This window comes from Paenibacillus puerhi, assembly GCF_009846885.1.
Classification (GTDB): Bacteria; Bacillota; Bacilli; order Paenibacillales; family NBRC-103111; genus Paenibacillus_G; species Paenibacillus_G puerhi.
Map to the genome: position 1 here is coordinate 1 of NZ_WUWM01000032.1, position 57,671 is coordinate 57,671.

The 57,671-nt window shown below is 46.1% G+C and carries 59 protein-coding genes and 2 pseudogenes (1 of these 61 running past the window's edge); 40 read left to right on the top strand and 21 right to left on the bottom strand.

The annotated features are described in order from the left end of the window. Positions 1 to 266: 266 nt before the first annotated feature. Positions 267 to 1,232 carry a helix-turn-helix transcriptional regulator gene (locus GSF01_RS23460; protein WP_159887711.1) on the bottom strand — a complete coding sequence of 322 codons (966 nt, stop codon included), beginning with the start codon at positions 1,230 to 1,232 and terminating at the stop codon, positions 267 to 269. A gap of 105 nt (positions 1,233 to 1,337) precedes the next feature. Here GSF01_RS23460 and GSF01_RS23465 point away from each other — a divergent pair, with 105 nt between their 5' ends. The 3 genes from GSF01_RS23465 (at position 1,338) to GSF01_RS23475 (ending at position 2,675) form a co-directional block, all read left to right on the top strand. Continuing rightward, positions 1,338 to 1,652 (top strand): effector binding domain-containing protein, encoded by a 315-nt coding sequence (locus tag GSF01_RS23465; RefSeq protein ID WP_159887712.1) that lies wholly within the window; start codon positions 1,338 to 1,340, stop codon positions 1,650 to 1,652. Positions 1,653 to 1,675: 23 nt separating this feature from the next. After that, positions 1,676 to 2,098 carry a DoxX family protein gene (locus tag GSF01_RS23470; RefSeq protein WP_159887713.1) on the top strand — a complete coding sequence of 141 codons (423 nt, stop codon included), beginning with the start codon at positions 1,676 to 1,678 and terminating at the stop codon, positions 2,096 to 2,098. A 97-nt stretch (positions 2,099 to 2,195) separates the two neighbouring features. Next, entirely contained in the window at positions 2,196 to 2,675 is a 480-nt protein-coding gene (locus GSF01_RS23475) for a GyrI-like domain-containing protein (RefSeq protein WP_159887714.1), read from the top strand. A gap of 228 nt (positions 2,676 to 2,903) precedes the next feature. Here GSF01_RS23475 and GSF01_RS23480 read toward each other — a convergent pair whose 3' ends face one another. Continuing rightward, the gene (locus tag GSF01_RS23480) at positions 2,904 to 3,329 is read right to left on the bottom strand and encodes an exosporium protein C (RefSeq protein ID WP_159887715.1); all 426 of its coding nucleotides are present in this window, start codon (positions 3,327 to 3,329) and stop codon (positions 2,904 to 2,906) included. A 451-nt stretch (positions 3,330 to 3,780) separates the two neighbouring features. Here GSF01_RS23480 and GSF01_RS23485 point away from each other — a divergent pair, with 451 nt between their 5' ends. Continuing rightward, positions 3,781 to 4,881 (top strand): DUF3626 domain-containing protein, encoded by a 1,101-nt coding sequence (locus GSF01_RS23485; protein ID WP_159887716.1) that lies wholly within the window; start codon positions 3,781 to 3,783, stop codon positions 4,879 to 4,881. A 93-nt stretch (positions 4,882 to 4,974) separates the two neighbouring features. Here the strand turns inward: GSF01_RS23485 and GSF01_RS23495 are convergent, their stop codons facing one another. The 4 genes from GSF01_RS23495 to GSF01_RS23510 all read right to left on the bottom strand — a co-directional run bounded on the left by GSF01_RS23495 (position 4,975) and on the right by GSF01_RS23510 (position 9,376). Further along, entirely contained in the window at positions 4,975 to 5,571 is a 597-nt protein-coding gene (locus GSF01_RS23495; RefSeq protein ID WP_159887718.1) for a helix-turn-helix domain-containing protein, read from the bottom strand. A 36-nt stretch (positions 5,572 to 5,607) separates the two neighbouring features. Next, a complete protein-coding gene (locus GSF01_RS23500; RefSeq protein WP_159887719.1) occupies positions 5,608 to 7,644 on the bottom strand; it encodes an AAA family ATPase in 2,037 nt (678 codons plus the stop codon). A gap of 6 nt (positions 7,645 to 7,650) precedes the next feature. After that, the gene (locus tag GSF01_RS23505; protein ID WP_159887720.1) at positions 7,651 to 8,109 is read right to left on the bottom strand and encodes a DUF6530 family protein; all 459 of its coding nucleotides are present in this window, start codon (positions 8,107 to 8,109) and stop codon (positions 7,651 to 7,653) included. A gap of 247 nt (positions 8,110 to 8,356) precedes the next feature. After that, on the bottom strand, positions 8,357 to 9,376 hold the full coding sequence (locus GSF01_RS23510; RefSeq protein ID WP_328803705.1) for a phosphotransferase enzyme family protein: 1,020 nt from the start codon (positions 9,374 to 9,376) through the stop codon (positions 8,357 to 8,359). 276 nt (positions 9,377 to 9,652) lie between these two features. Between GSF01_RS23510 and GSF01_RS23515 the strand changes: the two genes are divergently transcribed. The 13 genes and pseudogenes from GSF01_RS23515 to GSF01_RS23570 form a co-directional block, all read left to right on the top strand. After that, entirely contained in the window at positions 9,653 to 10,828 is a 1,176-nt protein-coding gene (locus GSF01_RS23515) for an FAD-dependent oxidoreductase (protein ID WP_159887722.1), read from the top strand. Positions 10,829 to 10,881: 53 nt separating this feature from the next. Then, positions 10,882 to 11,574 (top strand): TetR/AcrR family transcriptional regulator, encoded by a 693-nt coding sequence (locus GSF01_RS23520; protein WP_159887723.1) that lies wholly within the window; start codon positions 10,882 to 10,884, stop codon positions 11,572 to 11,574. A 39-nt stretch (positions 11,575 to 11,613) separates the two neighbouring features. Continuing rightward, positions 11,614 to 12,660, top strand: a complete 1,047-nt coding sequence (locus GSF01_RS23525) for an alpha/beta fold hydrolase (protein WP_159887724.1) — start codon at positions 11,614 to 11,616, stop codon at positions 12,658 to 12,660. A gap of 354 nt (positions 12,661 to 13,014) precedes the next feature. After that, positions 13,015 to 13,971 (top strand): quinone oxidoreductase family protein, encoded by a 957-nt coding sequence (locus tag GSF01_RS23530; RefSeq protein WP_159887725.1) that lies wholly within the window; start codon positions 13,015 to 13,017, stop codon positions 13,969 to 13,971. A 6-nt stretch (positions 13,972 to 13,977) separates the two neighbouring features. Further along, positions 13,978 to 14,412: a MarR family winged helix-turn-helix transcriptional regulator gene (locus GSF01_RS23535; protein ID WP_159887726.1), complete on the top strand. Its 435-nt coding sequence runs from the start codon at positions 13,978 to 13,980 to the stop codon at positions 14,410 to 14,412. A 184-nt stretch (positions 14,413 to 14,596) separates the two neighbouring features. Beyond that, positions 14,597 to 15,151, top strand: coding sequence for an ATP-binding cassette domain-containing protein (locus tag GSF01_RS29875; protein ID WP_235941700.1), 555 nt, complete (start codon positions 14,597 to 14,599; stop codon positions 15,149 to 15,151). Between the two features lie 7 nt (positions 15,152 to 15,158). Then, complete coding sequence (locus tag GSF01_RS29880) at positions 15,159 to 15,521, top strand: LytTR family DNA-binding domain-containing protein (protein WP_235941701.1); 363 nt, start codon at positions 15,159 to 15,161, stop codon at positions 15,519 to 15,521. A gap of 137 nt (positions 15,522 to 15,658) precedes the next feature. Then, on the top strand, positions 15,659 to 16,504 hold the full coding sequence (locus tag GSF01_RS23545) for an ABC transporter ATP-binding protein (protein ID WP_159887727.1): 846 nt from the start codon (positions 15,659 to 15,661) through the stop codon (positions 16,502 to 16,504). 201 nt (positions 16,505 to 16,705) lie between these two features. Next, complete coding sequence (locus GSF01_RS23550; RefSeq protein WP_159887728.1) at positions 16,706 to 17,212, top strand: ABC transporter permease; 507 nt, start codon at positions 16,706 to 16,708, stop codon at positions 17,210 to 17,212. 43 nt (positions 17,213 to 17,255) lie between these two features. After that, positions 17,256 to 19,550, top strand: a complete 2,295-nt coding sequence (locus tag GSF01_RS23555; protein WP_159887729.1) for a preprotein translocase subunit SecA — start codon at positions 17,256 to 17,258, stop codon at positions 19,548 to 19,550. Positions 19,551 to 19,616: 66 nt separating this feature from the next. Continuing rightward, on the top strand, positions 19,617 to 20,564 hold the full coding sequence (locus GSF01_RS23560) for a helix-turn-helix transcriptional regulator (RefSeq protein ID WP_159887730.1): 948 nt from the start codon (positions 19,617 to 19,619) through the stop codon (positions 20,562 to 20,564). A gap of 73 nt (positions 20,565 to 20,637) precedes the next feature. After that, positions 20,638 to 21,165 (top strand): DinB family protein, encoded by a 528-nt coding sequence (locus GSF01_RS23565; protein WP_159887731.1) that lies wholly within the window; start codon positions 20,638 to 20,640, stop codon positions 21,163 to 21,165. Between the two features lie 96 nt (positions 21,166 to 21,261). Continuing rightward, positions 21,262 to 21,711: pseudogene (locus GSF01_RS23570) on the top strand (DNA-3-methyladenine glycosylase); the annotation flags it as partial. A 15-nt stretch (positions 21,712 to 21,726) separates the two neighbouring features. Here GSF01_RS23570 and GSF01_RS23575 read toward each other — a convergent pair. Continuing rightward, positions 21,727 to 22,635: a helix-turn-helix transcriptional regulator gene (locus tag GSF01_RS23575; protein ID WP_159887733.1), complete on the bottom strand. Its 909-nt coding sequence runs from the start codon at positions 22,633 to 22,635 to the stop codon at positions 21,727 to 21,729. Positions 22,636 to 22,736: 101 nt separating this feature from the next. On the opposite strand from GSF01_RS23575, the gene GSF01_RS23580 reads away from it, so the two are divergent. After that, entirely contained in the window at positions 22,737 to 23,198 is a 462-nt protein-coding gene (locus tag GSF01_RS23580; protein WP_159887734.1) for a VOC family protein, read from the top strand. 184 nt (positions 23,199 to 23,382) lie between these two features. Beyond that, the gene (locus GSF01_RS23585; protein WP_159887777.1) at positions 23,383 to 24,807 is read left to right on the top strand and encodes a PQQ-dependent sugar dehydrogenase; all 1,425 of its coding nucleotides are present in this window, start codon (positions 23,383 to 23,385) and stop codon (positions 24,805 to 24,807) included. Between the two features lie 99 nt (positions 24,808 to 24,906). Here GSF01_RS23585 and GSF01_RS23590 read toward each other — a convergent pair whose 3' ends face one another. Beyond that, positions 24,907 to 25,797 carry a LysR family transcriptional regulator gene (locus GSF01_RS23590; protein ID WP_159887735.1) on the bottom strand — a complete coding sequence of 297 codons (891 nt, stop codon included), beginning with the start codon at positions 25,795 to 25,797 and terminating at the stop codon, positions 24,907 to 24,909. Between the two features lie 152 nt (positions 25,798 to 25,949). Here GSF01_RS23590 and GSF01_RS23595 point away from each other — a divergent pair, with 152 nt between their 5' ends. The 7 genes from GSF01_RS23595 (at position 25,950) to GSF01_RS23625 (ending at position 34,068) form a co-directional block, all read left to right on the top strand. Further along, a complete protein-coding gene (locus GSF01_RS23595; RefSeq protein ID WP_159887736.1) occupies positions 25,950 to 27,374 on the top strand; it encodes a sulfatase family protein in 1,425 nt (474 codons plus the stop codon). 16 nt (positions 27,375 to 27,390) lie between these two features. Further along, positions 27,391 to 28,740: an ABC transporter substrate-binding protein gene (locus tag GSF01_RS23600; RefSeq protein ID WP_159887737.1), complete on the top strand. Its 1,350-nt coding sequence runs from the start codon at positions 27,391 to 27,393 to the stop codon at positions 28,738 to 28,740. Positions 28,741 to 28,816: 76 nt separating this feature from the next. Continuing rightward, positions 28,817 to 29,725 (top strand): carbohydrate ABC transporter permease, encoded by a 909-nt coding sequence (locus GSF01_RS23605; RefSeq protein WP_201305474.1) that lies wholly within the window; start codon positions 28,817 to 28,819, stop codon positions 29,723 to 29,725. A gap of 3 nt (positions 29,726 to 29,728) precedes the next feature. Continuing rightward, on the top strand, positions 29,729 to 30,565 hold the full coding sequence (locus tag GSF01_RS23610) for a carbohydrate ABC transporter permease (protein ID WP_201305475.1): 837 nt from the start codon (positions 29,729 to 29,731) through the stop codon (positions 30,563 to 30,565). Between the two features lie 29 nt (positions 30,566 to 30,594). Further along, positions 30,595 to 31,662, top strand: coding sequence for an NAD(P)-dependent alcohol dehydrogenase (locus GSF01_RS23615; protein WP_159887738.1), 1,068 nt, complete (start codon positions 30,595 to 30,597; stop codon positions 31,660 to 31,662). Between the two features lie 39 nt (positions 31,663 to 31,701). Then, entirely contained in the window at positions 31,702 to 33,174 is a 1,473-nt protein-coding gene (locus GSF01_RS23620; RefSeq protein ID WP_159887739.1) for an FGGY-family carbohydrate kinase, read from the top strand. A 21-nt stretch (positions 33,175 to 33,195) separates the two neighbouring features. After that, a complete protein-coding gene (locus tag GSF01_RS23625) occupies positions 33,196 to 34,068 on the top strand; it encodes an ROK family protein (protein ID WP_159887740.1) in 873 nt (290 codons plus the stop codon). A gap of 97 nt (positions 34,069 to 34,165) precedes the next feature. Here GSF01_RS23625 and GSF01_RS23630 read toward each other — a convergent pair whose 3' ends face one another. The 4 genes from GSF01_RS23630 to GSF01_RS23645 all read right to left on the bottom strand — a co-directional run bounded on the left by GSF01_RS23630 (position 34,166) and on the right by GSF01_RS23645 (position 37,678). Next, on the bottom strand, positions 34,166 to 34,810 hold the full coding sequence (locus GSF01_RS23630; protein WP_159887741.1) for a ThuA domain-containing protein: 645 nt from the start codon (positions 34,808 to 34,810) through the stop codon (positions 34,166 to 34,168). 72 nt (positions 34,811 to 34,882) lie between these two features. Continuing rightward, entirely contained in the window at positions 34,883 to 35,611 is a 729-nt protein-coding gene (locus GSF01_RS23635) for an SDR family oxidoreductase (RefSeq protein ID WP_159887742.1), read from the bottom strand. A 50-nt stretch (positions 35,612 to 35,661) separates the two neighbouring features. Next, complete coding sequence (locus GSF01_RS23640; protein WP_159887743.1) at positions 35,662 to 36,642, bottom strand: aldo/keto reductase; 981 nt, start codon at positions 36,640 to 36,642, stop codon at positions 35,662 to 35,664. 136 nt (positions 36,643 to 36,778) lie between these two features. Continuing rightward, positions 36,779 to 37,678 carry a hypothetical protein gene (locus tag GSF01_RS23645; protein ID WP_159887744.1) on the bottom strand — a complete coding sequence of 300 codons (900 nt, stop codon included), beginning with the start codon at positions 37,676 to 37,678 and terminating at the stop codon, positions 36,779 to 36,781. A gap of 244 nt (positions 37,679 to 37,922) precedes the next feature. Between GSF01_RS23645 and GSF01_RS23650 the strand changes: the two genes are divergently transcribed. From GSF01_RS23650 to GSF01_RS23660, 3 genes are all read left to right on the top strand, one after another. Beyond that, complete coding sequence (locus GSF01_RS23650) at positions 37,923 to 38,765, top strand: AraC family transcriptional regulator (protein ID WP_159887745.1); 843 nt, start codon at positions 37,923 to 37,925, stop codon at positions 38,763 to 38,765. 109 nt (positions 38,766 to 38,874) lie between these two features. Beyond that, positions 38,875 to 39,078, top strand: coding sequence for a zinc ribbon domain-containing protein (locus GSF01_RS23655; protein ID WP_159887746.1), 204 nt, complete (start codon positions 38,875 to 38,877; stop codon positions 39,076 to 39,078). 80 nt (positions 39,079 to 39,158) lie between these two features. Beyond that, a complete protein-coding gene (locus GSF01_RS23660; protein WP_159887747.1) occupies positions 39,159 to 39,866 on the top strand; it encodes a DNA alkylation repair protein in 708 nt (235 codons plus the stop codon). A gap of 479 nt (positions 39,867 to 40,345) precedes the next feature. Here GSF01_RS23660 and GSF01_RS23665 read toward each other — a convergent pair whose 3' ends face one another. From GSF01_RS23665 to GSF01_RS23675, 3 genes are all read right to left on the bottom strand, one after another. Then, positions 40,346 to 40,918, bottom strand: a complete 573-nt coding sequence (locus GSF01_RS23665; RefSeq protein ID WP_159887748.1) for a hypothetical protein — start codon at positions 40,916 to 40,918, stop codon at positions 40,346 to 40,348. After that, complete coding sequence (locus GSF01_RS23670) at positions 40,915 to 41,931, bottom strand: alpha/beta fold hydrolase (RefSeq protein ID WP_159887749.1); 1,017 nt, start codon at positions 41,929 to 41,931, stop codon at positions 40,915 to 40,917. The genes GSF01_RS23665 and GSF01_RS23670 overlap by 4 nt, the downstream gene beginning before the upstream one ends. A 153-nt stretch (positions 41,932 to 42,084) precedes the next feature. Beyond that, entirely contained in the window at positions 42,085 to 42,588 is a 504-nt protein-coding gene (locus GSF01_RS23675; RefSeq protein WP_159887750.1) for a DinB family protein, read from the bottom strand. Positions 42,589 to 42,788: 200 nt separating this feature from the next. On the opposite strand from GSF01_RS23675, the gene GSF01_RS23680 reads away from it, so the two are divergent. Beyond that, entirely contained in the window at positions 42,789 to 43,976 is a 1,188-nt protein-coding gene (locus GSF01_RS23680; RefSeq protein ID WP_159887751.1) for an amidohydrolase, read from the top strand. Between the two features lie 24 nt (positions 43,977 to 44,000). Here GSF01_RS23680 and GSF01_RS23685 read toward each other — a convergent pair whose 3' ends face one another. After that, positions 44,001 to 44,987 carry a DMT family transporter gene (locus GSF01_RS23685; RefSeq protein ID WP_159887752.1) on the bottom strand — a complete coding sequence of 329 codons (987 nt, stop codon included), beginning with the start codon at positions 44,985 to 44,987 and terminating at the stop codon, positions 44,001 to 44,003. A gap of 161 nt (positions 44,988 to 45,148) precedes the next feature. On the opposite strand from GSF01_RS23685, the gene GSF01_RS23690 reads away from it, so the two are divergent. Continuing rightward, on the top strand, positions 45,149 to 46,006 hold the full coding sequence (locus tag GSF01_RS23690) for a LysR family transcriptional regulator (RefSeq protein WP_159887753.1): 858 nt from the start codon (positions 45,149 to 45,151) through the stop codon (positions 46,004 to 46,006). A 48-nt stretch (positions 46,007 to 46,054) separates the two neighbouring features. Here the strand turns inward: GSF01_RS23690 and GSF01_RS23695 are convergent, their stop codons facing one another. Genes GSF01_RS23695 through GSF01_RS23705 form a run of 3 tightly spaced genes read right to left on the bottom strand, consistent with a single transcriptional unit; the run spans position 46,055 to position 49,721 of the window. Further along, positions 46,055 to 47,161: a Ger(x)C family spore germination protein gene (locus tag GSF01_RS23695; RefSeq protein ID WP_159887754.1), complete on the bottom strand. Its 1,107-nt coding sequence runs from the start codon at positions 47,159 to 47,161 to the stop codon at positions 46,055 to 46,057. Continuing rightward, positions 47,158 to 48,237 carry a hypothetical protein gene (locus GSF01_RS23700; RefSeq protein ID WP_159887755.1) on the bottom strand — a complete coding sequence of 360 codons (1,080 nt, stop codon included), beginning with the start codon at positions 48,235 to 48,237 and terminating at the stop codon, positions 47,158 to 47,160. Before GSF01_RS23700 ends, GSF01_RS23695 begins: the two co-directional genes overlap by 4 nt. Then, positions 48,234 to 49,721, bottom strand: coding sequence for a spore germination protein (locus GSF01_RS23705; protein WP_159887756.1), 1,488 nt, complete (start codon positions 49,719 to 49,721; stop codon positions 48,234 to 48,236). Before GSF01_RS23705 ends, GSF01_RS23700 begins: the two co-directional genes overlap by 4 nt. A gap of 202 nt (positions 49,722 to 49,923) precedes the next feature. On the opposite strand from GSF01_RS23705, the gene GSF01_RS23710 reads away from it, so the two are divergent. The 6 genes and pseudogenes from GSF01_RS23710 to GSF01_RS23730 all read left to right on the top strand — a co-directional run bounded on the left by GSF01_RS23710 (position 49,924) and on the right by GSF01_RS23730 (position 53,305). Continuing rightward, on the top strand, positions 49,924 to 50,877 hold the full coding sequence (locus GSF01_RS23710) for a PH domain-containing protein (RefSeq protein ID WP_159887757.1): 954 nt from the start codon (positions 49,924 to 49,926) through the stop codon (positions 50,875 to 50,877). A gap of 141 nt (positions 50,878 to 51,018) precedes the next feature. After that, entirely contained in the window at positions 51,019 to 51,312 is a 294-nt protein-coding gene (locus tag GSF01_RS23715) for a hypothetical protein (protein WP_235941703.1), read from the top strand. Then, positions 51,291 to 51,413, top strand: a pseudogene (locus GSF01_RS29885) (multicopper oxidase domain-containing protein); the annotation flags it as partial. The gene GSF01_RS23715 and the pseudogene GSF01_RS29885, both read left to right, overlap by 22 nt. Positions 51,414 to 51,579: 166 nt before the next feature. Next, the gene (locus GSF01_RS23720; RefSeq protein ID WP_159887758.1) at positions 51,580 to 51,918 is read left to right on the top strand and encodes a TM2 domain-containing protein; all 339 of its coding nucleotides are present in this window, start codon (positions 51,580 to 51,582) and stop codon (positions 51,916 to 51,918) included. A gap of 84 nt (positions 51,919 to 52,002) precedes the next feature. Further along, positions 52,003 to 52,323: an NINE protein gene (locus tag GSF01_RS23725; protein WP_159887759.1), complete on the top strand. Its 321-nt coding sequence runs from the start codon at positions 52,003 to 52,005 to the stop codon at positions 52,321 to 52,323. Positions 52,324 to 52,531: 208 nt separating this feature from the next. Further along, positions 52,532 to 53,305: a TerC family protein gene (locus tag GSF01_RS23730; protein ID WP_159887760.1), complete on the top strand. Its 774-nt coding sequence runs from the start codon at positions 52,532 to 52,534 to the stop codon at positions 53,303 to 53,305. Positions 53,306 to 53,381: 76 nt separating this feature from the next. On the opposite strand, the gene GSF01_RS23735 is transcribed toward GSF01_RS23730, so the two are convergent. Together GSF01_RS23735 and GSF01_RS23740 are read right to left on the bottom strand one after the other, a co-directional pair. Then, positions 53,382 to 53,687 (bottom strand): hypothetical protein, encoded by a 306-nt coding sequence (locus tag GSF01_RS23735; RefSeq protein WP_159887761.1) that lies wholly within the window; start codon positions 53,685 to 53,687, stop codon positions 53,382 to 53,384. A gap of 97 nt (positions 53,688 to 53,784) precedes the next feature. Continuing rightward, positions 53,785 to 54,975: a coenzyme F420-0:L-glutamate ligase gene (locus GSF01_RS23740; RefSeq protein WP_159887762.1), complete on the bottom strand. Its 1,191-nt coding sequence runs from the start codon at positions 54,973 to 54,975 to the stop codon at positions 53,785 to 53,787. Between the two features lie 134 nt (positions 54,976 to 55,109). Here GSF01_RS23740 and GSF01_RS23745 point away from each other — a divergent pair, with 134 nt between their 5' ends. The 3 genes from GSF01_RS23745 to GSF01_RS23755 all read left to right on the top strand — a co-directional run. Further along, positions 55,110 to 55,994 (top strand): LysR family transcriptional regulator, encoded by an 885-nt coding sequence (locus GSF01_RS23745; protein WP_159887763.1) that lies wholly within the window; start codon positions 55,110 to 55,112, stop codon positions 55,992 to 55,994. A 236-nt stretch (positions 55,995 to 56,230) separates the two neighbouring features. Then, positions 56,231 to 57,406, top strand: a complete 1,176-nt coding sequence (locus tag GSF01_RS23750; protein ID WP_159887764.1) for an SEC-C domain-containing protein — start codon at positions 56,231 to 56,233, stop codon at positions 57,404 to 57,406. A gap of 85 nt (positions 57,407 to 57,491) precedes the next feature. Next, positions 57,492 to 57,671, top strand: the 5' portion of a protein-coding gene (locus tag GSF01_RS23755; RefSeq protein WP_235941707.1) for a GNAT family N-acetyltransferase. The gene runs 21 nt beyond the window's last position; 180 of the gene's 201 nt are visible here — the first part of the coding sequence; it begins with the start codon at positions 57,492 to 57,494; its stop codon lies off the right edge, out of view.

Below are 57,671 nucleotides of genomic sequence, written 5' to 3' on the forward strand. Positions count from 1 at the left end.
TCTCCTTCGTCAGTTCTCGCAAACCTTACGATAGGAGTTTAATAGGATGCTGGCAAGTGTCTCTTTTGCATTTAACTTAGCATTTTTACGCTGCAATATTCGGCACTTTTATTATGCAATAAACACCATGTCCTCTCTGATTATATGGCTTGCCGCATTATCGCTCATAAATATAGCGAATTTGGTAGGCCGGTTCAGATTGTATTACCACTTGAAGAAAAAGAAGCATCTTGTAGACGAAGGCTGATCGGCCATGCTGGGGGCAATTACTTGTTTCCCAATACATCCACTCTGTCCTGCAATTCTTCTACAACCTCCTTCGGTATTTCCCTGACCTGTATATCTGCACCCAAGAAAAGCAGCCAATTTGTTATCTCGGTCAATTCATCCGGATGATGAACATTGAGGAACGTCTTTAAGATCGCCGTAGTTTGATAAGGATTCGTATATGAAATCGTCATGTTTAGAGGATGATACTTTTTGAATTGGGCAATCGCCTTGGGACCAAGTTCGACGACTAGGTTAATGGCTTCTTCCTGTTTGCCTAGTTGTTCGGCAATCTTCTTCTTGCTCATTCTTTTTTTCTCGGGGTATGGTTTGACATCGGTGAGATTGTCGACGGGAATAATCCGCCTCTTCTCCTCCACAAGGTCGAAGCCTTCAATTTGCCAAGCGCTTTTTTCGCGATACAGGCGCATGAGATAGATGGGATAAGACTTGATTTCCCTTGCTTCTTCGACGGAAACCGCTAAGTAGCGATCTTCAAGAAGGATCTGGATGAGTTGTTCTAACATCGGATGGGGCAGGTCTGATAGATCAAGCAGGTCAGGATTGTGGGGGTTGGTACCTTCGAAGAGCAAAATCTGATTTAACAGAACAAGATCATCTTGCTGATTTTGAGAGATGAGGCCGAGCAATTTTTCCGCCAAAGAGTGGCGGCTCTTGAGATAAGGGAGCTGCAGATTGCGCGTGGCCATGAAGGCGATAAAAAGTGCCTTAATCTCATTATCGGTAAAGCGGACTGTGGGCAGGACGGAATTATTCATCACAAAGTAGCCCCCATCCCTCCCGACTTCGGCGACTAGCGGCATTCCCATCGCTTCAATCTCCCTGATGTCTCGAATCGCCGTCGAACGGGAGATGTTGAACTCCTGCATGATTTCCGAGATGGTAAAATGGGCGCGGTTGTTTATGTACCGCATGATGATGTTAATCCGCTCAACTTTTTTCATAGGGCCCTCTAAACAGTATCATATTTTGACATGATTTATCGTTATTATAAACCTATCAAGCGGAAAAACAAATGACTTGGTCAAATCGAAAAAGGAGCTGGGATGATGGCAACGTATACCCTAAAGGAAAAAGGCGGCTTTAACGTTGTAGGGATCGGAACGGAACTGAAGAGCGAGTACACAAAGGTACCGGAAGAACACAGCATGATCCATTTCCCTAAAGGACAATACCTCGTCATTCAAGGCGAAGGGAAGACGGCTGATGAGCTCAGCAGCTCGCTTACCGGCATTGCCTTTGGTCAAGTGCTTCCGGCAGCCGATAAGTTCGCCTATGTCGGCGGCCCCAATGCAACGGTCGAGATGGGGCGGCGAGACGGCCTCGTATATGGGGAAATGTGGATTCCGGTTGTGCCGAAGTAAACGAGATCAAAGGAGGAATTGGAATGAGCACGATTACCGGTAATGAGAAGATCGCAAAGGTTGAATCTCGTCCTATCGGAAGGACAGCCGCTTATTGGATCGTCACCATCATTCTCGCATTCTCTATGGCATTAAGCGGGATCGGGCAATTGATGCGATATGGCGGCAATGTCGATTTGGTCACCGATATTGGTTTCCCGTTATATATCACGAACATTCTCGGGACTTGGAAATTGCTTGGAGTCATTGCGATCCTAATCCCAGGCTTCCCCCGGCTTAAGGAATGGGCTTACAGCGGTATCTTCTTTCTAATGACGGGCGCGTCCTTATCTCATGCGTTCGCACATGATTACGGCGATGGCGGATTCCATGTGATTCTTCCGCTTTTCTATGCCGCGCTTGGCATCGCCTCTTGGGCGCTGCGTCCGAAAAGCCGCAAACTTTAATAGTCGTGACGCCAAACAGTAGCAGATTTTGACACGATTTATGGTTATGATAGACCTATAAAGCGAATAAATTCATTCAAAAAAAGGAGCTGGAATCATGGCAACGTATACCTTTGAGGAAAAAGACAGCTTTATCGTGCTTGGTATCGGAACGGAGCTGAAGAGCGATTACAGGGACTTTGCCGGCATGAACAAGGAGAAGGAGAACTTTTGGCGGGCCGTGGAGCAGGATGGAAGGCTCGACATGTTAAAGGCGATCGCTGCGAACGACTACATCTTTGCCGTAAACGAAGCGGTCAATCAGAAGATGATGTATTACGCTGGCGTCATGACGGATTCGTCGGTACCGGAAGAGCACAGAGTGATCCAATTCCCTAAGGGACAATACCTCGTCGTTAAAGGCGAAGGGAAGTCGGCCAATGAGCTCAGCAGCATGCTTACCGGCATTGCCTTTGGTCAAGCCTTGCCGGCAGCCGATCATTACGCCTATGTCGGCGGGCCCAATGCAACGGTTGAGATGGGGCAGCGGGACGGCCTCGTTTATGGGGAAATGTGGATTCCGGTTGTAGAGAAGTAAACGAGATCAGCAGGAGGAATGAGGATGTCCACTATCGTTGATTTTAAAAACTTGTTTCGAAGATTGTCAAAATAGAGATGGGCAAGTTACCACGTGAAATCAGAGCATCCCCTATTGAGGTGCTCTGATTTTTGTCTTTCCTGCCTGAACCGCTTTTAGCCAGCAGACGGATATTCAGAGTAGGACGAGGCCTATCCATTTGCGCGTGACGTCGATGATAAGAGGCTGTTAGTTTCTGGTTTTAACAGCTAGCCCACTAAACGATATGGGTCCTACTACATCTACTCTTGTATTCGCAGTACGGTTTTCTGCTGTGACTGTGTAAGCATGAGTACCCGCTTTTACATTTCTATCTTCAGCCTGGAAGGTAACTATATAATTTTGCTCTGAACCCGTAGATTCGATACCTTGCAGTGTGTTGAAAATTTCTTTATTACCGCGGAAGACTCTAAAGAGAATTTGACCAATGCCTTTGATACCTCTGACACCAACGGATGCTACCAAATCTACCCGATTCGGTTGAGAATTCACTGGAATCCGTATTGGGATCGTTGCAATGCCAGATTTTTGTGGGGAACGTCGAATAGTAAACGATTTGGCCCGGTTGAAGCGACTAAGCGGCTGGACAGCCGCTTTATCAAGGATACGTACCACAATATCAACTCCTCTTTTTGTATGCTCCAATTTATGTGAGAGCGAGAGAGAATGATTGGGCACATCTAAGATAATTCATAGTCCATGTCCTTGACGTAGAACGGGATGGGTAGCTGTTATGTTAACCCGTCCCGTTTTAATTTAGCCGTTATAGCGTATATGCTGAACCGTATCATAAAATAAGGGCAAGTTTTTTAGCGGAGTTCCTTGCGGGGCATGAATTTGTATATATGTGTGTAGGTTCAGGGGTCATTGGAACCTTATATCCAGGATTTATCTGGTCCTGACACGAACTATCGGAATTGTAAATAGAAGCAGTCCGCGACCTACCCACCTGAAAAGAAAATGATCCCTCGAAAAGGGGCTTGGCTCTAGGTCACGAATATGATATATGTACCAAAACTGCTTGAGCTAGACGGACTGAAGTATTGTATTTTGGCAGGTGATATGGATGTCAAACAAGTGTCAGCTTACAAGATCACAGAACATGGCAATTCAGCATATTAGACAGTATGCTGCTTCGAGAAGGGTAGCTGCGCAGGCATCGATCCGAGAAATTCTCCAGTTGTCGAATATCCCATTGAGTAGTTATGAGGAGGCTGTCTTGAAACTCCGATCGCATGCCAGAGTAGCGTTGCATTTCCATCCTGACCGTCCGCTTGCTGGCAAGAAAAGCGTGGCACAAGCACTTCTCGAACAAGGGGCATATAAGAGTCAGTTTGAGACGCAGATTTCTAATGGCAGCGTGTCTGCATACCCGGGCGGTGCTCGGGACCTTTGGGAGTTGAAGCTATTTGGAGGCGCCTATCAGTTGGAGGGCACCACCAACAGGGAAAGGCCCAAATACGGGGCGTTGGATGTCATGTTGCATTCGGATGGTCCGTCTCCGAGGTTTGGATCGTGCTATTTCCTTCTTGTTCCACAAGCATCCTATCGTTGCACATATACTTACGGTGGTTCCCAGGATGATCCCCCAGAAAAAGGTACCTATGAAGAAGTCGATGACATCTTAGCTGCTGTTCTTAAAGATGCATTCTTCCGAGAATATGCCCTTGGAGAAAAAGAACTATCGCCCCGAAAAATGGTCGATCGACTATTGTTCAGCTTAGCCCTACCTATCACTGAACGGGTAAAACAGATGCCTAGTCGAAATCTTAATCACTTTATTGAGACCCAAGTCCACGGTGATATTACTCTGCAAGATGACGTGGAAATATTGGTGGCTGACCCTTCGTTTCAAGGAACAGACACAGGGAGAACTTTAGAGCGGCTATGCTCAAAATATTCAATAGAACTTCATTGGCATAAGGGATTTGCTATCCAGGCCGATGAAGTACCACCAGATTTTAGGGGGGCAACCATGCCCTCACTTGCCAAACGGATAGCCATCGACAATCTTGTTGACGCTAGAGCGGTCGGAGCTGCGGTCAATGATTTGAAACGCAATCCGGAACTTTGGAGCGATAGAGGAAGTTATGAAGAGGTGCTCCAGGAATTAAAATACATGTGGCACGTGCTGGTGAGGTTCGGAGAACCGGTTCCCAAACCTTAGCCAAGGCAGCCATTACCACTTGCACCATGCGCTTCAATACCCTCAAAGGAATCGAAACAACTGAACGAGAAGATCTTGGTGAAGCGACTGATACTAGTTAAAAAGATCCGTATATTTTTGCAAACCGTGCTTTGTACAATACACATATAAGTCACCGTCGGTTTTCATCATGGGAATACGGACTTCTGCACTTTGTTCCGGATATAAACGGGTGAGAAGTACTCTGTCGGAAAGCACATACGCCACAAATGCGATATAGTGGGCTTTCGTCATATCATGTTGGATGGAAATATAGTAGTCCATGTCCATTTCTTCCACTGTAATTTCATGTTCTGTTGGGTAAGGTACTGGCTTTAACGGCTGCAGCTTTCGTCCGCAGCAGGAAATGGAGGCATTCCCTGTACTCGTCAGAATGTTTCCACAGGCAGGGCATACATAGAATTGGGTTTTATCAATCTTCCCCACATCAGGCAGATTTGGATCAAGCTTTCCTTCCAGCATTTTTTGAATGTCTGCACCCAGCACTGCCGAAAGCTCAGACCAAAGGGTAACATCGGGGCAACCCAAACCGCACTCCCATTTGGATATAGTTTTGTTGCTGATATTTAGCAAATCCGCAACCTGTTGTTGGGTCAGCCCCTTTTCTTTTCGTAGTTGATAAATGAAACGCCCAACCTTGGCGCAATCCACCGTAATCACCTCCAGGATGTCAAGAGCTTATCATTGCTATAGGTAATTAGCAATGACTTGAACCAGCCGTGCCGGAAGCTGCCGTAAATCGGTGATGTCCAAAAAGCGTCCCTGCCCGTAAATATCACAAAGGGTCTCCTTATCTTGCCCAATAGCAGCAGCAAGAAATAAAACGCCTTTGCGGCTAAATTCCTGGATCACGCCTTTCATATCAGCTATGGCAGCCTCGCCAGTATAGTCCGGCATAGCTTTTGGCTGACCGTCGCTGATGCTGATGAGCAGTTTCGTCTTTTGCGGCGCTTTCATCAGCTTTTCCGCCAGGATGCGCAGCGCCATGCCATCCCGGTTGTTGCTATGTCCCTGAATCGCCATGAGGCCATATTTATCGTTCAGTGACGGGTTCTCGTAGTCAATATAAGAATAAAGGGACATCCGTTCCAAAGATGAGCGGTCTGCCGTATCCCCGTAAATCAGCAGTGGTATTTTGCAGCTTTCACAAAATTCATAAACGGCGACAGCCGCCTGCTTGGCTGCATCCAACCGCCCAAAGGCACTCATGGAGGCTGATTCGTCAATTCTAAGTGCCACCGCAAGAGAGGGTTCTTCATCCGGCGGGTATTTGCGAGAATAGTAGCGAAAATCAGGAGTAGCCAGCTTCTCAGCATGGAATTTGGTCCCATAAACACGGGATTTTGCGAACTCTGTGGATACTTCGTGCTCCAACAGCGGAACGGTTTTTCGCACCAGCTCCCGAATTACTGGCATCAACGCCGACGCAATCTGATGATATTCACGCTGATGGGCAAGCGTTGCCTCGGGTCTGTGAACAATCAGATTTACTTTCTCATGGGAAGAGCCCTTTACCATTTCCCGTGCTTGTTGGTTCAGACGCTTCCGAAAATCTCGTCTTTGCTGCTCCAATTCCGCAGGGGTTGTTTGTTTCAACTCGTGATAGATGGGGTTTCCGTCCTCGCCATGATCCGAGCTTTCCGTGTCGGCGGCGCTTTCTGCATTATGATTTGAATGGCCTTCGCTGCCCGTTGACTTCCGCAGGGCAACCGCCGGAATGTCACCCGGCACAGGGCTAGAGAGCTCGGTTTCCATAGTTCCTTCTGTGTGGATTTCCATTACCTCGCCGTTGGTTTTCGCTCGCCGTTCCGAGATCTCTTCCAGCTCTGACAGCATCCCCTGCTTGGATAAGGCTTGTTCCAGAATAACGATCTCATCGGGATCGGTGGTGATTTTATAAATGACCTTGTGGTACAGCGCGTCCACCGTCTTGGAACCCTGAAGGACAGCGTCCACCCAGAAAAAATAGGAGCGCATACCTGCTACACCCTTTATGGCGTTTGCCTTAGCGGTTTGATCCAGCAAAACGATGACCCGGGCAAAAGTCAGCAGCAAATCGTCATCCGTACAGCCGGTTTTAGCCGCTGCCCGTTCCATCATAACTTCAATAGCGGGCAAGTCCATCTTCTCACTGTGCTGAACCCGGTCACGCAAAGCCTCGTTGAGCGGGCGGCAGCCGTTGTAGCCACGGTTTGTGGTAATTACCGCGATAAAATCGGGATGACGATGGACAATCCGGGTGGGTAGATTGATGCTGCCGTCCGGTTCTAACGCCGAGTTAAGTGACATGAGCACCGCTGCATCACGAATTACGGTAGGCTCCTGAATTTCCAGCAACCAGCCGTTTTCATAAGCTCGTACAATTTCTGACGGATAATATTTGTAGGTTACGGCTTCCGTATTGTTTTCATCCTCTGGCAGTACCGGCAGGATGGAACCTAATACGTCGGATTTGTCCATATCCGCAAAACAGGTCACCTTAGTATAGGGCAATCCAAAGTCAGCGGAGAGAGCTTTTGCAAGCTGTGTTTTGCCGGAACCAGCATCTCCCTCTAGAAGAATATTTGTAATTTTCATTTCGCCGCGTGTCCAGTTCCGATAAACCTCTGCACAAATGCGGCGCTCAGCATCGCTCTCGATGTGGGTGACGGGCTTGTGCCAGACAAGGGATTTTTCTTCTTCCGTCAACTGTCTGGCAGGCGACAGAAGCCATTGATTGTTCATTTTAACCTACTCCATTTCTTCAAATATTCGGGACAGCACACGCAGCCGTTCCCCGGTCAGTTCGCCCAACTCATTTAAAGCCTGGGAAAACTTCTGAATGTCTTCGTTAATATTCGGATTTTCGGTACAGACAACGACCGGCAGAACACCGCCCTGAACTCCAATCCGCTCTACGGTCGGTTTCTCGGGATCGTATAACAGCGGCAGCCGATAGGCTTCACGAAAATACAGCAGGGTGCGGCTCAGAAAAATCATCAGATCAAGCACTTGATGAAGGGGCAGTTCAGTGCTGACTTCTAATTCGCCGTTCGCTGTTTCTTTCCAGATTTGCGCTGCAATTTTCAAATTCTTGTTGATTTCCAAAGTCGGTGTGCCCAGCGTCAACCTTTTGATGTCAGACGCGTAGGCGTTTTTTCCATCTATACGGTCATACTGATCGGCAATCATGACGATATCCTTGTTCATCTCCAAATCCTCCTTGTTTGTTTATCCTGCGCCAGGTGCTGCTGTTTGTTTCTTTTCATCTCTATATTGTTCACCTCGGTTTTATTGTATAGGCTGACATAATGAATACAATCCACGCTCCGTAGAGTCTACGGGTGCTCGCGACGCGAATGGGAAAATGCTATAGGCACGGAAAGCAAGGGCACTCTCAAGCAGTGCCCTTTTGTTTTCAAACCTTGCAGCCGTATCCTAAATGAATATACGAGCATCATTCCTCTCCCTGCTGATTCTCCCACTCCTGTAATAAATCCATTGCCTTTAATCGGGGAAGCCATGTTTGCCTCATAATGTCTAACATCTTACGGCTTCTTACGCTTTGCGGGAACTGGGCGGCGAACCAAGCTTCTCGGGGCAATCGATACAAGCAAGAAATCAGTTTACGTTCGGTCCGGTCTAAAGGACGGATTTCTTCGTACCCCTTTAACAAGGCGTGTATGAAAACGGGATTAAATTGAGTCGTGTTCATGAGGGCGGTTGCTAAGTCAACATAGATCGACCCTAATTTAATGCGATCCCAATCGATAATGAAGAGCTGTCCGTCATCGGCAATAATAACATTCGGGGTAGTAATATCGCTGTGTATGAATGCGGGGCGTATCCTTTCCTGCTCCATAAGGTTTACTATCTCCGGGCTCTTGATTTCGGTCCAGACCCGATCCGAAATCTGGTTACAGGATTCCCCGAACTTTTGATACCATCTGCGGGTCCATCTGTTCGTGCGGTTTGCTTTTGCCATCCGTCTGCGAAAGAGACGGTCTTTGTATTGCCATAGCCGGATATGATCAAAAAAGGGGCCACGAATAGGAGCAGAAAGGTTGGATGTGGTATGCAAGGAGGCAAGAACTCGTCCGAGCTTTTCAAAATCCTCTTGATTTTCCATACTTCTTCCATGGATCCATGGGGTTACGTAGAAGGGCCTTCCTTGGTTTAAAGTCCATAACCTTCCGGAATCGCTCGCGAGCCATTTAGGCATGGAATTGAAGCCATTATTCATCAGGAAATGTACATAGGTTGCCGTTGTTTTTATTTGATCAATTGTACCTGTGCGAAGTAAATGACTTCGGAAAAAGGGCTTCATCGCATAGGTTCCTCTTTTCGTCCGTACTCGGACAACGGCGTTCCTGCGATAAAGAGACGCGATCGAGTCTGAACGTGACGGATTGAGGCCGAAACGGCGGACAATTTTGCGTATTCGGCTTTTGGAATAGGCAGTTGCCATGGGCAGCATCGCTTCTTTCAAGAAAAAATAGGGAGCATACACCTATGCTAAGTTATTCATGAAGAGGAGAGCGTGTATGGCCTAGAGCCTAAGAACCATTTAAAGACTTGCTCGGCTTGTTCGAGCTGATGGGGAACTTCTGGACGGCCTCTCACAATTCTAGGATTATGATTCGGTTCATCCAAGAACAACTAACCATAACGAACATCATTCTTTACGAACGGTGTTCGTTATGGTATAAATGAGATATGCTTATTACGACAAATATGCTGAGGAGATGCTTACATGACAACAACAAGTACGAAAGATCAAAGGCGCATCGCTATTATCGGAGGCGGCCCCGCTGGACTTACGCTTGCGCTCATTCTTCAGCGGCACGGCATTCCATCGGTTATTTATGAGCGGGAGCTGGAAGACAAGAGCCATGAACGTGGAGGTTCTTTGGACATTCATGAGGAATCCGGCCAACAGGCGCTGAAGGAAGCCGGACTTTATGGGGATTTCCGAAAAATAGCACGATATGAAGGGGAGGACTTTCGGTTATTCGATAAGACTGGAAAATGCTTCATGGATGAAGTAGCCGATGAGGATGCTCCAGGAGGGCGGCCAGAGATCGACCGTGGCGTACTTTGCGATTTACTCTTAAGTAAGTTGTCCCCGGCGATCATCCGTTATGGGTATAAGCTAGACAAGGCCATCTCACTAGCCAATGGCATGACAGAGCTTCATTTCGAGAATGGGTTCGTGGATACCGCGCATCTTGTAGTTGGAGCTGACGGTGCCTTCTCCCGGGTTCGTCCGCTGCTTTCGGATACGGATGTCCGTTATTCGGGACTAACCATGGTAGAGCTTAATGTTGTGGACGCTGCTGAACGCTATCCTGACTTGGCTGCATTCAACCGCCGTGGCAAAGTGTTTGCATTGGGCGATCACCAAGGCATTTTGGGCCAGTTGAACGGCGACGGGTCCATTAAGGTCTATGCGAGCCTGTGGGTCGATCGGGAGTGGCTCGAAACAAGCGGTATTAGGTCTGAAAGTCCGCAGGAAGCGAAAGCAAAACTGCTGGAGCTCTTCCAAGATTGGGATGAGTCGCTCAAAAATTATATACGCTATGCGGCTGATGCTGTCCTTCCAAGGCGAATCTACATGTTACCGGTCGGGTTCAAGTGGAAGAGAAATTCCGGCGTTACGCTGATCGGTGACGCGGCCCACGTTATGTCTCCGTTCGCTGGCGAAGGCGTCAATATGGCGATGCAGGACGCGATGGAGCTTGCGCTTGCGATCGTACGAAATGATGATCAAGCAAAGGCGATCGAGGAGTATGAGGAGAAGATGTACGCGTATTCGTCGGAGATGGCCCGAGAGTCAAACGATAATCTCGTCCTTTGCTTCTCGGATGAGGCAGCGCGGAAGCTTACCGAGCTTATGAATTCGTATCATGAGCAGCTTAACGAAGTGTAACAGTGCCTGGAGGGCGGATTTACTATTTGCTATGGGTATGATATAAGAAAAGTATGATGAATCCTAGCCGAGTTATTGTCAGCCGACGGGCACGTCCGGCCAAAGAACCGCTCAGTCATGAGCTGATCGTGAAGACGGCCTACGAACTGCTGAAAGAAGAAGGCATCTCCGGTATGAGCATGAGGAAGGTAGCCAAAGCGTTGGATACCGGACCTTCCTCGCTCTATGTATACGTGAAAAATCTTCAGGAGCTAAGCTCCTATGTCCTGGATCATGGACTTGGCGAGCTCGACCTGCCAGAGCTTACAGATGGCAATTGGAAGGAGCAGCTGTCCCGAGCACTCGATGCGTACGTGACGCTGCTGATCGAGCAGCCCGGTCTTGCCGAGCTGTCGCTTCAGGTGATTCCGATCGGGACCCATGCATTCCGGTTAAATGAATACTTGCTTGCGGTCCTGCACAAGGGCGGGATCACGTCCACCTCGGCAGCATGGGGGATGGATCTGCTGTTGCTGTATGTTTCCTCGATCGCTTTCGAACGAGCGGCTAGGTCCAAGAACGAAGACGAACAGGTGGCAGCCATCAAGCACTTCTACCAGGCTTCTGACCCGGTTCGCTTCCCGCTCATTCACAGTCTGAAGGAGGAATTGTTCTCCGGGGATACCATCCGGAAGGAACGGTTTTATTGGGGAATCGAAGTGATCGTGAACGGTATTTTGCAGGCTAACGATTTGCAGCGTAGCTAGATCGGTTGTTGGGCGGTATTTGCCTGTCGGGGTGATGAGATGCGAAGAACTAGATTTAAAATAGTTAAGCGTGGATTAATAGTCGTTGTTTTAATCGTTTTATTAGCATTGTTTTTCCCTACATGGACGCCTCCTATTAAAGGGGAGAACAGTATCAGCTTTTTAGGACAAGTCGAAATAAACGGTACGGAACATGAGATGATGATTCGGGGAGTCGATCTGAATAATCCGATTATCCTTTTTGTACATGGGGGCCCGGGATGCTCTGAGATTCCATACGTGAGAAAATATCAGAAAGAACTTGAACGGAACTTTACAATCGTGCATTATGATCAGCGCGGGAGCGGGAAATCCTATCATTTTTTCGAAGACTATTCGAACCTGACAACCGATTTGCTGGTGGATGATTTGTTGACATTGACAGATTATATTGTGAAGAGATTTGGACAAGAAAAGGTTCTGTTGGCCGGACATTCGTTCGGTACATATATTGGGATGAAGGCCGCAGCTAAAGCACCTGAAAAATTTTTTGCTTATATTGGAATTGGACAAGTGGGCAATACGATTCAGAGTGAAAGGGATAGTTTGGAATATACGATTGAGCAGGCCAAACAAGCTGGTAATGAGGACGACTTAGAAACATTAGCGCGTCTTCGAAGCTCCATTGAACAGGGAGTGGGATATACGCCTAGAAGCCTGATACGTAAATATGGAGGCGCTTCAAGACTCATTAACGATAACAGAGATTATGTATTGGGGTTTCTCTTTCATTCTGAATATAACGGACTGGATGTAATTCGTTACCTAAGAGGAATTTCCGTTACACAAGAAACCTTGTTAAACGAAAAAGCTAAACGGAATCTTCCTAATATGGTAGACCATGTGGAGCTTCCTGTTTACTTTGTGATGGGGAAATTCGATTATATGACTTCTCTTAATGCGGCAAAAGATTATTATGAGGATTTAACGGCACCTATTAAAGATTTCGTTCTGTTTGAGAATTCGGCTCATTACCCGCAGTTTGAGGAAAAAGAACGGTTTAATGCATGGCTAAATCAAACTTTTAGTTCGATGAAGGGTACTTGATTCAAGCAGGTTGACGATAGGTTACCATGGCCACGTGTAGATATCCCCTCCGTTGTTAAGCTAAAATGAAAATAAAATAAGACAGTGCGCCGCGGCAACCGACAATCGATCGGCTGCCGTTGTTCGTTGAAATGGAGGATAGTCGGAACAGTCATTCAGCATCGACTGGGTTAGAGCTATGCGGAAGAGTATGGATGGGTTTGCCTCCGCAGCATCTCAAGGCATTAGAGGCCGCACAAGATAATGGTTCGGAGGTGAGTTTGAAATAAAGTGTGCATTTTGCACACATTCTATGTTATACTTAGTTATGTGCAATATGCACGTAATATCGGGTTGAAGAAGGGTGGAATACCAGTGAAGGCAGCGATCGTGAAAGAGAAGGGGACAAATCCCGTCCTGGGTCAATTTGATTCTCCCGTTGCGACGGACGGACTGGTTGTAGTTAACGTTTCGGTGGCGGCCTTGAGCCGGGTTAGCAAGTTTCGTTCAATGGGTCTGCACTACTCATCGGATGTTTATTTTCCGGTTGTAGCTGGTATGGACGGTGTTGGAGCTTTAGAAGACGGGTCACGTGTTTACTTTGCGATGTCCGCTGCGCCCTATGGCAGTTTGGCTGAGCAAACCATGGTCAACGAGAAGCTGACGGTCCGTTTGCCGGATGGGATTGATGACGTCACGGCTGCCGCTATCGCCAACCCGGCTATGTCGTCATGGGCTGCCTTGGTATTTCGAGCCGGCTTCAAATCTGGCCAAACGGTGTTGATTAATGGCGCTACGGGTGCATCCGGCAGTTTAGCGGTTCAGATTGCTAAGGGTCTGGGGGCCAAGAAGATCATTGTAACAGGACGCAACGAATCGAAGCTGCATGCGCTTGAAGCCGATGAGGTTATTGCATTTGATATGACAGCCGACAACGGCCAAAATTTGTTTGAAACAGCTCTAATGCCGGTCATTGCTGAAGGTGTTGATGTTATATTGGATTACCTCTGGGGCGACAGCGCGCTCGCCATCATGTCAGCGCTTGCGAAGACGAATACGGATCGTGCGACCCGCTTTGTAAGCATTGGAACTTCATCTGGCCAAGAAAGCATACCGTTACCTTCATCTATTTTACGCTCATCAGCAATCGAACTCGTAGGCAGCGGAGGTAAGAGTGTTTCTAAAGCGGATATGCTGACTGCTGCTAAAGGCGTTTTTGAGATGGCTGCCGAGGGGAAGATAACTATTGCTACAGAAGAGTTCGCTCTAGAGGATATCGAAAAGGCTTGGGATGCTCCGCTTATGCCGCGTCCAGTTGTAAAGGTGCAATAGGGAGACATGGAAAACGAGATTTTTAAAGCGCTGATTGATATAGTTTCCCTTATCAATCGGCCGGACCGCGATAAGAAAATGATTGCGAATGCCGGTGTGAATTTGGAGGCGGCAGCCTTTCGCGTCTTCGTTGGCATCGGACATCTCCAACCGACTAGTGTGGGAGATTTGGCTGACATGATGGGGAAAAATTATTCGAGCGTTAGTCGGCAAATCGATAAGCTGGAGACCGCCGGGTTGGTTCACACGTATCCGTCCAGCTCAGATTCCCGCATTCGTGTGTCTGAATTGACGAAATACGGGGAGGAAATCAATACAATGATTAGCCTCACCCGCGAGCGTATTATGCGTGAAGCTTTGGCTGATTGGACGCAGGAGGAAAAAAACGTCTTATTGAATAACTTAAGGCGTTTATTCGAAACCATGCAAAGGTTCGATTAGCTATTGAATATTGAAGCAAGAGCCATGCAAAACTGGAATTCGCGCCGGCTGGATGCGGGTTCAAGCTTTTGCATGGCTTTTTCGCGCATCGGCCTGGCCGATCAGATAAAGAAACTGACAAAAAAGTATCCCAACCTTATAATTGTTATATATATCCTATAGAGACAGTGGTCGGGAGGACGCCATGCAGTTTCAACCAATGTATGAGGACGGGGAATTACTTCTACCAAAGATTGAATTAACTATGACATCGAACCAATCGATTGGCATTATAACGGATGTAAAGCGAAAGCAGCTTTTAATGAATCAATTAGTTGATCGCTCCCAATATTATTTATTTCGAGTTCAACAAGGCGAGTATATGCGCTTATCGGTGGAAGAGCTCATTACTTTTCTAATCCAAGTAACGGAGAGGAATGAGCGTGTCGCTTCGTTATTGGATTATTTTGCTTTAAAAGAAGACCGAAAGGTAAAAATCAAAGATCTAAGCTCATCGAAAAGGATGTATGTGACTTTGCTGCGTGTCTTTTTTGCGCATCAGCCTACGCTTGTACTGGAGGAACCGTATTTTTACTTGGAAGAGCAAGATCGTCGCCAATTTAAAAGGATTCTAGATGACCTTTTGAGAGAAAAGCGAGTATTAATTTTAACTTCGAATTTAGAGGATGCCATGATTTCCTGTGATGCCATTTATCGATTGAACGAGTTCGGATTTCATCCATTGGATATTCGAGGATAAGCAGGAAGTGCAGGAACAAGATCGGGCCAATATAACCTTGCAGAAGATTTCTACGAAAAGAAATGACAAGGTGATTTTATTTGATCCGCCTGAAGTCGATTACATAGAAAGTATAGATGGTTCGATCCTTGTTCATGTAAGTGGAGAACATTATGTCTGTGCTTTGACGCTAACCGAGCTTGAGCAGAGATTATTAAATTTCGGATTTTTTAGGTGCCATCGATCCTACATCGTTAATCTGCAAAAGGTAAGAGAGATTATTACTTGGACGAAGAATAGCTACAGCTTGCGATTAAATACAGGTAAAGATGCGGTGGTTCCGTTATCTCGTTCCAAATTGCAGGAATTAAAAGCACTTCTTAACCTATAATTTCCGGGGTAATACCGAACCAATCAAGCATTCCATGGTACCATTCAGGCGATTACAGCTACATTTCGGCGGGTTTTGATGACTGAAGGCATGCAATCCTTATATAGTTAGGCCATCAACTCTAAGGAAGTGGGTTCATGGAGGTTATCCGCGTAGAGCATATTCGCAAGAGCTTTGGAAACAAGGATGCATTAGCCGATGTGTCTTTTTCCATTCCAAAAGGAGAAATTTTTGGATTCCTCGGTCCGAGTGGTTCAGGAAAAACAACATTAATCAAGATTTTAACGGCGCAATTAAGGCCGACGAGTGGACAAGCAAGTGTATTCAACCAGCCGGCGGAGATGATGCATCAGTCTGCACAGAAGATGCGCTTTGGCATTTTGACGGATAACAGTGGTCTTTATGAGAGATTAACGATTGAAGAAAATCTAGAGCTGTATCGCCAATTGTATGATCTCCCCAGATCCTCGATCGATAAGGTTCTGCAGTTTGTAAATTTAAGCGGAGAGCGCAAAAAGAAAGTCAATCGTTTATCGAAAGGGATGCGTCAGCGTGTCATGCTGGCATGCGCGGTGATCCATGAGCCGGAATTATTATTTTTAGATGAACCTACTTCGGCTTTAGATCCCGTAAACTCCGCACATATTTATAAAGGCCTTCGTTACTTAAATGAGAAAGGGACAACGATATTTCTAACAACGCATAATATGGCTGAGGCAGAATGGATATGTAACCGTGTAGCGATTTTGTATCAAGGACAAATCCAAACGATCGGCTCGCCCAGGGAGCTAAAAAAACAGCATCGAGAAAACGTAATTTGTGTGGACTTAATAGATGGGGAGGCCTACGAGCTCCCGATTGATAAGGGAACGGCCGATCAAATAGCCGATTGGATGAAACGAGGGTTAATTGATCGATTAGAAACGAAAGAGCCGAGTCTAGGTGATATCTTTATTAAAATGACTGGAAGTGAGTTACTATGAGTATCTCATTAAAGCGTGCCAGGGCGATATTTGTGAAGGATTATAAAGAATTTTCACGTAATTATGCGATCTCCATTATTTTGCTTATCCCCATTATATTCGCCTTTCTTTTTCGAAGTGCAGGCCCGTCTTTGCCTGGGGCTATCGGTTTTCTTCTAAAATACTTCGTTTGTGATACTAACGTGTTTAGCCCAAGCATGCTTGATTGCGGAAGAAAAGGAGCGCAACACCCTGCGATCCTTAATGATGACTCCGGCCACGACCATGGATGTTTTAATCGGTAAAAGTACTTTAGTCTTTGTCATGTCTGCTGTTGCTCTGGCTATTGCTACGTATATATTGGGCTATGAGCCAGCTAGTATAGGGGCGTTTGTAGCAGCAGTCCTTCTTTCGATTATTCTATACACAGCAGCCGGGACGATATGTGGGCTATTCTCCAAGACGTTACTTGACGCATCATTGTCTATCATTCCTGTGGCGTTCATATTCACTGGGGCGCCATGGGGGGCGTTACTAGCGGATGATTATCCGATCCTCAAAGTGCTGGATTACGTACCAAGCAGTCAACTTGTTCATTTGCTAAAAATACGCCATATAGGCTTTACGACGGGAGATTTATTAAAACCCCTCCTCATTATTTTGGCATGGACGGTTGTATTGACGATTGTGTCTATTGTTTTGTATCAACGACGGTTAAAGGATGAGTAGGATAGAATCGCGCGTATTTCTACCTAGGAGGGATCAAATTCCGATGCATGCAGCCGTCAAGTGGATGCAAGAATTCAAAGACCGCGATACCCGGCATCAGCTGAAAGGCTATCGGGACAAAGCGGAGCTTATCAGGAAACGGAGCTTGGAAGCTTGGGACGATCAAAGGCTGCAGTCGGAATCTCTCCGGTTGAAACAGGAAGCAAAATCGGGTACGCCTTTGGATGAACTGCTTGTCGATGCCTATGCGCTAGTCTGCGAGGCAGCGAAGAGAACGCTCGGACTACAGCCTTACGATGTCCAAGTCATGGCTGCTATCGCTTTGCACGAGAGATTTTTGATCGAACAGCATACTGGAGAAGGAAAAACGCTCTCTGCTGTTATGCCTGCTTATCTACATGCTTTAACCGGCCAAGGCGTTCATGTGCTGACTTTTAACGATTATTTGGCCAATCGAGATGCGGAGTGGATGGGCCCGATCTATCGTTTCCTCGGGTTAACGGTAAACGCGGTTCAAGCGGGCATGAGCTTGTCCGAGAAACGGAAAGCGTACGCCGCGGATATAACCTATGTGACGGCCAAAGAGGCGGGATTCGATTATTTGCGCGACACGATCGCTCTGAACGAAGTCGATACCGTGCATCGTCCATTCCACTACGTCATCGTCGACGAGGCGGATTCACTGCTTCTCGACGAAGCGCGGGTGCCGCTAGTCATCGCCGGCGAGCCGAGCTCCTCGGGCGACGATGGCATTCGTTTCGCAGCAGTGGCCAGGCAGCTCGAGCAAGCTGAGCATTACGACTTCGATGAGTTCAAGCGGAACGTTTATTTAAATGAAGCCGGCTCAGCGAAAGCGGAATCGCTACTGGGATGCGGCGATTTGTACGAAAGCCATAATAGTCAGTTGCTGATGTCGTTAAATTGCGCGCTGCATGCGGAATTGTTATTGAAAAAAGACGTCGATTACATCGTTCGGGACGGTAAAATCGAACTGATCGACGAATATACCGGCCGCGTGGCGGAGAACAGGCATTTGCCGGACGGGCTGCAAGCTGCGCTTTCGGCCAAAGAAGGACTACCGCACTTGGCAGGAGGGAAAGTTCTCGGTACGATCACCCTTCAACACTTCCTTAGCCTATATCCGAAGATTTGCGGAATGACGGCTACGGCGCACGTTTCCGCAATGGAATTCGAACATATTTATGCGCTGCAGGTCGTGCAAATTCCGCCGAACCGGCCCAACATACGGATCGACCATCCGCCCCGGATTTATACCCATAAAGAAGCCAAGCTAAAGGCGCTTGTACAAGAAATCTTGACCGTCCATAGGGCGGGACGTCCGATTCTCATTGGTACGTCAAGCGTCGGAGAGTCTGATAGGCTGGCGGAGGCGCTAGCGGATGCCGGAGTACCTTGCCATGTTCTGAATGCGAAAAACGACGCAGAAGAAGCCGAGATCATCGCCAAAGCGGGAGAAATCGGCGCCGTGACGGTGTCTACGAATATGGCGGGACGCGGCGTCGACATTCGGCTCGGCGGCGGCAACCCCGCGCAAGCAGAAGCTGTCGCCAAGCTGGGCGGGTTGTACGTGATTGGTACGCATATGCACCAAAGCGTGCGGATTGACAACCAGCTGCGCGGGCGTTCCGGCCGCCAAGGCGACCCGGGAGCTTCCGTATTTTTCGTAAGCTTGGAGGACGAGTTGTTCCTTCAGTTCGGCATTGGTAGAGCGATTTCGCCCCTGTATCGCGATCTTAGGCAGGATGAGGCTCTCGAAGATTCGGTGCTCCACAGCAAAATTGCGCATATTCAGCGGGTTATTATGGGCCAAAACTTCGATATCCGCCAGGAGTTGAACCGTTATTCGGATATGGTGGAGGAACAGAGGCGTATTCTATACGAGGAGCGGCTCGGAATTTTGAAAGGCGAGACGCCTATGAGCCCTTCGGAGCAGCGGGTACGGCTTTATTATATCGACAAGTTCTGGGCCGACCATCTGGCCTTCGTTTCTTACATTCGCGAAAGCATCCATTTGACGAGCCTTACTCATCGCAATCCGATCGACGAATTTCATGCGCAACTCATCCAAGCCTACGAGCAAATTCCGGCTAACATCCATAGAGAGTCGGCGAATATGCTCGTCAAGCTCGGAGGTTCGAATGATCCGGCAACGTGGGAAAAGTTCGGACTGAAGAGCCCTACTTCCACTTGGACTTATACCGTCAACGATCAATACATGGAGTACTTGCAGAATCCCGGTTCATGGGCGCCAGGGACGATCATCGCTTATTGGATTCGCAAGCTATTGAGGCCGGCATTCGGGTGGTCAAAATTTTAATCGGGACGAATACGAGCAGCGAACGCTCGATTCATCCTAGGCTGACGGACAGCGGGGGAACAGATCATGAACAAAACCGATCGGCAGCTCGCCATCATGCTTGAGCTGCAACGGAGCAAGGTATTGAGAGCGGAGGATTTGGCGTCTCTATTTGAGACGAGCGTGCGGACCATATATCGAGACATACAAGCTCTAAGTGAAATGGGTGTTCCGATCCTTGGGGCTCCCGGGCAGGGTTATTCCCTAATGGAGGGATATTTTCTTCCACCAGTCGGGTTTTCTGTTGAAGAGGCCGTAGCCTTGCTTATGGGTACGGACTTTATCGAGCAGCGCTTGGATGGTGATTACGGAAATGTATCTAGGTCGGCTCGACGGAAAATTGAAGCTATCCTGCCGGAATCCGTGCGCGGCGAGTCGACGCGCGTTCGGGAAACGATGCGGCTTACTCAGGCCGGCGAGCCGGTAACCAGCTGGAAGGAAAAGGAGTATCTCGGGCAAGCGAGGCGGGCGATTATGGAACGCCGCAAATTACGTATGACGTATCTGAAAAAAATGCCGGAAACGGACGGCAATCGGAGGAGCACTCGTGAGGTCGCTCCATACGGATTGGCGCTTGTTCTGGGAAATTGGATTTTGATTGCACGTTGCGACTTGCGGCAGGAAATTCGGCATTTCCGGTTGTCGCGGATCACCGGGCTTACCGTATTGGAGGATCGCTTTCTCATTCCACAAGGGTTTAACCTTAACAGCTACCGTCCGCCGGACGACCGTAACGTACGGGTGCTGGTTCGGGCTAATCCCGTCATTGCGGACAAAATCTCGGAGAGTTGTCATTTTTATATGGAATCGACCGATGAACGAAAAGATGGCCTTTTAGTCAACTTTCGTGTCCGTCATCTGGAGGAGCTGTTGCCTTACATCCTCAGCTGGGGCGGAGATGTCGAGGTACTGGAACCGGAGTCATTCCGACATCGGGTTCGGGAAGAGGTCGAAAAAATGTTAAAACGCTACTGACACGCTGTTGTCATCAACGTTATTTTATATTGGGATTATATCCAAGAATGAATAATAAGGAGTTGTTTGATTCATGAGAAGTACAGCGGAAGCATTGCAGTCATTTGAGGCGGTAGTAGGACGTTATTTCATCGAGCTGGATAGCCTCGATATGGAGCAGCTGATAAAAAAAGCGAATGAGGAGGAGTGGTCGATTGGCCAAATGTATATGCATTTGATTCAATCGGCGCAATTCATGCATTTGCATAATGTCGATCAATGTTTGGCTGGAAGTGAAGCAACCGTAGACGCTAGGGAGGAGAAAACGGAGAGGGGCAAGGAAGCCTTCGAGCTAGGAAGTTTTCCGCCCGTTCGGATTCAGGTCCCTGCATCCCCGCAATACACCCCGAAACAGCCGGAGAGCAAGGAGCAGCTGACGGAAGGCTTGCGTCATGTCATGGAGCGGATGAAACGTACTGAATCTGCTTTGAGTAAAGTGACCGAGAGCAAAAAGATGGTTCATCCCAGATTGGGCGCACTAGACGCCAATGAGTGGTTTTTGCTTATAGACATGCATTACAGGCACCATCTATTGCAGCTGGAACGTTTGAAAAGTTTGTAAACTATTCATGAATTCATTTGAAATGGAATGAAGTTTAATGAAAAATGAGAGGATATTAACCGAGGACTAACAGGTAACAAGGAAGGTGGGGGCGGGTTGCAACAGCCTTTGAATGAATCCTTTTTCCAACAGCCGACTCTGGAATTGGCGCGCTCTCTCCTCGGGATGCTGCTAGTGCATGAAACCGAAGCGGGTGAAATCTCGGGTTGGATTGTGGAAACCGAAGCATACTTAGGGCCGAATGACCGAGCGGCGCACAGCTTTAACAACCGCAGGACGCGGAGAACGGAGGTTATGTTCGGACCTGCAGGACGAGCTTACACTCATTTGATGCATACTCACTGTCTCTTGAACGCGGTGGGTGGGGGGATAGGCGATCCGGAAAGTGTTCTGATTCGGGCGCTTGAACCTTGCGCAGGAATAGAGAGCATGTACAAGCGCCGCGGAAGTGTCAAGAAGGAGCAAGAGTTGACGAACGGACCGGGTAAGTTGACCAAAGCGTTTGGGATTGGAATGGAATTCTATGGTGCATGGGAGCCGCCTTTATCGGAGTTCGCCTAATTAATAGTTCTTCAGCATTTGATGTAAATAATTTCGAAAGTCTTCAACGTATGGCCCAGGCTCTACGATTTTTAGATTGGTGCCGAAGCTTGCTAAAAACTGAAATCCTGTACGGCTGTGAGGGACATCAAACGTTACTAAGTCATATTCCGAACTGTAGCTCTCGATACTCTTTCGACCGTACCGTTCAATGAATTGGTCCTTTACACTTGGCGAAATCAATGCCTTCACAGCGACTAACTCCGGCTGATATCTTGCGTCGCGTTCTTGTTCCGATATAGGTTCTCTCGGGTTGAATGTCGCCTCATCCATGTTCAGATTATCGATCCGAGATAATTTGAACGTTCTATATGTCATGCGATGTAAGCAGAATCCCTTCAGATACCAACTCGATTCGCTAAAATGAAGCTCATAGGGCTCGACGATTCGATTCGTTGCAGCCCCATTCTTATCGATATAATCAAAGGAAACTAACCTTCTCTGTAAGATCGCTTGCTGGCATATCCTCAAGGCTTGAATAATCTCAGACCGACCCTCCCAATCATAAAATGACAGTTGAATCGGACTTTTCAGAGGCAATGGGCTAACCATTGCTTCTATTTTTTTAATCGTCATTTCCACTTCTTCGCTAAGGAGTAGCTGTTCCAATCCGCCGAGCGCAGTTAATATATTTTCCAGGTCTGAGCTGCTTAATAGACGTTTATCCACCTTGTAATGATCCATAATACCATAGCCGCCGTTAACGCCATGGATCGCATAGATCGGGATGTTCGATAGACTTAAGGTTTCCATATCGCGAAGAATCGTTCTTTTGGAAACATGAAATAATTGCGCGAATTCTTTAGTCGACACGACTTCTTTTTTGAGCAATATCATGATGATGGAAATGAGTCTCTCAACCTTGTCCATAGGTTCACCTTCTTCTTTCTGCTCCATCTAAGAAAGGTGACAGAAAGCTGTCACCTTTTATGTATTATACTACATTCATCACAAGAAGGAGGTAATGCTTGATGTCGGCTATTGCTTATGTAAACTTTGACGGTTGTGCAGAGCAAGCGATTGCATTTTATGCGGAGGCTTTAAATGCGCTTGAAGTAAAGCAAGTTAAGTTTAAGGATTTCCCGCAAGACCCTAACTATCCATTGCCGGAAAATGAGCTGAATATGATCATGGAATCTTCATTAGTATTCGCAGGCGGGAAAATCATGATGTCGGATGTTCTGCCATCTATGAAGGCGGTAACAGGGGAGTTGGTGAAAGGAAATCAGGTACTGATAAGCCTAGTTATCGATGATCAACCGAAGCTGGAGGAGTATTTCAACAAGTTGGCTGTTGGCGGCCATGTTATCATGCCGTTATCCCATACACCTTGGTCTTCGTGCTTTGGCCTGCTCGTAGATCAGTTCGGGGTTTCCTGGAAATTCAATAGCGACGCAGATCAATTTCTCGATCGTGTGCTTTCTACTAACTAGCAAGATTTAAGATGCTCAAGCTGCGGAGACGGCCTCGCCTCGGGCGCGCTGTCTCCGCCTGCCAGCTTCATCTGCTTCTGCTGCTCGTACTCGCGATTGACAATCCAATGTGACGGGGTACTAAAGGAACAGTTCTAATCATATTCCTAAAAAAGGAGGCAAGAGGAGGGAGTGCTACAGCTTGTTGACGAAAGTTAAGGTTAGTTTACGGCCCATTGTAAGCAAGTTAAATATGCCTACTGTTTTGAAGACAGCTATACTTCCAGCGGATTCAATTGAAAGACTATTTATTGCAACCCAAGTAGGAGAGATCTTTTACATACAAAACGGAGTTATAAGGACTTTTTTAGATATTAGTCCGCGAATCCTAAAGCTAGGTGCTTCTAGTGGAGGATATGATGAACGAGGATTGTTAGGGCTAGCCTTTCATCCCGAATTTTATTATAACGGCTTGTTTTATCTCCATTATTCAGTAGCTGGAACTCAAGGCCCAGGTGCTCTTCCAGGTGCATTTGAATCTTTTAAGCCTAATCCGTGTGATCCCGGATCACTAAACCTAAAGTGGATAAATAGAGAAATGCACTATGATCATATAGATACAGTTGAAGAATGGATGTTACAACCGAAGGGTCAACCTCAAAAACGCCGGACATTACTTAACTTAAGAAGACCCTTTTTAAATCATAATGGTGTGAATAGCTTAAACTTCTCACCTGAAACAGGAAAACTTGTTTTGACAACCGGAGATGGCGGATCAGGTTATGACCCATTTAATTTAAGCCAGGATAACATGGAGATAGCAGGGAAAATTATTGAAATTGATGTAGCTAAGAATCCTTTTAATTATAATCCGCCCGTAGTCACACGCTTTCATGAACTTCCCGCACCTATTCAGGAGACGCTTACGGTAATGGCCAAAGGGGTTCGCAATATCCCGGGCATTTCCTTTCAAAGGGTTTATAATCAGTATGTCAAATATGTGGGAAATGTCGGACAGGCTTTGGTAGAGTCGATATTTTCATTCGTTCATCATAGACCAATCCCGGTTACCCAGCTTGTTCAAGCTTCTTTGATGAATTCGGAACCTGACCAAGAAGGATTTATTAACTTTGGCTGGAGAGGGTGGGAAGGCGCTTTTCCTACCTCGATGATTAGGGGCTGCTCTGCAAATCCAACTTTGGATCAGAAAACAATGGCTTATTACAATGAAGCGGTAAAAACCTCGGTGAAGCGTCTTCAGCCTTTAACCAGTTATTTTCATAAAGATCCAAGGCCCGATAAATTTGGAGGAACTGCACTTACGGGAGTTCAGCCCTATATGGGGAAGGGAATTCCCAGCTTGACGGGAAGCGTCGTGTTTACCGATCTTGCTCGGGATAAAGGAGCTCAGCCTCCAGTTAGAGGAGTTTTGGCTTATACCCGGGTACCAACAGATTGTAAACTGAATGATTTTAGTGTTATTGAAACCGATTATAATTTTGGGTCTCAATCCGCTTATTATGTTAGTTTGGGAACGAACTTGGATCAAACCAGACTATATCTAGGCGTTTATGGCTCTATGAAAGTAGCTGATTTTAACCAAGGCACCGTTTTTGAAATTGTTTCATAAATTAATTTAGCCCCATCTGAGCCAGCAACAAGGCGAAAGTGGCTGCTATACAGGCCGATCCGGCTAGTCATTCTTAACGACATAACGGATCGGTTTTTTTTATTTGACCGCCCATTCATTGCTAAGCAAATAATCGCCAAATTGAGTAATGAGCTCCGTTGAGATCGCGCTTCTTTTGCGCATTAATACTAAGTTTCGGGGCACTCGAAACATCTGGCAGTTCGCAACGGATAGCAGACCCGCCTCCAGTTCAACGCGGATGGATGAATAAGGCAGCATGGATACGCCCAGTCCGCTAATAATGGCTGATTTAACGGCTTCCAAGTAACCAAGCTGCAAAACTACATTAATGTTATGTCCTGTCAAAATATTCTCCATCATGGATTGTATAAATACATCGGGCGAGTGGAAAATAAAGGGCAGCGTAATAATTTCCTCAAAAGAGACAAGCCGGTTAGAAGCCCAGGGATGATTGCCTGGAAGGACTAGCACAATTTCATCCTGAATAATAGAGGATACTTGAATCTCGTCGCGTAAAACGACACTCTCATAAGTAATAGCTATGTCTAACTGGTTTTTGATAAGTTTATCTATAAGATTGGTGTTACTGTCTTCAAATATCGTATTAAAGTATACATGAGGGTTATGTTCGATAAAACCCGCAATCATATCCGGGAGATAATAAGTTCCCGTGAGATTCGATACTCCGACGAATAGCTTTTCTTGATGGCGTCCCACGCGCATCAACGCTTGCTCCGCTTCCTCCACCATATTAAAAATTCGTTTACCGTAATCAAATAACGTCTCTCCGTGATGGGTTAAACGAAACACCCTTCCCTTTCTTTCAATTAGCTTTTCTCCCAAGGATTCTTCCAATTTATTAATATGCTGCGAGATGGCAGGCTGGCTAATATTAATTTCAGAGGCCGCTTGTGCAAAGCTCTTCATTTCAGCGACAACGCAAAATACATATAAATGATGAAGATTCACGAAAATCACCCCTCTAGTTGCCATAAGTAAAACTTATCTGAGAATAGTTTATTTGTATTTTACTATGCTACAACTCGATTATAGAATAAAAACATTGAATTTAACATGTTAAATATGTCACAAAAAAATGGATACCCTAAGGAGGGACGGTTTTGTCAACTCAGCCGAATATTATTTTTATCATCACAGACCAACAAAGATACGAAACCATTCAAGCATTAGGTTATCCTTATATGGACACTCCTAATTTGGATCGGCTCGTGCAAGAAGGCACATCGTTTTCCAATTCATTTATTACAGCTCCATCTTGTGCGCCATCTAGAGCCAGTTTGTTCACTGGAATGTATCCGCATACAAATGGGGTTTATAAAAATGACGATCCTTGGGAACGCTCATGGGTAGAGCTGCTGGCCGATGCGGGCTATCACTGTGTCAATGTAGGGAAAATGCATACATCTCCTTACACGACTCCTATGGGTTTTCACGAACGATACGTCGTTGAGAATAAAGACCGCCAGCACCCGAATTTGCCGTTCTTTTTCGATGAATGGGATAAGGCTCTAAGAGCGAGAAATATTAAGAAGCCGGGCCGTGAATCCTACCGCGACAGAGAAGACTATCGGGAAAGTCTCGGGGTCTTCGATTGGGATCTTCCAGAAGACATGCATCCGGATAACTTCGTAGCTAACTTGGCCAAATGGTGGATAAAAGACCGTCCGAAGGTGAAAAAGCCTGTCTTCTTGCAAATCGGTTTTCCCGGACCGCATCCTCCATTTGATTCGATACCGAAATATACGGAAGCCTATATGAATAAGAAATTGCCGCTTCCTAACGTTACTGAAAAAGAAATTGCTGAACAGCCGAAAGCCCTGCAAGCGCTTCGCAAGCAGCATATGGAAGTAGACCACGATGCGGTCGTTCATCTTGATCATGCAACCCCTGAGCAGCAGCATCGCCAGCGCGCGACCTACTTTGCTAACGTTACGATGATTGATGAGCAAATCGGTGAAATTTTCAAAGCCCTTGATGAAAGCGGTTATTTGGAAAACTCGGTTGTTATCTTTACTTCCGACCATGGCGAGTCACTTGGCGATCATGGACATAGCCAAAAATGGAATATGTATGATGCCGTGACGAAGGTGCCTATGATTATGTGGGGACCTGGCCATATTCAGCAGGGTCAACAAGTGAATGATCTCGTTCAGCATATGGACTTGGGAGCAACGGTGCTGGAATTAGCGGGAATCGATCTGCCGAGAGATATGGAAGCCCGTTCCTTAGTGCCGGCGCTGCAAGGAAAAGCTATGGAAGAGAGAAGATATGTCTTTGCCGAGCACAGCAGAGATCCTATCCTGGACGCTACAGAGTTTATGACGATGATCCGGGATCATGAATGGAAGCTCGTCCATTTCGTCGATGATACGTACGGGCAGCTCTTCAATCTCCAGGAAGATCCGGAGGAACTCCATAACCTGTGGAACGATGAGCGGTACGCAAGTAAGAAGCAAGAGCTGATTGCAGCTATTTTAAGCTGGAGAATTCGCAGTGACTTAGCAACCGCAAAAGGATATAGATAAACTAGGGGGAACTAACATGACAACACGCAGAATGAAATCGACAGGTGTATTAGCGGCAGGCGTTGCACTCAGCATGATGATGACGGCTTGTGGAGGCGGGAATACAGATACTAAGACCGGTGCTTCCGGCGGCGGCGATACATCAGGAGCTACTTTGAACGTTGTCCTAGTCGATAATGTAAACAATCGCGGCATAAGCGAGCTAGCGCCTGAGTTTGAAAAGGCAACAGGAATTAAAGTAAATGTTAACGTGCTGGGTCAAGATGTAGCGGAAAAACGGATGCAGCTCGATTTTATTGGAAAGACTGGCGATCTCGATGTTGCGTACATGTCTTTCACTCTGATGCAAAAATGGGTGAAAGCAGGCTGGGTTCATCCCTTGGACGATTTCGTTAAAGCTTCTCCTGATGTGAATATCGATGATTTCGCCAAAGCGCCTATCGATAGCTTATCTATCAACGGGAAATTATGGGCTCTGCCTAGCTTTGCCGAAACCGGTTTGATGGCTTACAGAACTGACATCTTCGAAAAAAACGGCATCACGGCGCCCCCGGATACTTGGGATCAGCTTAAAGAAGTAGCGCAAAAGATTCACAGTAAGGAAACCTCAGCCGTTGCGCTGCGAGCCAAACGTGGACAAGGAATCAACATGTTCATCTTCCCGTCCATGATGTGGGGCTTCGGCGGCTCTTATTTCAAAGATTATCCCAATGATATGACGCCTGTTCTTGATCGAACTGAGAACGTGAAGGCATTGGAATATTATATGGATTTAGTGAAGAACTATTCCCCGTCTGGAGCAGGAAACTATAGCTTCGCAGAAGTGATCTCGGCTTACCAGCAAGGGAATGCAGCTATTACGGTAGATGGTACGTCCATTATTACGCAATTGTTCGAAGAAGGGAAAAGCAAGTATGCCGCCCAGACGAAGGTAGCTCTAGTTCCTCAAGGTCCTAGCGGACGTTCGCCGATGATTGCCGTTCATGGTCTTGCCATTTCCGAATCTTCGAAAAATAAAGAAGCGGCCTTTAAATTCATTAAGTGGGCAACAAGCGCAGACATCCAGAAGCGAATAGCCCTTAAAGATTATAACCTAGACTTTACCCGGGTTTCTGTTTCTGAAGATCCTGACATCAAGAAAAAATACAATTTCGATAACGGAAACTTAATTAAATTAAGAACCGAATCCTTGAATATTGCCCGCCCGGATTATAGACCTCTGATTCCAGAGTGGGCCGAAATCGGCGATCTCATTGCTGCTCAAGTCAATGGAGCCGTCAACGGAGGCGTAGGTGCAGAAGCTGCACTGAAGGAAGCGAACAAGCAAGTAACAGAAGTTATTAAGAATGCAGGCTATATAAAATAATAGAACGGAATCAACAGGGATATTCTAATCATTAGAATATCCCGGCTTTACTAATTTGTTTACAAGGGGTAAGCCTATGCAAAACGTAGAAAGTTACCAACGGATTAAGAAACGCAGGGATATGAAAAGTTTAACCTACTTCCTGATGTTACTACCCGCGATTATATGTGTGATTGTAACCGCCCTTGTTCCCATGCTCGGGATGATGGGCATTTCATTTATGAACTGGGATTTAACTTCATCCATCCCTCCCAAGTTTAATGGACTTGATAATTTTATAACGATGTTTAAAGATGCAAGGTTTCTGAATAGTATGAAGGTCCAGGTCATACTCAGTGTATTTATATTGCTGGCTCAGCTGTTGTTAGGCTTGGTCGCAGCGATCGCATTAAACAATGCTTCCGGTAAGCTCAAATGGGTTCGCGGTATTGTCATGGCTCCATTTATGATACCGGCCGTCGTGGTTGGTCTCATTTGGTTAACCATATTCACTCCGACACTTAGTCCCATCAACAGTATTCTTGAGGCAATCGGACTTCCAAGCCCTAGCTGGCTGGCCACTCCTGGCCTAAGTCTTACTTCCATAGTCATCGCAGATACATGGAATAACCTCCCGTTCGTTATGCTGATCTTGCTGGCCAGCTTACAAGGGATTCCAAAAGATTTGTATGAAGCTGCTGAAGTCGATGGCGCCACCACCTGGAAAGCGACTTTATTTATTACTTTACCCGCACTGAAACCAGCTCTCGTCTTAGTCGGTCTGATTCGATTCATCGAAAGCTTGAAATCGTTTCCGCTTATCTATATTATGACCGGCGGAGGACCCGGTACGGCGACAGAAGTAACGAATTTTTATGCCTTTATTCAAGGCTTTCAATATTCAAAAATAGGATATGCCAGCTCATTAGCATTTTTACTCTTTCTGATAACAGTCGTAATCAGTTTTATTACGATTTATTTGGACAGAGGGTCAGAGGAGGAATAGCACGTGCAAACATCCATGTCAGCTAATAAAAGAGGATTAAGCATACTGCGAGGAATCGTATTATTTTTCTTAGTTCTCTTTTGCTTGTTTCCTCTCGTTTGGATGGCTTTTTTGGCGTTCCGCACGCCGGACGCTATGTTTGAGCCATTTTGGAGAAATTTAAGCTCGTTTTCGACCGAAACCTTCGTCAGCACCCTTCAATCGGGGTTTACCAAGTCCATCTGGAATAGCTTCCTTGCTGCAAGCATCTCGATGATCGTGGCTATGGTCATCGGAACCCCTGCGGCATTTGCTTTAGCCAAATGGTCTATCAAAAGGAAATATATCTGGAAATGGGTTATCCAATTATTAAGAATGGCGCCGCCTGTTGGATTCGCGATTCCGCTTTTTTTGGCTTATATCAACTTGGGTATGATCGATACGTTACCAGGTCTGATTCTTTCCTATGTAACCTTTACAGTACCGCTTGTGATTTGGCTCATGTGGATGTTTTTCTCGCAAATTCCGAATGAGCTGATGGAAGCGGCCTGGATGGATGGAAGCAGCATATGGCGTTCGTTTCTGACCATCGCATTACCGCTATCCACGCCGGGCTTGGTTGCCGCTGGTATTTTATCGTTTATTTTCTCATGGAATGACTTCTTCTTCGCGCTGATCCTAACAAGGGCTAATACCTCTACAGGGCCGGTCGCCGTCATGAACTTCCTTACCGAATCAAGCTACAATTGGGGTGGAATTGCTTCCGCCGGACTTATTCTTTCCTTACCGACGCTGCCCGTTATTTTCTTCATGAGCAAATATATTGTACAAGGTCTAACTAGCGGTGCAGTTAAAGGCTAATCCTACAAACATACATGGAGTGGAGATCTATGAAATCTATACCGAATTTACCGAGCACGATGACAGCTGCAGTTATGCATAAACCCTATGATATTCAATTGGAGCAAGTACCCGTTCCCGAAGTGGCCAGCAACGAAGTGCTTGTCAAAGTGATGGCCGTAGGCATTTGCGGCTCGGACCTGCATTATTATGAACATGGACGAATCGGACGCTATGTCGTAGAAAAGCCATTGATCCTTGGGCATGAATGCTCGGGTATCGTCGTTGCCATGGGCGACCAAGTATCCCGTTTTCAACTAAATGACCGCGTAGCCGTAGAGCCAGGAGTTACTTGCGGTACTTGTGAAATGTGTAAAGCCGGACGCTATAACCTTTGTCCTGATGTTGTCTTCCTGGCAACTCCTCCTGTAGACGGAGCCTTCGTACAATATATTAAAATTCGCGAGGACTTCCTGTTCCCGATTCCAGACGAGCTCTCTTTCGAAGAAGCGGCACTTAACGAGCCGTTCTCGGTCGGCATTCATGCTGCCAAGCGCGCATCGTTACAGCCTGGCTCATCTGTGGTCATCATGGGAATGGGCCCAGTCGGGTTGATGGCAGTTGTCGCCGCTAAAGCGTTCGGCGCTCGTCAAATTATTGTTTCCGATCTTGAGCCGATCCGTCTGCAAGCTGCGTTGAAGCTGGGTGCAACCCATGCTATTAATATTAGGGAAGAAGACCCCGTTGCCGCTGTAAAAAAAATCACCGGACAAGTTGGCGTCGATGTCAGCTTCGAAACAGCCGGTAATCCGAAGGCTTTGCAATCGGCTTTGGCCGCCACTCGCAGAGGTGGAAAGCTGGTCATCGTAGGACTTCCTCCTCAGGATGAAATTCCATTGAACGTGCCTTTTATTGCGGATAACGAGATTGATATATATGGGGTATTCCGCTATGCTAATACGTATCCGCAAGGGATTCAATTTTTGGCATCGGGCATTTCTGATGTGAAGGCGCTGATTACAGACCGGTATCCGTTATCACAGACGAAAGAAGCGATGGAACGTGCGCGTACAAACAAAAGCGGAAGCTTGAAGGTCGTCGTATATCCGAATGACTAATTGGCAGTACGGGATACATTTCATGGATGGTGAACGGCAGTGAAGAAGAAAGAGTCGCTATATATCGGAATTGATATCAGTTCGACGCATATCAAAGTAGCCGCGTATGACAATTATGGAAATCTGAAGGAAGTTGCCAGCACGCCGACGCCTGTTCATATGACCAAAAGCGGAGGCACGTATCATCTTGCCGATGAGTTAAGGGAAAAAACGTTCAATACGATCCAGGCCTGTATGGAGCGGGTACAGGGCCATAAGATTAAAGCCATCGGGATAAGCAGTGTTGCGGAATCAGGGGTGCTGCTGGACGAAGACGGCGAATCGTTAGGTCCGATCATGGCCTGGTACGATCAACGTCCGAATATATATTTGAATCATGTACGGGAACAGGTGCCTACTTTGGATTTTTATCGAAAAACCGGCCTGTTTCCCGAAACGACCAAAAGTCTCTTGAAGTTTCTCTGGATGAAAGACAATATGCCGGACGTATGGAAGAAAAGCAAATCTTGGCTGCACATTGCGGAATACATCGTATTTTGCCTAACAGGGGAGATGAAGTCGGAGTATTCTCTCGCGAGTCGATCTATGGTGTTCAATATTACAAAACGTCAATGGGACGATGATTTGCTCCTCGAGTTCGACATCAAAAAAGAATTGCTTCAGGAGACTGTGCAAGCGGGAACTGTCCATGGCTATGTATTAAAAGCAGCGAGCGAATATACGAAAATACCTGAAGGAACGCCGGTCACAATAGCCGGTCATCACCCTGTCGTAGGAGCTTTCGGAATTGGAGCCATGCTGGACGGGGATGTAACCGATGTAAGCGACATGATGGAAACGCTCATTATTACGATGCCATTTCAAAATATGGATAACTTTCAAGATGCTCAAGTATTTACGGTAGGCTGTCACGTTGTTCCCGGCCATCATTATGCTTTGTTAGATGTCGGGACGACAGGAGGAATTGTGGAATGGTTCCTCACCATTACGGGGTGGGACTATCCGAAGCTGCTGACGGTTCTTGCTAAGGCCAATGGGGTGAATAAAAATCTTGGCTTTTACCCTACCTCATTGGGCGACAGCCCGGCAGATAATCATGTGCAGACGGCGTGGTTCGGGGGTCAGTTAACGAACAGCTATCCGGACCAAATGGCCTCTTCGATCATACAAGGGTTAAGCTGCTGGTTCCGAAATAAAATCGAGCAATTGCATCAATTAAATATTCCGATTAAAAGGTTGATGGTTGCGGGTGAAGCGACTAAAAATCCATACTGGATGCAGGTCAAGGCAGATTTGCTGAACCGCCCGCTCCACATTTGCCGCAAATGGGAAGGAAGTTCAAGAGGCGCGGCTATATTAGCAGCCAAGTCCATTGATGAAATGGATGAATTCTCGATTCCTCCATCCCTAACCGTCATGCCCAATGCGGCGAAAAGCAGTGAAATGGAAGACTTTTATGTAAACAGCTATCTCAAAAATATTGAAATGGTTAAGAAAATGCTAACTCCTTAGCATACGGCTGGAGATGATACTATGCGAATTGGCGCCATAGAGGCAGGGGGAACAAAATTCATTTGCGGAGTAGGCAATGAGCATGGGGAAATAACGGACAAGATCAGTTTCCCGACAGAGACCCCCGAAACAACGGTACAGAGGGCCATCGACTACTTTCGAGATAAACGAGTGGAAGCGATTGGGATCGGTTCCTTCGGTCCCATCGATATAGACCGTGATAGCTCCCGTTATGGCTATGTAACCACTACGCCTAAGCCTGGTTGGTCTAACTTCAACTTCCTGGGCGCGATGAAGGAAGCTTACGACGTACCTTACGGGTGGGACACAGATGTCAATGCGGCCGCCTTTGGCGAGGCTGCTTGGGGAGCCGCCAAGGGACTGGACAGCTGCGCCTATTTTACAATTGGAACGGGAATTGGATTGGGCGTTTTTGCAGAGGGAGCGTTAATTCACGGGCTCGTACATCCTGAAGGCGGGCATGTATATGTAAGACGTCATGCGGAGGATACCTTTGAGGGGGCCTGTCCCTTCCATGGCGATTGTCTCGAAGGGCTGGCCGCAGGGCCGGCGATCGAGAAAAGATGGAGGACAAAAGGGCAGGAGCTGGCTCCCGACCATCCTGCTTGGAGGATCGAGGCTCACTATATCGGTCAAGCCGTAGTCAACACCATTCTTATGCTATCGCCAAAAAAAGTAATCTTGGGCGGCGGCGTTATGAAACAAGCGCATCTCTTTCCTATGGTACGCCAGGAAGTGCAAAAAGGTCTGAACGGTTATGTGAAGACGGAAGCCCTTCTTACCGACATCGATCATTATATCGTACCTCCAGGGCTGGGAGATAACGCCGGTTTGTGTGGCGCCTTAGCGCTTGGCTTGGCCGCGATGAAATAATTACTTTAGGATGACCAGATAGCATGACGCTGTCTGGTCATTTGCGTGACGTTACGATGATCCGCACCATAAGTAGGGCGAAATTGAGTTTAAAGGCTTAGCCTTCTTTATGCCGCCCGCCCGCAGCCCACTTGGCGCTATGAAGGATCCAACGGCCGAATTCCTCATGAAGAAAGGAAGGGAGATGATGCCCGGGAGCTAAGAAAACCACTCGTCCCATTCCATAGGGCCTGGTCCATGCAGCCGGCCAATCCTGCTCCTCATGGCGATAGGTGAGCAGAATCTCCACTTCTGCAAAAGGATCCAACTCGAAGCGATAAGGCTCTTCATCCATAACGAATCCCTTCAAGCCATCCATCAGCGGGTGCTCGATAGCGGTTACCTGAAAAGGAAGGGAGGTATAGGCGGGATGCCCTGTAAACTTGGCCCCGATTAGTTGGCATAGCTCAGGGCTCGCCTGCATGGAAATGCCGTTATGAATGACGAGCAAGCCTCCCCCGTTAGCAACAAATTGCAGGACACCTGCAGCCTCTTCCGCGGCAAGGGCCTGCTTCCAGTTGTCCCTGTACGAAATGAGCAAGTCATACTGGTTGATCGAAGCCTGCTTTAATTTCGTTGTATCGTCTGTGGCATTCACCTGTACGGAGTCCCGTAGTATCTCAATCAGCCGCTCCTGAATGGCGTTCAGCGGGTGATAAGGTGCGTCGTGGTTATTTCCTATAAGTAGAGCATGAATGGCCATCTTAATCGGACCTCCCCTTTTATGGTGATTGAAGCGTGCCTTTTATCGGCCGGTGCTTGCAGCTAAGCAGCTCTACCAAGGCAGCGTGTTGCCTGCATAATCGATAAGCTCCAGCTTGTCGCCAGAATAATCCGGACGCAAGCGATTTTCCACAAGCCCGAGAATGTGTTCAGCTGATTCTAAGGGGGTTAAGGCCCCCGCAGTATCCAGCTTCCCTTGCATATAGGTCTGCACATGGCCCGGGTGAATCACCATGACCTTACCGCCTTGTCCGGCAATCTGATTATGAATCAGCTGGGACTGCATATTGAGGGCTGCCTTGGACATGCAGTAGGCGTACCAGCCCGTGCGCCAGCAGCTTCCGATGCTGCCTGCCTCCGAGGATATATTCACAATTAGCTTGCTGTCGCTGCGCATTATGGATTCGATTAATCCGTTGGACATTCTTAAGGAACCAAGCGTATTAACCTTGAACACACGCTCCATCTCTTCGAAATTCAGGTCATCCTGAATAGATGCCTTAATATCTCCCAGAATAGCACCGTTATTTATCAGCATATCCAGCCGGTCCGTAACTGCGTCTACTGCTTCTACCGCAGAGCTTACGCTAGCTTCATCGCTTATATCCAAGGGAAGCAGGCGTAGACGCTCCCCGCTCAATTCGCTAAGCTGCTCCAGCTCTCCGTTATTCGGGATGAACTGTCCGGCGAATACGTGATAGCCCCGCGCGATCAGCACCTTAACCAAACCAAGCCCTACTCCCCGGTCAGCGCCGGTTACTAATGCCCATTTATTCTGCAACGAGTTCGCCTCCTATGTATCCTGCCATGAATGCTTACGCAAGCATGCACTTACCAAGCGTATGCTTCAGGCGCCGCTCCGCCTGGGCCCGGGAAGATTCGGTCCAGCTCCTGGAGAACGGCCTGATCCAGCTTAATCTCAACAGCCCGCAGCGTGTCTTGAAGCTGCTCCACTGTCCGCGGCCCGATAATAGGGGCGGTAATCGCAGGGTTCGCCAGCATCCAAGCCAGTGCTACGTTGGATTGTTTTTCCCCCAGCTCTTCACATAGGGAGGCGAAGGCTTCAAGCTTCGGACGATAGCGTTCGATTTTCTCTGCCATCTTGCCCGTTCTTGCTCCTTTATCGGCTTGCAGCGCGCGTCCACCAAGCAGGCCGCCAGCCAATGGACTCCAAACCACTACGCCTAAGCCCAAATCCTGAGCTGCGGGGAGCACCTCAAGCTCAGCATTCCGATTCACCAGATTGTAGATATGCTGCTCGCTCACAAGTCCGAGGAAGTGACGCTCCTTAGCAGCTGCTTGAGCCTTCACCAGATGCCAACCGGCAAAATTGCTAGACCCAATATAATCTACCTTACCTTGGTTTACTACCGCTTCGAAGGCTCCCCACAGTTCTTCCCAAGGTGTTCGACGATCGATATGATGCATCTGATACAGCTCGATATGATCGGTTTGCAGCCGGCGCAGTGAGTTCTCCAAGTGGCGGCGAATCTTGTAGAGGGATAATCCGGGATCATCATTGGGTCCATCCATAGGATTGTGCAGCTTCTCATATACCTTCGTCGCCAGCACAACCCGCTCCCGGCGATTGCCGCCCTGGGCGAACCAATTGCCGATGATCGTTTCGGTTGCGCCAGAGTTTTGGCCCCATCCATAGATGTCCGCCGTATCAAAAAAGGTGATTCCCGCCTCTAAGGCCGCATCCATAATCTTGAATGCTTCCTCTTGATTCGTGTCCACCCCAAAATTCATAGTGCCCAGGCAAAGCCTGCTAACCTTAAGTCCTGATCTTCCAAGGAATGTATACTGCATATTAAGTACCACCTTCTATGAGAATAATCGCCTTGCGGCGTTTTACAACCGTGTATTTGCCAATGCCCGAACCATTACAATCCTGAACTAAAAAATAAGCCGGATCCTGTTCTTCATGCCATCTCATGCTATCCATTCAAATAAACGGCCTGCGATCTAATACCTTCCTCAGCTGTCTATCCGATTCGACCTGTTCAGGGAGAGAGGATTGCACAATCGCCAGCGCACATACCGCACCGCACAAGGTATGTAGATCCTCGTAGACCTCCTCATCCGGTCCCTCTGCCATTCGTGCGACGAATTGAAGGAATTGCTCGCCGATGTCTTTTACCATAGCCTTACATTCCTTCCCCCGATGCTCCGTTTGGTTCATGACACTGAGGAAGCTGTACAGCCAATCTAACTCATAGAAGGAAAAGCTCTCTGTCGAAAGTGGAAGCTGACCCTCTCCATACAATCCCAAACAGGTATCCACCAGCTTCTCCGGATAACGAATCCTCTTCTTCCGATAATCCAGATTGAATAGATAGTGGAACGATCCCGCTAAGTGGTGAAAAAGTGGCACTCCCCTAACGACAGCAGCCTCTCCCGTAATCGCACCTTTTCTCCATAGACCGGTTTCAGGGTCCGCCTGCTCCCATAGCCAATTGAAGTACCATTTCTCCCACTCTGCATTCACGGAGTCGCTTAGTACGAGGGATGCATAGATCCCCGCTCCCTTCTGAGACTCGCTCCACGGCTGATCCTGCCAGTTAAGCGTCTCCATGAAGCTAATCAGCTCATCACGTCGCTTCAAATGATGGAGCCCTGTGATCGGATATAGCGGCTTAGCATCCAACAGCTCCAACGTAGATACGACAAAAGCCGTACCATGAATGGCATGATGTCCTGCTCCCGGAAACAAGCCGCTAGCTTCATCTTGAAAGCTCTGCAGCGTCTTCACCCAGTCCTGACGCTCTTGCCCGACTTCTGGCAGCTCGCCTAAGGTGTATAAGATAATCGCAGCATCTGCTGTCCCGTACAAGTCTGCTGACATCGGATCACTTAGCCTCCGGCGATAACCGCCCATTCTTCCCGTTCGATGGGCTTCCAACGAAAGCTTTACCTTGTGGATAAAAGAATTTATATTCACCATTGGACGTTACCCTCACTTAACTTAAAGTCCATTATGCTTCTGATTATATAGATGCGAGCGCTCTATATACATAGCTGGATAACTTGAGTTCATGGTATAATGTCACCAAAAATGAGCAAAGCTTCTAATGGACAGGAGACAGGCTATGACCATCCATCAATATGAGTTTCAGACATTTCCTCATAGTACGAATATGGATGTAAAGCTTTATTATTGCGGAACGGAACAATGTGCTCGTGGACATACGGTGGGGCCGATGGTTCGTGAATATTATAAAATTCACTACATTCATAGCGGCAAAGGGGTATTGTGTACAGGGGGCAAGACCTATTGTCTAAGCAGCGGCCAGGGTTTTTTGGTTAGACCCGACATGCTTACCTATTATCGAGCAGATGAGGAAGATCCATGGACGTATTCCTGGGTGGCCTTTAATGGCTTGCAGGTGGAATATTATCTCAAGCGCTCCCATCTGTCTCAGGAGCAGCCTGTTTTCGAGACGGATCAGGACGAGTTCATTCAAAACTGCTTCATGGACATGTTCAAGGCTACCGAGCAAGGGCTGAACAAGGAGCTTAGGCTGCTGGGGGCTTTCTATTCCTTCTTATCCGTCATCCTGAATGCAGATTCCGCAATCAAAGCGACGGACAATGTTCGAGGGCAATATGTGGAGCAGGCCATGGCAATCATCGAACAAAATTACGCGAACAACCTGCAAATCGAGCAATTAGCAAGCAAGCTGAAGCTAAACCGCAAGTATTTGTCCAAAATCTTCAAGGATACCGTAGGTGTCACCCCTCAGCAGTATTCCTTGCAATATCGCATGAATAGAGCCTGTGAGCTGCTCAAAAATCCACTGCTGTCCATAAGCGAGGTATCCTCAAGCATCGGTTACAAGGACCCTCTCTTGTTCTCCCGCATGTTCAAGCGAATCATGGCCGTCTCACCAAGCCAATACCGGAAGGATCTGAAGGAAACGACCGGGGCTTAAAGCTCGAAGAGACTCCACCACAGCTGCCGGATTTAATAACCAACACCGAAACCTTCCAAGCCTTGGAAACGTACTAGGGAATAACATATATGTAGGGAGTGGTGGATGTATGAGTGAAAAGGGATGTATAAAATGCGGAAGCAAAGATGCAAGGACGAAAGAAGTGGCCATGACGGGCACGGGGCTTTCAAAAATGTTCGATATTCAACATAATCAATTTGTAGTCGTATACTGCGCAAATTGTGGGTATTCTGAATTTTATAATAAAAAATCATCGACGGGTTCGAACATTCTTGATCTCTTTTTCGGTTGATTAGATATATCCAAGAATGGACAATATGGAATCAAATCAGAACATTGGAGAATGATACCATAAAAGAGGAAGTGCTCACAATGAATCTTGAAACCGTCATGCAAGAGCTTGAAGCTCTCGGTAAAGAACGCACCAAGAAGATATACCTATCCAATGGCGCGCACGAACCGCTTTTTGGCGTGGCTACAGGCCAGATGAAGCCGCTCTTCAGGAAAATAAAACTCAATCAGCCATTAGCCGAGCAGCTCTATGCTACAGGGAATTACGATGCGATGTACTTTGCCGGGGTGATCGCAGACCCTAAAGCAATGACGGAGGCGGATTTTGAGCGGTGGATGGATGGAGCTTATTTTTATATGCTATCGGATTATGTGGTTGCCGTAACGTTGGCAGAAACGGATATTGCGCAGGAAGTGGCGGATAAATGGATAGCAAGCGATAAGGAACTGAAAATGTCGGCAGGCTGGAGCTGTTACTGCTGGTTGCTTGGCAATCGTCCGGACCATGAATTTTCCGAAGGGAAAATCGCCGATATGTTGGAGCAGGTAAAAAATACGATTCATGAGGCCCCCGAACGCACGAAATACGCGATGAACACTTTCATTTACACGGTGGCGGTTTCCTATATGCCGCTCCATGACAAGGCGGTCCAGATCGCGAAGGAAGCAGGACCGGTAGAAGTCAATCGCGGTACACCAAAAAGCAAGTTCTTGAATGCTTCCGTTACTATTCAAAAGGCGGTAGATAAAGGGCAACTCGGCTTCAAACGCAAGTATGTAAGGTGTTAGTGAACATGTGAAATAAAAAACGCGCCGGCCAACGCTAGAAGCATTGGCCCGGCTGAGTTTTTCAGTGTGCATCGGTTGTTGTTACCTTGGTTACGATTAGCGTTTCCTCAAAAATATAATGGCACTATTAACTAAAGTGCTTATTATGAAAGCGAACAAATAAATGATCAAGAAGATAAGTATATTTAATGCATCGGTGTAGACTAGAAAGGAAACTAGAGATGCAAGCAAAAATAAACTAAATCCCACTCCAATGGATTGTAGGAATAATACTTTTCGATTCTTGAATTTCTTACCTCTTATAACCACAAATGATATAGAAACAACCAACGCAATGAATAACATAGTGAAATTTACGATAGCTTCCAGATCGATTAGAAACACCCCCTGTGATATATTTCCTAATTATAACATATTTTTTAGTCCGATCAACCTATTTTCGAGCCAGAAATGATAGGTAATTTGTCATGGGAAGCAAGTTATCGTAAGAATGGCCTGAAAAAATTGTAGATAGGATTGCCCTCTACAAAGTCCGGTGCTCCGGGATTGCTTTGATCAATCGGATGGGTAAACCACCAAATCACTCCTATAAACAGTACGATAGCAATTAGCGGCAACACGAGCGCACCTTGAGTAACTGTACCTTTGACCTGTCTGTCATACTGTACATAAAGAATAATGGTAATGACAAATAGCAGCCCACCTGCGGCTATTTCAAAGAGGGAACCGATATCATTAGGCGGCTCTCCAATCGTTATGGTGTTTGAAAGAATTTCCCCGAAAGTATATGCCCACTGGCATATAATTAACCCCAAAACGGATATGTTTTTTAATCTCCCTATCCCTAGCTTTTCCCATAAAACAATGACGAATAGCTGCACAAGAAGTATACAAGTTAGTGTGAGACCGGCAATCATAGGGTCTACCCAATCGGTTAACGGCATTCGCCCGTCCTGGGCTCTAATGGGTAGATAACCTAGCAGTGCGCCTACAAAAGGAAGTCCCAATAGTAACGAACGCACTAAATTAATGTATAAAGCCTCTTTCTTCATAATAGATTCGCTCCTATCTTATGGGATTCAGCAAGAGTTCGACCTTTACGTTCCTGTACTTGTTCAACTACGTGATGGATGGCTTCCCTAACATATTTGGGTCGTGGCATCTGCAGACTGTGTCCCTTGCGATCACTAGTCTTATGGATATGGTTGGTTGACCGGGAGGACAGTTCTTTCTGCATTTCCGTCCACTGGACACCGAAGCCTGGGTTGTTTACAACAGCGATCGGAAGGTCGCCAAACTGAGGCTTTTTCGTACTGTTATTCAATTGATCCGCCGCTACCTCCAGGTGTGCCCATGCACATCTGAATTCCGCTTCAGCTGTCTTACCGGCCATTATCCTGTAAACCATTGCTTTCCATTGCATGTATTCTTCGGCACTAAGCTGCTGTTTGTAATAGGAATGTTCATTACTGTACATCGGAATAAGGCCCAGAATGTTACCAAGGAATCGTGGAATACCGAATGAAGACATCAGCCTTAGTAGCCTCAGCATAAAGCCGACGACGGCAAAACCCCGCTTGAACTTGACATCATCCTTGAGAAATTCATGCGTCGAATCTAAGAATACTAAGCCGGCCACCTGCTCAGGATATTTCAAAGCATAGAGTCGGGCAATGAGTCCCCCTAAGGAATGACCCACAAGTACATAGGGTCCGGGGGCTCCGGTCTTATCCAGCAGGGTGTTTAGTTCTTTGATGGTATGGTCGGGAGTTGGCTCGGGACCGGAATCACTAGAACCCATACCTGCACGGTCATAGGTAATAACTCTAGTAAACTTAAATAATTCTTGGCGAATATGTATCCATGAATAAGAGCTATCGCCCGCGCCATGAATGAGGACGACCGTTGGGCTGCCCTGACCAGTATCCGTTAGGTGGAGACGATAACCGCCAATATCCATCATGTCACCGGCAGGGGGTCTTCTCGCATCTTTGCGCCGTGCAGCTTGTTCGTATACGAATCCTAGTGAAAGTAAACCTACCAATACTGCCAATCCAATTAACATGTTCCCCCCAACTTCCTCCTATGGTGTCGCTTTAAATGAGTAAATTTCTTTTTAAATTATAACAACCAAAAGTTCCACCCACAATCGGGGTGGTGCATGGCCCCCTTGTGAGTGGAACGTTCGGCTTTTTTATTATGTTGGAATGTGATTAAGCTACATTTTCGGCGCTTCCATACCAAAGTTAGCCCATTCTTCTTTGGACGGGCCATAAATACCTGGCACGGGTAGTCCTGCTTGTCGCATAAGAACCGTCATTTGTCCGCGATGGTGGCTCTGATGCAGAATCAAAAACATCATAAGAGCTCCATTGGGCATGCTTTGACCTAAAAAGTCTATACATTCTTCTAAGGTGCTATCGCTCCATTGAGTTTTTAAAGCCTGAACAAATGCATCACTGGCTTGATGATAGCTGTCTGCTATAAACTGAGCCGAAGCAGGAGCGGGCCAATCTTCAGCCGGGGCTTCAAACGTTAAATTTGTATTGGAGGTAATTATGCGAATGGCTGCTACGGTGTGCCAAGCGGTACGTCCTAAGGTCCAATTCTGCGGAGAGATTTCCTGCGTAAGTGACTCATCCGTTAGATGATTGAGTAGTCTCTGTGTTGCCCCGGCCTCGTACTCCCAGGATTTCAACAAATGGTCTAAGGTTTGGAACATAGTAATCCTCCCTAAGCGTTTTATATAACAATTTCGCTAAACCCTTGGATTATCCTTCCAAATTATTAATGAAAATACGAGTATCTGTAGCGACACAAAAACTCCGATTTCTGACGAGGCACTAGCTTGGTATACGAGATGAAGCTCATGTCTATAATCATTAATAAATCATTCCCAGAATCAAGAAGGAGACAAAAAGGATGAGAAGTCAATTAATGAGCATGTTAGACTCACGTAAAGAAGAAATAATCGGAATCCGCCGACATTTACACGAATATCCCGAGTTATCCTTCAAGGAGGAGAAAACGGCTCAGTACATTGTGGATTTTTATAAAGGTAAAGAGGTTGATATTCAAACGAATGTTGGAAATGGATATGGCATCCTTGTAACGATCAAAGGCGAGAAACCTGGAAAAACAATTGGGCTTCGCGCTGATTTTGACGCTCTTCCAATTGTAGAAGAAAGCGATGTACCGTTTAAATCGAAGAATGATGGGGTTATGCATGCTTGTGCACACGATGGACATACGGCTTATCTGTTAGTATTAGCGGATTGCTTAATTCAATTGAAAGATTCCATTCCAGGTACGATCAAAGTTATTCACCAGCATGCAGAAGAAGTTCCGCCTGGGGGAGCAAAAAGCATTGTTGAATCTGGCTTGATTGACGATTTAGACGCGATTTACGGCATTCATTTATTGCCTATGGGACCGGCGGGAACCGTAGGATATCATGCGGGGTATTCCTTTACGGGACGAGCCTATATGAAATTGAAGGTTCAAGGAAGGGGTGGACACGGTTCCTCACCTCATCTGGCTAACGATGCCATTGTGGCTGCCGCCCATTTTGTTGTAGCCGCTCAAACCATTGTTAGCCGAAGATTAAGTCCTTTCGATATCGGTGTTATTACAATCGGATCTTTTGATGGAAAGGGTACATTCAACGTGATCAAGGATAGCGTAGAGCTTGAAGGCGATATTCGGTATATGACGGTAGAAACCAAAGAAACGATTGAGAAAGAGGTGAAACGGATCGTAAGAGGGATTGAAGAAGAATTCGGCGTAACATGCGAGCTAACGTATACTCCAGATTATCCCCCTTTATATAATAATCCGGAGCTTACGGCCAAGGTTGCGGAAAGCTTGCGAAGCATGGATGATCCAGATATTAAAGAAGTGAAAGAATTTCCGGCTTTGTCCCCGTCCGAAGACTTTGCTCATTATGCTGAAAAATTCCCTGCTTGCTTCTTTTACATCGCATGTACGCCAAAAGGAGTAGAGAATCCCTACTTCAATCATCATCCCAAATTTGATATCGATGAAGATGCCCTTCTCGTAGCCGCGAAAGCTGTTGGACAAGTTGTTTGCGATTATTACCAATTGGACTAACGGAGACGAGGGGCTGTCCTAGTTCTATCGGGGAGCTCCTACATCTGTATTAGCCATACGGCCGGCAGAATAAGCTCTGTTGTCATTCAAGCGTTGTGATTTCCTCTGGTACATATTGTTCCGTAATAAGGCAAAAATAATGAGCAGCGTCCCGTAAAATTCATAGTTGCTGATTTGATAGCCTTGAAAGGCCATAATAACGAATGTGGTAATGGGAACAAAATTAATAAATAAGATGCCGTTAAGCGGTGATAGCAATTTGATTCCTGAATTCCAGCAGAGCAAGGCGGCAAGCCCTGGCAATAAGATCATGAAGGCCATTTCATATTTTATCGAGAGTATCGTGTGCCAGGTAGGAACCGGGACCAACTGAAAGACAGAGGCAAGCGTAACGATGACGAAAGACACGGCGCTTCCTAGCAAGCAGGTGAGCGTAGAATAGCGCAGGATCGACCAATCCCTAAACCGGCTTTCCCCCATCGAATACACCACCCATCCGATAACTCCCACAAAAACCAGCAGTAAAGGAACAAGATGTTGTCCAGCCATCATGAAAAATGACAAATTCCCGTTGGTGATAACGAGCAGAGCACCGGCAAGCGCGATCCCTATACTCGTGAGCGTGTATTTATTCGGTACTTTTTTGGTTGTGATCCACAAGACCATAATGGAAATCAACGGCATAAGGACTTCCATAATGGAAGCGGCGATTGTACCCGCTTCTCCCATGAGCTGCTGTCCGAGGAAGACGCCCATGTTATAGACCGTAAAGGCCATCGTCCCCAGAAACAATAACGTCTTACCCCTTCCTTCCAGACGAAAAGACGCTCTCCCCTCTTTCATCCAAAGCAACACACTGAGAATGACGGCAACGGCGAAATAACGGATAAATGAAAAATAGAAGGCATCAATCTGCTGCAAGGCTATGTGTGCAACAGGAAACATAGCTCCCCAAGACATACTTGCAATGAGACACAGGATGGAACCAATGATGATTTGTTTTTTTAGCATATGTAGTCTCTCTCCCTAGCAAGAATCCGCCAATGTTTTTGTACATGACTCATTATAGGAGGGAAAAATGGTATAGTAAAATGATTGAAAATTAAGTTTATGATCATTTATAATGATATATGACATGGTTATATCTATAGGAGAGCAGGGGCGAGTCTTCATTGGATTTTAATGATTTGAAAATTTTTCAGACTGTTGCTGCGCATGGAAGTGTCAGTAAAGCCGCATTGGAGCTGAACTATGTTCAATCCAATGTTACAGCAAGAATAAAGCTGCTGGAGAAAGAGCTTCGGACGCCCTTGTTCTATCGGCATAAGCGAGGGATGATCTTAAACCCGGAAGGGAAGCGGTTGTTGGAGCATTCGAGGGAGATCTTAACGAGAGTGGAGGAAATGAGACACATATTTGAAGATAAGTCGAACCCCTCCGGTGTCCTAGAGATCGGTATCGTGGAGACGGTGAGTGCGCTGCCAGAAATCTTATCCTCCTACTACAGCAAGTACCCGAGTGTTGAATTATCCTTAAAAACCGGGGTTACCGATCATTTGTTACAACAAGTCATAGATATGAAACTGGATGGAGCTTTTGTTACAGGGCCCATCAGGCATACCTTAATCGAACAGGTTGAGGTTATTCAAGAAAAGCTAATGCTTGTGACCAAAGGGGAAACCTTTTCTATCGAGGATCTAACAAAAAGGCCCCTATTGCTATACAACAAAGGCTGCGGATATCGGGAAAGACTGGAGGGCTGGATGAAGGCGGAGGGGGTTATCCCGAAACAGATCATGGAATTCGGAACGTTTGGGACGATTATCGGCAGCGTAGCTGCAGGTATAGGAATCACGGTTTTTCCGCAATCATCCATTTCGGATGAGGTTGCCAAGGGGACTGTGTTTGGTCACAGCATACCTGAGCCCTATCATGAAATCACGACACTTTTTATTTGGCGAAAAGACTCCTATATATCGAGCACTCTACACAGCTTTTTGGATGACATTATGGCTCGAAAGAGGCACTGATCCCCTGCCGAGGCACATCATCACCTCGGCCTGAGGATCAGGGTCGTGTTAGGTAAGCATTCCTGTTCTTTCGATTTTGACTATGACCTTTACCTGGACAGGCAACTTTGGAAAAATGCTCTCTATCCATTCATCCGCTTGTAAATCGCCTCCCTGTGCAATCCGGTATTTCTCACCAAAGCCGACAGGATCCGTTTTTAACTGTTGCAATTTTTTGATTAACCCTTCGATGTCCTTCTGAAGGGCATCCGCAACCACCGATTCTTGCTCAATCATCTGTGGAACGGACGTGGGGGTACCTGAAGGATTTTCATCCAGATCAAGTCTAAAGCTCATGTCGAGCTTAATTCCTTCCTCCGTGACCGTATTTTTGGAATGGTACCCCAATACCGTATAGCTTTTCTTCATGACAGTGAGCGATACTGACCTCAAACGTTTGCCGATGACCATCTGCAAATATTTGGTTTCCCCCGGCGTAATGGTTCCAACCAGTTTCCCTTTACGGAATAGCCCAAGATCGTTTAGCCGAAGGTGATTTCCCTCTTTCTGCGTCCTAATCTCCATCGCATAGGGTGTTTTCCCCGGCGCATTCAAGTAGCTATAGAACTGATAGAGATAGATTGGAAAGATTTCCATCGAGTCCGAACCGGACTGGGAGAACGTATCTACCAAATAATCGATCACGGATTGGGGCACTTCCGGTTTCGCTTGAAGAATGTCCTTCGTGTTTCCCTTCGTAACGGCAATCCAGGGGTTGATTTGGAACTCTTCCCTTCGCATGAATAGATCGAGATAAGGTTCAATCCCCTCTTCAGCCAGTTCCTCGGAGAACAAAATTAGCCGGGTGTGTCCGAAGTTCATGTCCCGTGCCGTATCCCGGTTCATTTTGAATAAGGCTTCCGCGATATCGGTTCCCTCTGAACTCAAGATGTAATTAGGAAGCTGTCCTGCGCTTCCCCCTCCTCCTCCTGGAGAAAGCGCAGAAAATTTTCCAGGGACAGCGATCAACGCGTGTACGTTAACGCCGGAGTCCCCTTTATCCAGGCCGATCGCGGTAACAAACGATATTTTATTTAATTGCTTCGTATGCGAGCATCCCGTAATCGCGGTCAGACTCACCATAGCTACAAGCAACAGGAGTATACGGTGTCTCATGCTTTGTTTCTCCTCAGCAGCATGGTGGCATAGATCAGCGCGGGAAAGGCGAAAAGGAGTAAAAAGCTATAATAGCCCAGCCATAGGGGGGCCTTAAGAAAAAAGAAAGGGATATGTACCTTCCAAAACATGTATACGGTGACTCCACTTACCAGCATAATGGGAACAATGCCGAGACGGATACCAAAAGCTTGTGACAAGCTCAGTGCTGCACATCGCATCAAGAAAGCGTTGCCGACGACCTTAAAGTAGATTAAAATGGCGCTGCCCCAAAAAATGATTCTTTCGAAAATAAAATTTTCGATATGTACGGCGCTCTGACCGTAGAAAACCACATACTCCAATTTTTGGGCTGTATGGATTCCTAAAGTCGCTATACTCATGGCAACCAGATAGGATATAAATACGGTGATGAGTATCATATATCCGCTAAGCGAGAAGAAGGTAACCTTTATATTTGCCCGGTTAATCAGGGTGACTGCAGCTAAAGGCGAAAAAATGCCCATGATCGTTGCAGCTGCGGAGTCGGGACGAATCATTTCCTTAGCACTGAATATCGGCTGCAGCCAGCTCCACTGGGCTTCCGTCAGCATGGTCAACGTCGCTGCGATGAAAGTCGGAACTCCAACGATCATAAGGACGTGGGAATATCGGATTAACGTTTCAATCGGAAACAAGGCGGCACATGCGGTGATGAACACACCAAAGATAATAGCGTTTCTAGGATCCCCATATTGCAATACCCGGGAAGAAAAATCGCCGCTTAAAGCAATGGCATACGCGGCAATGCCTAGGTAGAGTAGGGCATACAAGATGTAAGCAACGGGGGTCAGCCAGCGGAACATAATCTCGCCGCAAGCCAGCATGAGAGAGACCCCCCCGCACCGTTTGCTTATCTGAAGACTCATCCATGTTCCGGCCAAGGCTAAAAATGCCACAGGAAAGAAAAACCAGACGCTGTTTCTCCCCACATCGTCTACAACAACGGACGCCGGCCGGCTGACCGCTAAGGGGAAGATCGTAATAAATAACAGAATAGGGTAGTTGAGCCGCGGTTCATTCGATATTCGGTTCAAAGCAGATCCTCACCTTTCCGGAGTCTAACCCGTCTGGTGCCTTTCGCAGCAGGACTATAGATAGAGGGGCGAAATGGATTCATCATGGTGGGCAATCGCAGGAGCGCATCGCTGAATAGTTCCCTTAACTGGAAAGTACTGAGCGGAGAGAGATAGGGCACACCCATCGACTTGATGTGGCACAAATATAATAAAATAAACGCCGAGCCGATGGCCATGCCGTTGAGTCCCCAGGGAATCGCGAGCAGCATGAGGGCATAACTGCTCATTCTCCAAGCTATACCTATCATATAATTAGCTACCGTATAGCTGCCTACTGCCACCGCCCCGGTGATGACGATCATGATGTTACTGACCAAGTGCGATTGAGCCGCGGAAGTTCCGATAATGAGACCGCCAACGATGGTGGCCGTTCCTCCGATAACTTTCGGCAGCCGTACCGTCGCCTCATTAATCAACTCCAGCAATGTCATCATAATCAATACCTCGATATAAGCCGGATAAGGCACCCCTTCGCGGCTGGCAGCGACCGCCAGCATAAACTGGATGCGAAGCACATCGTAGTTCACCGAAGTAATCGAGACATAGAGCCCGGGAAGAAACAAGGTCGTTAACAAGCCTGTAAAACGAACCATCCTAAGGAACGTCCCGGAGAGGGACGGAAAATAATAGTCATCCGTGGTCTGGTATAACGCGGTAACCGTAGCTGGAAAGAGAGCACCGGTAGGCGTTGTATTAGCAAGGAGGAGAATCCGTCCTTCCATGATAGCAGGCACCACTTTATCCGGTCTTTCTGTCGTTTGAAATAAGGGAAACGGGTTAAACGATTTGCTTTTGTTTGTGATCATATGCCCTAATTGGGTCGTATCCACGAGAACGTCTGTTTCGATCGACTGCAACCGTTGCTGCAGCTGCTCTAGCACCTGATTGTTGACAAGACTCTTCATATAAACAAGGTTTATTGTCGTTCGGGATTTGGTTCCCACCGTAAACTGTTCGATATGCAGATCTTCATGGCGAATTCGCCTGCGGATCATCGATATATTTACATTCAAATCTTCAACGAATGCATCCCTGGGCCCAATTAACGAATGCTCGGTTTCCGGGGGAGTGACGGAGCGGTCATGCCATTGTGAAACGTCCGCGGCAATCGCATTTTTTAAGCCATTTGTCAGTAGGACACACTTCCCCTCAAATAGCTGGAGTGCGACCGATGAGACATTTTTATCGATCAAACTTCCATTTACGGGGAATCCATTATGGATGAAAATTCCGGAGAGATCGCTCAAATCATCCTTCTCCAGAAATGCATCTTGAATCGGTTTCAACACTAATTCATTGATTTTTGCTTCATCCGTGATGCTTTTTAGATAAAGGAGTATAGCCTGAGGTTCCTTCTCTTCGGTCGGGGGCAGCAGATGCACCTGTAAATCTGCCGGGTTTCCCATAAACTCGGTTATGCTCTTGACGAAAAGCCGGATCATGCCCAAACAACTCCCCTCGTTATACGCCATATTTACTCGTTATCCCCAATTTCACTACAAATAATACCAGCGGCATGAAGTACGGTGTCATGACTAATGCGGATTTCCATTATATGTATTATAATGTATAACAAGTAAGATATAGATTGAGGGTGTTAGCTGACGATTTAGTCAAAATTCATTGAAAGTGAGTTGATCTATATTGACCGTAGTATTATTTGTGGTTTCTGCAATTTTTTTCATTGTGTTTTTTACTAGTTATAAGGCGAATTATACGAGAGGCATGCTTTTAGCCGTTACCCTGCCGGTTGAAGCTATGGAAGATGCGAATATTAAGGACATCCAACTTCGATATAAAAAAAGGATGCAAGTCGTGTGGGTGTCTATGCTCGGATTTCTTATTCCGCTTGTATTACTCCACGCGTGGACTGTATATCAAGTTACATATTTTATCGTGTGGTTAGTTACTTTTATCATATTATTGTCAGGACTTTTTCGCTCGGCAAGCTGCTCCATTCTAGCCATTAAGCGTGATAATGAATGGGCTATTGATACAGATGAAGATGAATACTGGGTTAACGGTATAACGTACCATAATCCAATGGATAAACGTTTGTTGGTTCAAAAGAGAACAGGCGGGGGAATGGCGTTAAACACAGGCACAATTGGGGGAAAAATTATTGTTGGTTTAATACTAACCATAGTCGCTGCAGTATTGTTCATACTCATGCTATCGGAGTTTATAGCGCCTAAACTTATTGTTACTCCAGAGCATAGAATCGAAATCGAATACCCCATGCATGCATATAAATTTGATATATCAGAAATAGAAGAAGTAAGACTTATCGATAAAATCCCTTCCAGTATTAGAATAAATGGTGTGTCTACTAGTAAGTACGCACGAGGCCAGTTCCGTGCATCCGAGCTAGGTAAAATTAGAATGTACATTTATAAAAATAATCCGCCGTATATACAAATTAAATTGAGGGGTGTCTATGTCATCTATAATGAGGACGATCCGGGAAAAACAAATGATTTATTTTTTAACTTAGAACGGCAAGTTAATTCATACATTTCAAGGGAGCGGACTACCCGCTCCCTTCGGCCAGAGGCCAAATACCCAGCTAGCTGCCCGCTTGCCTGCATGATCTTTTGATAGCCGAACTAGCGTCTGTACTTCTGACCCTTACCCGGACGTCCCTCATGACTCCATACGTCACACCGGTAAATAGACCGTAAACACCGAACCCTCGCCTACCACGCTTTGTATACCTCAATCCAACCCCGATGGGCAAGGATGCGGCTTCTTGAGCCGCAAGCCTTGTCCGACCAAACGGCGCTTCGGCTTGGTTCGGGCGGCAGATACGACGTGATCTTTACGATGCCGGACCATCCGGTCCTCTTTAAGCTCGGCGACTTTAATAACGAAAATAGTCCGGGAATCATTTTTTATACCGAGAGCCCTCCGGAGAAACCGGTCTTCCAAGCGGAGTCGGCCGTGTTTGACCCATCCGATTACGGTAAGCCTGTCGTAAACGACCTCACATCAGCGAACAACTTCGATCGACGCCGTGGCTTACCGATACGTTAAACGTCATGCCGGGCGAATCGTATGAGGTCGCATTTATCGCGGATAATCCGGGCATGTGGATGGACCACTGTCATAACCTGGATCATGCGGCGACCGAGATGATTAAAGTGGGGAAACTTCTGAGGAAAGTGGGGAATAGGTGAGGGGAAAATAGCTATTGGAAGTTTGGCTTACTATTATAAAATTTATTTAATTATTTAAATATTGCTTTCAAACGTAGAAGTTCCAATATATAATAGAGCCATTATCTAGAAATGGGGTCGAAATATGTCGTCACTTTTGCAAAAGCAAAACTTAACAACGGAACAGCTTCAATTATTAGCATCTGAGATGAGCAAGAAACAAAAATCAGGTGGAGTTGCTTGGTTACTTTGGTTCTTTACAGGAGGCTTCGGAGGGCATCGATTCTACCTGGGCCGTATTGGGACAGGGGTTGCCATGTTACTCACGCTCGGCGGTTTAGGATTCTGGGTATTAGTTGACTTGTTCTTATTGTCCGGTATGATTCGGGATACCAACGAAAAGATCGAGAATGAGATCCTCTCCGAGATCCGTATGATCAGTCAGGCAAAAGCTAATTCAGAAGTGGCCGCTGGTTCTCTATAACGAACAATAATGGATAATCTAAATTTATTGCGCACGTTAACGCTGGAAGAGCTGGGAATTTTAGAGGCGGAGTCACTCAAAAAGATGAAATCAAAGGAAGTGGCTTGGGGTCTTTGGACAGGGTTGCACTTCATTGGAGCACACCGATTTTATACTAATGATTATTGGTACGCAAGTCTAATGCTAGCGACTGGTATTATCCCAAGTATCGCCATCATCCTTTTAACGGTATACACGGATTTGGAAGGGTTTAATTTCTTCATGTTGTGGTTCTTTATCCTCATGCTCTTTGGCTCTTTTCTTTGGGGTTGGATAGACGCGTTTTTTCTGAATAAACGTATAGAAGAAATTAATCATGAGCAGGAACGGAAAATTATTCATAGAATAAAAGGAATTGAATCCTAACTAACTTATCTAAACACAGCCTATCTAGGATAGAGGGTTGTGTTTTTTGTTTGTAGAAGAGGGAGATCGCTCATCTGAAAGATGCTCGAAAAAACATAGCGTAATGGGCGATTTATTAGGTATACTCATGGATGGACAGGTAAACATTACTTGCATATGTAATTGTTTACTGCTTGTATGGGTCATGATCAAAGAGAGGAGAGCTACAGTGGAGTCAATCTGGCTGGAGTATGCGTGGGCATTACTAATTCTTATCGGGCTGGAGGGATTGCTGTCGGCTGACAATGCACTCGTGTTGGCCGTCATTGCGAAACATTTACCGGACGACCAGAAGAAAAGAGCAATCAACTACGGAATCATTATGGCATTTGCTTTTCGTTTCGTCGCTCTTTTTGCGATTTCCTTTATCGCGAATGTCTGGCAGGTGCAGGCGATTGGAGCAGCTTATCTGCTATACCTAGGTTTAAAGCACATCATCCAAGCACGCTTCGGTAAGAAGAATGAAAATGTTCACAAGGACGACAAGCAAGGGGCCGCGGGGAAAGGCTTCTGGCCCACTGTAGGCAAGATTGCTCTGGCAGACCTCGCCTTTGCGATAGATTCCATTCTCGCTGCAGTAGCGCTCGCACTTGGACTTCCAGATTCGCCGCTTGGCGAGTTCGGCGGTATGGACGGAGGACAATTTATTGTAGTGGTGCTTGGCGGAATTGCTGGGCTGGTCTTAATTAAGTATGCAGCTACTTGGTTTGTAAAGCTGCTTGGACAACGTCCGGCTCTTGAAACAACGGCTTATGCGATCGTAGCCTGGGTTGGGGTAAAGCTGGCTGTGATTACGCTTGCTCATGAGGATATTGGATTTTTAGAGCATCATTTCCCGCATAGCACGGGCTGGACCTTGGTCTTTTATGTTGTCTTGGTGGCGATTGCCCTTCTTGGGTGGTTTGCGCCCAGCAACAAACAAGCTAAGGCGGGCCATGCTTAATGGAGGCGCGCTAGAAAGGTGAAGATGAAAAAGGTACCTCCAGGGGTACCTTTTTTGATATGCCACGCATGGTCTATCAGTTCCTCATGTTTTTAATAAGGTAAACCAGAAGATTAGCTGCCGACAGGAACACGATTGCCATAAACATAAGGAAGGAAACAGGATCGCCGCCGATTGCCAATTCATCCGATAGAATACCTATTTGATAAGTCAAATAAGCAGATACGGCTGAACTCACTAAGGAAAAACCAACTATAGTCGATCCATTCATCAGTTTTTCGTAATTTTTCAGGGAAACCATAACAATCAATGAAGTGGCTAGAATGAGGATAAATAAGATATAAATGGGCCTGAAATTGGTAAAGACAGTCATGCCGTCCATAGGATAGTCTCCTCCCTTTACATCAATACATGCTAACGGCTGCTAGGAAAGAAAAAAGGATGCCCCTGGTCTAAGGGGCATCCTCTGGGCACGAAGCTTATTTGGTATAGTTATCGAAGTAACCTTGAATATAGATCATAGGTGTTCCTTTGTCTCCGCTCCCGGAAGTCAAATCAGATAAGGAGCCGATCAGGTCCGTCAATCTGCGAGGGGTAGTCCCTTGCGCTTCCATCGCACCGACCAGATCTTCGTTTTTATTCTGGATATATCCGGAGATCGCTTGCTTCAATTCTTCTCCGCGAAGATGAGAGAAGTTGTTATCGGCCAAGTACTTTAATTTCACTTCATTAGGGGTGCCATCAAGTCCTGCCGTGTAAGCGGGGGAAACCACGGGATCCGCGAGCTCCCAAATTTTGCCCACAGGGTCTTTAAAGGCGCCGTCGCCATAAATCATCACTTCAACGGTTTTACCTGTCGCTTCTTTGATTTTAGCTTGAATACCGTCAACGATGGGCTGACAGTTATTGGGGAATAGCTTTACGCTTTCTTCCGTTGCTTTATTTGATCCAAGCAGACCATAGGCTTCGTTAAAGCCGCTGCCATGGATGGACGCTGTGAGAATATCATCAAGGCCATATACGCGCTTGGCGCCATGATTTGTCAAGATACGCTTGGTACGGAAACGCGAGTGAATATCGCAGGTCAATACATGCTTGGTATATTCTAGAATAGTTTTTGGATTGTTGGAGAAGATAACCTCGCACGTCACACCTTCGGCTTCGATTAAGCTTTTATAGTATTCGATATAGTCAACGCCTGTGAAGGGATGCTTGATATAACCGAAATGCTTACGGAAGTCAGCTTCCGATAATACATCCGTCCATGGATTAATACCCTTAGCATCCAGCTCGTCGATGTCTACAAGGTGGTTGCCGACTTCATCCGATGGATAGCTTAACATTAAGACGACATGCTTCGCCCCTCTGGCAATACCACGCAGGCAGTTCGCAAACCGGTTACGGCTAAGAATGGGGAAAATGACACCCACTGCTTCCTCACCGAATTTTGCTTGTATATCAGAAGCTATATCATCAATTGTCGCATAGTTTCCTTGTGCACGAGCTACAACGGATTCCGTTACCGTTACGATGTCACGATTCTCGATAGAAAAGCCTTCAACTTTCGCTGCATGCAATACCGTATTCACTACGATGTCTTCAATGTTATCCCCCTGGTTAATGATGGGTCCACGAAGTCCGCGTACTACGGTTCCAACTACTCTTTCCAATACGATCGCTCCTCCAAATAAGAGTAATACTTTATAGAAAGTAAGTACTAATTATATTCCCTATGTTACTATACCTTTAAAGAGTGGTATAAGTAAAATTAATATTTATAATATCTCATACAAGGAGTACTTATATGATTGGGAAATTGGATCTGTATCGGATATTTAACGTCGTTAGCCGCAACAAGAGCTTTTCTAAAGCGGCCCAGGAGCTCTACATGACCCAATCTGCCGTGAGTCAGGCTATTTTGAAGCTCGAGAAGGAATTAGGAATCCAGCTTTTTTATCGGACCTCCAAGGGCGTCGTATTGACGGTTGAAGGGAGTCTGCTCAACGAGCATGTGAACTCAGCTCTAGGAATTATTCATGTCGCAGAAAATAAGATAGTGGAATTCAAAACCTTGATGACGGGACAATTGCGTATCGGGGTTGGAGATACGATCTCCCGCTATTTTTTATTGCCTTATTTGGAGGAATTCCACATCGCCTACCCGGGGATCAAATTAAATATCATAAATGGAACAACAATCGAGATCTGTGAGTTTATTAAATCCGGAAAGGCAGACGTTGGTATATGCAATCTGCCCATCCAGGAGGAAAACCTTCAAGTCATACCCTGTAAGGAGATTCAGGATATTTTTGTTTGCGGGGACAAATATAAGCATTTAACGGAAGAGCCGGTTCGTCTAGAGGATTTAATGGGAATGCCGCTCATTTTTTTAGAAAAAAAATCGAACTCCCGTATGTTTGTGGAGAATTTCTTTAAAAAGAGAGGCTTTCATATCTCACCGGTGTTTGAGCTTGGTTCTCATGATTTGGTTTTAGAATTTACAAAAATCAACTTAGGCATTTCATGTGTCATCAAAGAATTTTCGCAGGATTATCTGGAAAGAGAAGATTTATACGAGATGAGACTAGAAGAAAACATCCCAAAAAGACATATTGGCGTATGCTATTTGAAAAATGTACCGTTATCCCATGCTGCGAAAAAGTTTGTAGAGGGTATAAACAACGTTTGAAGTAGGAAACTTCATGTAGATGGATCGGGGTGAACCTTACCACAAGTAACGGCAAGTTTTTTAAATATCACTAATCGCGGATGTAATGTTTCATTTCCACCTTCGCGCACCAATTATTATGATTGAATTGTAATATTATAGTTTTGTAATACATTCACCCTCTTCAGTTACTAAGTTACGTGAGATAATTCAATAATCTTGATCTATCACGAACTTATTGTTAAGGAGATGATATTTTGAGTAGTGCGAAGACTGGTCGACAAAAGGTTAAAGGGCATGAAAAATGCCCATGTGGTTCAAATCAAACATATCGGAATTGTTGTAAAAAGAAAGATATAGTTTGGTACACAGAAAACGGGCAGCTTTTTAAAGAAGAAGTCATAGAAGCCGAGATTGCAAATGAACTAGAAACAATGAGGATATTGTTTAAAAATTTATATGGAAGAGATCCAAGTGAAAATGACCATATATTCTGGGGAATTTTTAATGATGAGTCTAATTTTGATATTGAGATTATCAGAGCAATGAGGGAAGTAGGTGTTAAGGAAGAATATATTTATGCGTATACGAAAACTGGTTTGTTACCTTCTGATAAAAATATTAATAAAATGCCTGATGGATACATCGAAGAATTTAATACGTTTGTAAATAAGTACAGAGAATATATGAGTGAATCGGTTTCTAATGAAGTAAACGTATTGCAGTATGTTCAGTTTGCAAATGGCTTTCTTCTCGATAAGTATAACGGGCTAATGACCGCTTTAGAGTACTCATTCAATTATTTTATAAAAGTGCATCTCGAAGGGAAACAGGATTTCTTAAATTATATTGTCACTTCTAAACTAGATTATGGTGGCCTGTGTGCGATTAAGACGTTAAAAAATTTAGAATCGATCAAGCAATTAAAAGATTATGATCTAGAAGAGAACATACTTGCGACTTCACGGTTCATATTCGAAAGTTATTTATATATGGCACGGCTTAATTCCGATAATAACTTCTTTGAAAATTATATTCTAAATAGTTCTAAAAGGATATACATAAGTAATTTGGCTGGAAAAAGTAAATATAAGTGCGATAAAGAACTATATGATCTATTCTTTCGTGTATCTTCAAAGTATGTTCATTTAGATGTTTTGACGGCTCAAAGTTATTTTAAGGTAAGTAATCCGTTCGAAGAAGTGGACGGATCTCTTGTTGCTTCTATTATGGGGATTACTTTTGCTGTATTGACTTTAGAACAGATTGTTATGTTCCCAGAGTGTCAGAAACTATTTCAAAAAGATCTTATATATATGATTATAAAGGCAAAGCAGGACCTGATTGCGTGTTACAGGGTTATAAGTAGTGATTCATTATTAAACGACGAAGTTTATTCTGCTTTGATATTTAGATTGGAAGAAAATGGTTAGTTATTCAGGATTTTAGAGCTAATTATAAATCTTAATTCCGATACGCGAAAATAGACAAGAAAACCATGGGGTTTGGTCGTAGTAAATGAGGACGAATCAAGTCGTCGGATTCGCGAATGTCTGGCTTGACAATCATAACAATATTGCCATTATCGAACCGTTCGAGACGGCCCCTTCGCACCAGAAGCGTGGGTTGGTCACTAACTTGTTGTACGAGTATGCGCCACTTGAAGGAGGCAGGCGTAAGCAAACTCTACATCAATCA

Excerpts from the sequence above, each read along its gene's own strand:
- GSF01_RS23460 (WP_159887711.1), bottom strand. The coding sequence starts at position 1,232 with ATGAAAAAAGTTGAGCGGATTAACATCATCATGCGGTACATAAACAAC.
- GSF01_RS23465 (WP_159887712.1), top strand. The coding sequence starts at position 1,338 with ATGGCAACGTATACCCTAAAGGAAAAAGGCGGCTTTAACGTTGTAGGG.
- GSF01_RS23470 (WP_159887713.1), top strand. The coding sequence starts at position 1,676 with ATGAGCACGATTACCGGTAATGAGAAGATCGCAAAGGTTGAATCTCGT.
- GSF01_RS23475 (WP_159887714.1), top strand. The coding sequence starts at position 2,196 with ATGGCAACGTATACCTTTGAGGAAAAAGACAGCTTTATCGTGCTTGGT.
- GSF01_RS23485 (WP_159887716.1), top strand. The coding sequence starts at position 3,781 with ATGTCAAACAAGTGTCAGCTTACAAGATCACAGAACATGGCAATTCAG.
- GSF01_RS23500 (WP_159887719.1), bottom strand. The coding sequence starts at position 7,644 with ATGAACAATCAATGGCTTCTGTCGCCTGCCAGACAGTTGACGGAAGAA.
- GSF01_RS23505 (WP_159887720.1), bottom strand. The coding sequence starts at position 8,109 with ATGAACAAGGATATCGTCATGATTGCCGATCAGTATGACCGTATAGAT.
- GSF01_RS23510 (WP_328803705.1), bottom strand. The coding sequence starts at position 9,376 with ATGCTGCCCATGGCAACTGCCTATTCCAAAAGCCGAATACGCAAAATT.
- GSF01_RS23515 (WP_159887722.1), top strand. The coding sequence starts at position 9,653 with ATGACAACAACAAGTACGAAAGATCAAAGGCGCATCGCTATTATCGGA.
- GSF01_RS23520 (WP_159887723.1), top strand. The coding sequence starts at position 10,882 with ATGATGAATCCTAGCCGAGTTATTGTCAGCCGACGGGCACGTCCGGCC.
- GSF01_RS23525 (WP_159887724.1), top strand. The coding sequence starts at position 11,614 with ATGCGAAGAACTAGATTTAAAATAGTTAAGCGTGGATTAATAGTCGTT.
- GSF01_RS23535 (WP_159887726.1), top strand. The coding sequence starts at position 13,978 with ATGGAAAACGAGATTTTTAAAGCGCTGATTGATATAGTTTCCCTTATC.
- GSF01_RS29875 (WP_235941700.1), top strand. The coding sequence starts at position 14,597 with ATGCAGTTTCAACCAATGTATGAGGACGGGGAATTACTTCTACCAAAG.
- GSF01_RS23545 (WP_159887727.1), top strand. The coding sequence starts at position 15,659 with ATGGAGGTTATCCGCGTAGAGCATATTCGCAAGAGCTTTGGAAACAAG.
- GSF01_RS23555 (WP_159887729.1), top strand. The coding sequence starts at position 17,256 with ATGCATGCAGCCGTCAAGTGGATGCAAGAATTCAAAGACCGCGATACC.
- GSF01_RS23560 (WP_159887730.1), top strand. The coding sequence starts at position 19,617 with ATGAACAAAACCGATCGGCAGCTCGCCATCATGCTTGAGCTGCAACGG.
- GSF01_RS23565 (WP_159887731.1), top strand. The coding sequence starts at position 20,638 with ATGAGAAGTACAGCGGAAGCATTGCAGTCATTTGAGGCGGTAGTAGGA.
- GSF01_RS23575 (WP_159887733.1), bottom strand. The coding sequence starts at position 22,635 with ATGGACAAGGTTGAGAGACTCATTTCCATCATCATGATATTGCTCAAA.
- GSF01_RS23580 (WP_159887734.1), top strand. The coding sequence starts at position 22,737 with ATGTCGGCTATTGCTTATGTAAACTTTGACGGTTGTGCAGAGCAAGCG.
- GSF01_RS23600 (WP_159887737.1), top strand. The coding sequence starts at position 27,391 with ATGACAACACGCAGAATGAAATCGACAGGTGTATTAGCGGCAGGCGTT.
- GSF01_RS23605 (WP_201305474.1), top strand. The coding sequence starts at position 28,817 with ATGCAAAACGTAGAAAGTTACCAACGGATTAAGAAACGCAGGGATATG.
- GSF01_RS23615 (WP_159887738.1), top strand. The coding sequence starts at position 30,595 with ATGAAATCTATACCGAATTTACCGAGCACGATGACAGCTGCAGTTATG.
- GSF01_RS23625 (WP_159887740.1), top strand. The coding sequence starts at position 33,196 with ATGCGAATTGGCGCCATAGAGGCAGGGGGAACAAAATTCATTTGCGGA.
- GSF01_RS23630 (WP_159887741.1), bottom strand. The coding sequence starts at position 34,810 with ATGGCCATTCATGCTCTACTTATAGGAAATAACCACGACGCACCTTAT.
- GSF01_RS23640 (WP_159887743.1), bottom strand. The coding sequence starts at position 36,642 with ATGCAGTATACATTCCTTGGAAGATCAGGACTTAAGGTTAGCAGGCTT.
- GSF01_RS23645 (WP_159887744.1), bottom strand. The coding sequence starts at position 37,678 with ATGTCAGCAGACTTGTACGGGACAGCAGATGCTGCGATTATCTTATAC.
- GSF01_RS23650 (WP_159887745.1), top strand. The coding sequence starts at position 37,923 with ATGACCATCCATCAATATGAGTTTCAGACATTTCCTCATAGTACGAAT.
- GSF01_RS23655 (WP_159887746.1), top strand. The coding sequence starts at position 38,875 with ATGAGTGAAAAGGGATGTATAAAATGCGGAAGCAAAGATGCAAGGACG.
- GSF01_RS23660 (WP_159887747.1), top strand. The coding sequence starts at position 39,159 with ATGAATCTTGAAACCGTCATGCAAGAGCTTGAAGCTCTCGGTAAAGAA.
- GSF01_RS23665 (WP_159887748.1), bottom strand. The coding sequence starts at position 40,918 with ATGAAGAAAGAGGCTTTATACATTAATTTAGTGCGTTCGTTACTATTG.
- GSF01_RS23670 (WP_159887749.1), bottom strand. The coding sequence starts at position 41,931 with ATGTTAATTGGATTGGCAGTATTGGTAGGTTTACTTTCACTAGGATTC.
- GSF01_RS23675 (WP_159887750.1), bottom strand. The coding sequence starts at position 42,588 with ATGTTCCAAACCTTAGACCATTTGTTGAAATCCTGGGAGTACGAGGCC.
- GSF01_RS23680 (WP_159887751.1), top strand. The coding sequence starts at position 42,789 with ATGAGAAGTCAATTAATGAGCATGTTAGACTCACGTAAAGAAGAAATA.
- GSF01_RS23685 (WP_159887752.1), bottom strand. The coding sequence starts at position 44,987 with ATGCTAAAAAAACAAATCATCATTGGTTCCATCCTGTGTCTCATTGCA.
- GSF01_RS23695 (WP_159887754.1), bottom strand. The coding sequence starts at position 47,161 with ATGAGACACCGTATACTCCTGTTGCTTGTAGCTATGGTGAGTCTGACC.
- GSF01_RS23705 (WP_159887756.1), bottom strand. The coding sequence starts at position 49,721 with ATGATCCGGCTTTTCGTCAAGAGCATAACCGAGTTTATGGGAAACCCG.
- GSF01_RS23715 (WP_235941703.1), top strand. The coding sequence starts at position 51,019 with ATGCGGCTTCTTGAGCCGCAAGCCTTGTCCGACCAAACGGCGCTTCGG.
- GSF01_RS23720 (WP_159887758.1), top strand. The coding sequence starts at position 51,580 with ATGTCGTCACTTTTGCAAAAGCAAAACTTAACAACGGAACAGCTTCAA.
- GSF01_RS23725 (WP_159887759.1), top strand. The coding sequence starts at position 52,003 with ATGAAATCAAAGGAAGTGGCTTGGGGTCTTTGGACAGGGTTGCACTTC.
- GSF01_RS23735 (WP_159887761.1), bottom strand. The coding sequence starts at position 53,687 with ATGGACGGCATGACTGTCTTTACCAATTTCAGGCCCATTTATATCTTA.
- GSF01_RS23745 (WP_159887763.1), top strand. The coding sequence starts at position 55,110 with ATGATTGGGAAATTGGATCTGTATCGGATATTTAACGTCGTTAGCCGC.